Annotated in this window: 33 protein-coding genes and 1 rRNA gene; 10 read left to right on the forward strand and 24 right to left on the reverse strand. The window is 46.4% G+C overall.

Features of this window, described 5'->3' with window-relative positions:
* Nucleotides 1–76: ribosomal RNA gene (gene rrf, locus I2494_RS20795) — 5S ribosomal RNA — on the forward strand; the annotation flags it as partial.
* 509 nt (nucleotides 77–585) lie between these two features.
* Here the strand turns inward: rrf and I2494_RS19220 are convergent.
* Nucleotides 586–1,305 carry an NUDIX hydrolase gene (locus tag I2494_RS19220; RefSeq protein ID WP_218468671.1) on the reverse strand — a complete coding sequence of 240 codons (720 nt, stop codon included), beginning with the start codon at nucleotides 1,303–1,305 and terminating at the stop codon, nucleotides 586–588.
* A gap of 200 nt (nucleotides 1,306–1,505) precedes the next feature.
* Here I2494_RS19220 and I2494_RS19225 point away from each other — a divergent pair, with 200 nt between their 5' ends.
* The 3 genes from I2494_RS19225 to I2494_RS19235 all read left to right on the forward strand — a co-directional run bounded on the left by I2494_RS19225 (nucleotide 1,506) and on the right by I2494_RS19235 (nucleotide 5,401).
* Nucleotides 1,506–2,519 (forward strand): SPFH domain-containing protein, encoded by a 1,014-nt coding sequence (locus tag I2494_RS19225; protein WP_218468642.1) that lies wholly within the window; start codon nucleotides 1,506–1,508, stop codon nucleotides 2,517–2,519.
* A complete protein-coding gene (locus I2494_RS19230) occupies nucleotides 2,519–3,439 on the forward strand; it encodes an NAD(+)/NADH kinase (protein ID WP_218468672.1) in 921 nt (306 codons plus the stop codon). The genes I2494_RS19225 and I2494_RS19230 overlap by 1 nt, the downstream gene beginning before the upstream one ends.
* Before the next feature lie 321 nt (nucleotides 3,440–3,760).
* Nucleotides 3,761–5,401 carry a sigma 54-interacting transcriptional regulator gene (locus I2494_RS19235; protein ID WP_218468643.1) on the forward strand — a complete coding sequence of 547 codons (1,641 nt, stop codon included), beginning with the start codon at nucleotides 3,761–3,763 and terminating at the stop codon, nucleotides 5,399–5,401.
* Between the two features lie 66 nt (nucleotides 5,402–5,467).
* On the opposite strand, the gene fdhF is transcribed toward I2494_RS19235, so the two are convergent.
* From fdhF to I2494_RS19300, 13 genes are all read right to left on the reverse strand, one after another.
* Nucleotides 5,468–7,612: a formate dehydrogenase subunit alpha gene (gene fdhF / locus I2494_RS19240; protein ID WP_218468644.1), complete on the reverse strand. Its 2,145-nt coding sequence runs from the start codon at nucleotides 7,610–7,612 to the stop codon at nucleotides 5,468–5,470.
* A 39-nt stretch (nucleotides 7,613–7,651) separates the two neighbouring features.
* Nucleotides 7,652–8,191 carry a 4Fe-4S dicluster domain-containing protein gene (locus I2494_RS19245; protein WP_218468645.1) on the reverse strand — a complete coding sequence of 180 codons (540 nt, stop codon included), beginning with the start codon at nucleotides 8,189–8,191 and terminating at the stop codon, nucleotides 7,652–7,654.
* 403 nt (nucleotides 8,192–8,594) lie between these two features.
* Entirely contained in the window at nucleotides 8,595–9,068 is a 474-nt protein-coding gene (gene hycI, locus I2494_RS19250; protein WP_218468646.1) for a hydrogenase maturation peptidase HycI, read from the reverse strand.
* Nucleotides 9,068–9,478 carry a formate hydrogenlyase maturation HycH family protein gene (locus I2494_RS19255; RefSeq protein ID WP_218468647.1) on the reverse strand — a complete coding sequence of 137 codons (411 nt, stop codon included), beginning with the start codon at nucleotides 9,476–9,478 and terminating at the stop codon, nucleotides 9,068–9,070. Before I2494_RS19255 ends, hycI begins: the two co-directional genes overlap by 1 nt.
* Before the next feature lie 4 nt (nucleotides 9,479–9,482).
* Nucleotides 9,483–10,265 carry an NADH-quinone oxidoreductase subunit B family protein gene (locus I2494_RS19260; RefSeq protein WP_218468648.1) on the reverse strand — a complete coding sequence of 261 codons (783 nt, stop codon included), beginning with the start codon at nucleotides 10,263–10,265 and terminating at the stop codon, nucleotides 9,483–9,485.
* On the reverse strand, nucleotides 10,262–10,816 hold the full coding sequence (gene hyfH / locus I2494_RS19265) for a hydrogenase 4 subunit H (protein ID WP_218468649.1): 555 nt from the start codon (nucleotides 10,814–10,816) through the stop codon (nucleotides 10,262–10,264). The genes I2494_RS19260 and hyfH overlap by 4 nt, the downstream gene beginning before the upstream one ends.
* 16 nt (nucleotides 10,817–10,832) lie before the next feature.
* Nucleotides 10,833–12,545 carry a hydrogenase large subunit gene (locus tag I2494_RS19270; RefSeq protein ID WP_218468650.1) on the reverse strand — a complete coding sequence of 571 codons (1,713 nt, stop codon included), beginning with the start codon at nucleotides 12,543–12,545 and terminating at the stop codon, nucleotides 10,833–10,835.
* Between the two features lie 23 nt (nucleotides 12,546–12,568).
* Nucleotides 12,569–14,134 (reverse strand): hydrogenase 4 subunit F, encoded by a 1,566-nt coding sequence (locus I2494_RS19275; protein ID WP_218468651.1) that lies wholly within the window; start codon nucleotides 14,132–14,134, stop codon nucleotides 12,569–12,571.
* A 5-nt stretch (nucleotides 14,135–14,139) separates the two neighbouring features.
* Nucleotides 14,140–14,790 (reverse strand): hydrogenase 4 membrane subunit, encoded by a 651-nt coding sequence (hyfE, locus tag I2494_RS19280; RefSeq protein ID WP_218468652.1) that lies wholly within the window; start codon nucleotides 14,788–14,790, stop codon nucleotides 14,140–14,142.
* A gap of 11 nt (nucleotides 14,791–14,801) precedes the next feature.
* Nucleotides 14,802–16,241, reverse strand: coding sequence for a hydrogenase 4 subunit D (locus I2494_RS19285; protein ID WP_218468653.1), 1,440 nt, complete (start codon nucleotides 16,239–16,241; stop codon nucleotides 14,802–14,804).
* 18 nt (nucleotides 16,242–16,259) lie between these two features.
* Nucleotides 16,260–17,183, reverse strand: a complete 924-nt coding sequence (locus I2494_RS19290) for a respiratory chain complex I subunit 1 family protein (RefSeq protein ID WP_218468673.1) — start codon at nucleotides 17,181–17,183, stop codon at nucleotides 16,260–16,262.
* Nucleotides 17,184–17,238: 55 nt separating this feature from the next.
* Entirely contained in the window at nucleotides 17,239–19,257 is a 2,019-nt protein-coding gene (gene hyfB, locus I2494_RS19295) for a hydrogenase 4 subunit B (RefSeq protein ID WP_218468654.1), read from the reverse strand.
* Nucleotides 19,257–19,898, reverse strand: a complete 642-nt coding sequence (locus tag I2494_RS19300; RefSeq protein ID WP_218468655.1) for a 4Fe-4S dicluster domain-containing protein — start codon at nucleotides 19,896–19,898, stop codon at nucleotides 19,257–19,259. The genes hyfB and I2494_RS19300 overlap by 1 nt, the downstream gene beginning before the upstream one ends.
* 429 nt (nucleotides 19,899–20,327) lie before the next feature.
* Between I2494_RS19300 and I2494_RS19305 the strand changes: the two genes are divergently transcribed.
* Both I2494_RS19305 and I2494_RS19310 read left to right on the forward strand, forming a co-directional pair.
* Nucleotides 20,328–21,230 (forward strand): winged helix-turn-helix domain-containing protein, encoded by a 903-nt coding sequence (locus I2494_RS19305; protein ID WP_218468656.1) that lies wholly within the window; start codon nucleotides 20,328–20,330, stop codon nucleotides 21,228–21,230.
* Between the two features lie 686 nt (nucleotides 21,231–21,916).
* Nucleotides 21,917–24,703, forward strand: a complete 2,787-nt coding sequence (locus tag I2494_RS19310) for an autotransporter outer membrane beta-barrel domain-containing protein (protein ID WP_218468657.1) — start codon at nucleotides 21,917–21,919, stop codon at nucleotides 24,701–24,703.
* An 81-nt stretch (nucleotides 24,704–24,784) separates the two neighbouring features.
* On the opposite strand, the gene I2494_RS19315 is transcribed toward I2494_RS19310, so the two are convergent.
* From I2494_RS19315 to dpaL, 8 genes are all read right to left on the reverse strand, one after another.
* Complete coding sequence (locus I2494_RS19315; RefSeq protein ID WP_218468658.1) at nucleotides 24,785–25,024, reverse strand: acyl carrier protein; 240 nt, start codon at nucleotides 25,022–25,024, stop codon at nucleotides 24,785–24,787.
* A 1-nt stretch (nucleotide 25,025) separates the two neighbouring features.
* A complete protein-coding gene (locus I2494_RS19320) occupies nucleotides 25,026–26,738 on the reverse strand; it encodes an AMP-binding protein (RefSeq protein WP_218468659.1) in 1,713 nt (570 codons plus the stop codon).
* Nucleotides 26,739–26,749: 11 nt separating this feature from the next.
* A complete protein-coding gene (locus I2494_RS19325; protein WP_130593101.1) occupies nucleotides 26,750–27,310 on the reverse strand; it encodes a GNAT family N-acetyltransferase in 561 nt (186 codons plus the stop codon).
* 86 nt (nucleotides 27,311–27,396) lie between these two features.
* Entirely contained in the window at nucleotides 27,397–30,468 is a 3,072-nt protein-coding gene (locus I2494_RS19330; RefSeq protein ID WP_218468660.1) for an autotransporter outer membrane beta-barrel domain-containing protein, read from the reverse strand.
* 662 nt (nucleotides 30,469–31,130) lie between these two features.
* Nucleotides 31,131–32,417, reverse strand: a complete 1,287-nt coding sequence (locus tag I2494_RS19335; RefSeq protein ID WP_218468661.1) for an MFS transporter — start codon at nucleotides 32,415–32,417, stop codon at nucleotides 31,131–31,133.
* A gap of 77 nt (nucleotides 32,418–32,494) precedes the next feature.
* Complete coding sequence (locus I2494_RS19340) at nucleotides 32,495–34,087, reverse strand: N-acyl-D-amino-acid deacylase family protein (protein WP_228351028.1); 1,593 nt, start codon at nucleotides 34,085–34,087, stop codon at nucleotides 32,495–32,497.
* A gap of 98 nt (nucleotides 34,088–34,185) precedes the next feature.
* Nucleotides 34,186–35,370, reverse strand: a complete 1,185-nt coding sequence (locus tag I2494_RS19345) for a YgeY family selenium metabolism-linked hydrolase (RefSeq protein WP_218468663.1) — start codon at nucleotides 35,368–35,370, stop codon at nucleotides 34,186–34,188.
* 35 nt (nucleotides 35,371–35,405) lie between these two features.
* The gene (gene dpaL, locus I2494_RS19350; protein WP_218468664.1) at nucleotides 35,406–36,623 is read right to left on the reverse strand and encodes a diaminopropionate ammonia-lyase; all 1,218 of its coding nucleotides are present in this window, start codon (nucleotides 36,621–36,623) and stop codon (nucleotides 35,406–35,408) included.
* Between the two features lie 377 nt (nucleotides 36,624–37,000).
* Between dpaL and I2494_RS19355 the strand changes: the two genes are divergently transcribed.
* From I2494_RS19355 to I2494_RS19365, 3 genes are all read left to right on the forward strand, one after another.
* Nucleotides 37,001–38,749, forward strand: a complete 1,749-nt coding sequence (locus I2494_RS19355) for a sigma-54 interaction domain-containing protein (RefSeq protein ID WP_218468665.1) — start codon at nucleotides 37,001–37,003, stop codon at nucleotides 38,747–38,749.
* 55 nt (nucleotides 38,750–38,804) lie between these two features.
* Nucleotides 38,805–39,206, forward strand: a complete 402-nt coding sequence (locus I2494_RS19360; RefSeq protein ID WP_218468666.1) for a hypothetical protein — start codon at nucleotides 38,805–38,807, stop codon at nucleotides 39,204–39,206.
* An 87-nt stretch (nucleotides 39,207–39,293) separates the two neighbouring features.
* The gene (locus I2494_RS19365; RefSeq protein ID WP_218468667.1) at nucleotides 39,294–39,836 is read left to right on the forward strand and encodes an HD domain-containing protein; all 543 of its coding nucleotides are present in this window, start codon (nucleotides 39,294–39,296) and stop codon (nucleotides 39,834–39,836) included.
* 54 nt (nucleotides 39,837–39,890) lie between these two features.
* Here I2494_RS19365 and I2494_RS19370 read toward each other — a convergent pair whose 3' ends face one another.
* Together I2494_RS19370 and I2494_RS19375 are read right to left on the reverse strand one after the other, a co-directional pair.
* The gene (locus I2494_RS19370; protein WP_218468668.1) at nucleotides 39,891–40,886 is read right to left on the reverse strand and encodes an MBL fold metallo-hydrolase; all 996 of its coding nucleotides are present in this window, start codon (nucleotides 40,884–40,886) and stop codon (nucleotides 39,891–39,893) included.
* 76 nt (nucleotides 40,887–40,962) lie between these two features.
* Nucleotides 40,963–41,544, reverse strand: a complete 582-nt coding sequence (locus I2494_RS19375; RefSeq protein ID WP_218468669.1) for a hypothetical protein — start codon at nucleotides 41,542–41,544, stop codon at nucleotides 40,963–40,965.
* A gap of 167 nt (nucleotides 41,545–41,711) precedes the next feature.
* Here I2494_RS19375 and yccX point away from each other — a divergent pair, with 167 nt between their 5' ends.
* Entirely contained in the window at nucleotides 41,712–41,984 is a 273-nt protein-coding gene (gene yccX / locus I2494_RS19380) for an acylphosphatase (protein WP_218468670.1), read from the forward strand.
* Nucleotides 41,985–42,867 lie beyond the last annotated feature (883 nt).

Raw genomic sequence — 42,867 nt, forward strand, 5'->3', positions numbered from 1 at the left:
CGAACTCAGAAGTGAAACGCCGTAGCGCCGATGGTAGTGTGGGGCTTCCCCATGCGAGAGTAGGGAACTGCCAGGCTTTAATTAAGAGAAACCCTCAGCGAAAGCTGGGGGTTTTTTGCTTTGTACGGATGGTGAAACAGTTAGAGACCGGCTCTACCGGCCGGGCACTTTAATGATATCAGCACATATCGGTTACGGCCGGAATATCCACTCCAGCCAATTTGTCAGGTTTGAATCAGGAAAAACCATCTCTGCTGAAAGATTGAGGGGGTTTTGCTTTATGCAGACTGCGAAATAGTCAGAGATTAGCTCTCCGGCCGTGCACTTTAATGATATCAGCACATACCGGTTACGGCCGGAATATCCACTCCAGCCAATTTGTCAGGTTTGAATCAGGAAAAACCACCTCCGCTGAAAGAGTGCGGTTTTTTGCTTTATGCAGATAGTGAAACAGTCAGAGATTAGCGCTACCGGCCGGGCACGTTAGTGATATCAGCACATACCGGTTACGGCCGGAATATCCGCTCAAACCTATTTGTCAGGTTTACCAGCGGCTGAAACCATAAGTTCAGATAATCATACCAATCACTCACCTAAGTTACGCGAAAAGTTCTGAATATCGACATTATCCTTTTTACGATAGATCTTGGCCTGCCGCGATCCCGTCGCTGCAAACTTACCAGTTTCTTCAAAAATACCTGAAGCATCAAAGCGTCTTACCAGACTTTTACGCTGAATCGGCTTGTCGAGAATAGTTTCAATAACCGTTTGTAGCTCTGATAATGTGAATTCATCTGGCAGGCAGTAAACCGGTAACATTGAGTAGAGCGTTTTCTGTTCCAGACGGTGGATGGCTTTTTTAATAATATGCCGGTGATCAAAGGCGATCTCTTTTATTGACGGGATCTGTTTTACTGACCACCACTTTGCATCCAATACATCATTAATCTGAGTTTGACAGTTTTGATAAGCAATAAGCGCAAAATAGGCTGTTGTCAGACTCCATCCTCTTGGATCGCGTTCTGCTCCGGAGAATGTCTCAAGTTGCTCCAGATAAGCGGGAGTCACCCCGGTTTTCTCCACGATTTTGCGCATTGCAGTTTGATAGATGCTGTCATCACGCAACATATCAATAAATCCACCGGGTAATCCCCAATACCCTTGCTGAGGGTGATTAGCGCGTTTTACTAACAGTACGCACAGTGCTCCATCTTTTAAGGTAAACAGCACGCTATCAACCGTGACAATGGGTGAAGGAAATTGGGATGCGTCGTAATGTCTGAGAAATTCTTGTTCTGATTGCATGGTTTCTGTCATTTAAATGTCTTTAAGACAAAATTATCAGACTCTATGTGTTTCAACAAGCAGTAACTCGAATGTAAGAATAATTACTTATATTACATAGTGATATATATTAATTGTTATTTTAGGAACATAATTGCTTGACTGTTAATGTCTCTGAGACAATTATATTAATGTCACTAAGACATTAATTGGAGGCATTTATGTTTGGATTAAATTTTATTAAAGCTGACTCATCAACTCACCTGATTCAATTTCAAAAAGGTCAGGTTGTCAGACAGGGGGTAGGGATGAGCTTTTACTATTCATCTTTTACTTCAACACTGGCGGCAGTACCGGTTTCCAGTAAAGAGCTGCCATTCGTTTTCCTATTACAAACCTCAGATTTTCAGCAGGTTACCATTCAGGGACAGGTGACGTATTGTATTACCACACCTGAACAGGCAGCTAAAATGCTGAATTTCACCATTAAGAGCAGCGGACGTTACATTTCTGACGATCCTCAAAAGTTGGATGACAGGGTACAGCGCAGCGTACAGGTAGCGGTTCGCGACAGATTACAACGGCAGCCTTTGAGAGAGGCACTGGTATTTGCTCCGGAACTGATTCAATACCTGAAAACTCAGTTAGCTTCATCTGAAGTGTTAGAGGCTTTGGGGGTTAGTGTTCTGGATGTGGCGATTACGGCAATTTCTCCTTCTCCGGAAACGGCCAAAGCACTGGAGGCGGAGGTACGTGAGCAGCTATTGAAAGAGTCCGACGATGCAATTTATATCCGTCGTTTGTCCAGCATTGAACAAGAGAAGGCGGTAAAAGAGAAAGAGCTGGCTACCGAGGTGGCAATTCAACGTAAGAAACAAGAAATTGAGGAAGCGAAGATTGAAGCTCAGAGGATGGTATTACAGAAAAAATATGTGCTGAATGAGGAAAAGATTAAGGCTGAAATTGCTGAAGAGCAACAGCGTCAATCACTGGTTCAACTGACTTCAGAAAATGAGCGAGCACTGGCCGACGTTGCTGCCTACGGCATTGAAAAGCGCATGAAAGTGTACGAATCCGTTGGTCCGGAAATTCTCAAGGCTCTGGCAATGAGTAATATGCGCCCTGAGCAGCTAATAGCTCAGGCATTTGAGAATCTGACTCAGGGTGAAAATAAAGTTGGTAATCTGAATATTAGTCCGGAACTGCTTAATTCATTGATTCGTCAGGAGGCATGATGATTACTGACCGTAAACTCATATTAGTAACCCGGCCTACTCGCTTACAGGAACTTATCCAGCGCTATGGCACCAAAGGGCAGGCCGAGTTTTACCTTAAACATTTGGGAGAGTCATTTGACTACTATCAAGAGGAGCATCGCCTGTTTATGCAGGCGCATGACTCAGTGGTCGAAAAGCTCAGAGCAACAGGCCGGTTGCAAGTGTTGGACCGGCATTTTTTGCCCACTTATCAGTTTTCTGATGACGATATTGTGGTGGTGTTGGGGCAGGATGGGCTGGTTGCTAATACTCTGAAGTATTTGTCTGGCCAGCCAGTGATTGCGATTAATCCCATGCCAACGACTTATGATGGCATATTGCTACCTTTTAAAGTCAGCGACTTAACCGGAGTGTTGAAATCCCTTTTATTAAACCGTTCAACAATTAAATCAATCAAAATGGCGCAAGCCACGACGAATCGTGGCCAATCACTATTGGCGGTTAACGACCTGTTTATTGGCCCTGCCAGCCATAGTTCAGCTCGCTATGAAATTATCTCTGGTAACCAGCGCGAGCGGCAAAGCAGCAGTGGGGTGATTATCAGTACTGGCCTGGGTTCTACCGGATGGTTTAAAAGTATTTTGGCTGGCGCTGCAGCTATTGCCGGAGTAGAGATTTCATCTAAATTGAATCAGGGATTTGCCTGGGATAGCGACTTTCTCTATTTTTCTGTCAGAGAACCTTTCCCCAGTAAAACAACCGGAACAAATTTAGTTTTTGGTAAAGTGGATAGTGTTCATCCATTAAGTCTTCAGTCAAATATGGCAGATAATGGCGTTATTTTTTCAGATGGAATTGAGAATGACCGTATTGATTTTACTGCGGGCACATTGGTTAATGTTGGTATTAGCAAAAGCGTTGGTCAACTGGTGGTATAATAAAATATCGGCAATAAATTATATTATAAATTATAACCATATCAGATAATTAAATACATAATGTGCATGCATATCGCATAAACTATCAGAGCTGATTACCGCTATTACAGCCTAAATTTGATCCACGTTCATTTTTAGTAATCTAGTTGGCAAAAGTCATACAAACAATAAGGTTAATGGCGTAAACTATTAGCTATTACAGTAAGTTCAGAACGCGTCCCTGATACTCAATGCAGAAGATAGCGAATTCACTGATATCGCACCTGCACCAATATAGTCTGCCTGAGTAATTCATTTTCTGGCTTTAATGGCGATAGGACTATGGCATTGTTACATATAGAGCAATCAACCGGTCTTGATGAGGAAGATGCACTCCGACAGGAGTTGGAGAACTTTCGCATTTTGGTTGATGTCACCAATACTGTGATTGCCAAAAGAGATCTCAATGAGCTCTCTTGTGAACTCTCTGACGAGATACATCACTTCTTTAATATCAGCTATATTAGCCTTGACCTGCCAGATAATACTAATCAACGTTTGAGCCGTTATACCACCTACTTTAAATCCAACCAAAAAGTACAACGCACTCAGGAAAATCTTTCGTTAAATAGCCCAACGTTATCACGGGTATTTAATGAACCACAGGCTCGTCTGATATATGGCTGTAAATTTAACCGGCACAATAACAATGACGAATATATTGGTTCAATGCTTAAAACTACACTGCCGGTTTTTTGTCTCTTACCGTTGATATTTAATGAAAAAGTTCTGGGTGTTCTGTGTTTAGGTAGTATTGATGACAGTGTCTTTTCCAGTAAAAATATCCATCTGCTCCAGCATATTGCCGCGAGAATCTCGATAGCTATTGATAATGCTCTGGCATATGAAGAGATCTCTCGCCTGAAAGACAATCTGCTGTATGAGAACCAGTATCTTACTGAAGAGATTAAAAATTTTGAGAATTTTGATGAAATAATTGGCCAAAGTGAGGCTATGTCATCGGTGCTTGAGCAGGTTGCTATGGTGGCCGAAAGCGATTGCACAGTTCTGATACTGGGGGAAACCGGTACCGGAAAAGAGCTGATAGCCAGAGCTATCCATAAAATGAGCCAGCGTAGCGCCCGCACTATGATTAAAGTTAACTGCGCGGCGATACCTTCTGGTTTGCTGGAGAGCGATCTGTTTGGTCATGAAAAAGGAGCATTTACCGGGGCAACGGCTCAACGTATTGGCCGTTTTGAACAGGCTAATCGGAGTTCGCTGTTTCTTGATGAGGTGGGGGATATCCCACTGGAGTTACAGTCCAAACTGTTGCGGGTTATTCAGGAACGGGAAATAGAACGTCTGGGAAGTAACAAGATTATTCCCGTTGATGTCAGACTGATTGCCGCCACTAACTGTAACTTGCATCAGATGGTCATTGATAAGCAGTACCGCAGCGATCTCTACTACCGCCTGAATGTATTTCCTATTGTGATTCCACCGCTGCGCGATCGTCCGGAAGATATTCCTCTGCTGGTTAAATTCTTTACCAAAAAGATCGCTCGTCGTATGAACCGGCATATCGAAAGCGTGCCAACAGAAACCATCAATTTGCTCAAAAAATTACCCTGGCCGGGGAATGTGCGGGAGCTGGAAAACGTCATTGAAAGGGCGGTGATCCTGACCAAAGGCACCATGCTGAATCTTCAACCGCATGAATTACAACACCATCTTTCACCTATGGATAGTCACCCTCAGCCGGTAAAAGTCATGGCTAAGCTGATGAAGACCAAGCCAGTAAAACTGGCTGATGATGATGAAACAGAACGTCAGGAAATTATCCGGGTACTAAAAGAAACCAACGGCATCGTCGCCGGCCCAAGAGGAGCCGCAGAAAAGCTGGGGCTAAAGCGAACCACCTTGTTGTCCCGCATGCAGCGTCTGGGAATTTCAGTAAAAGATATTCAGGATGATAATTGAATCGAGATGGTTAGAAATAAAGAAAAAGGGCTGAAAAATCAGCCCTTTTCTATATAACACTTCCTGCTAGACTTCAGCGGCCTGACGTAACCGACTTTTCAACGCGGTGTACTCTTTCTGCACATAGCTTTCAGCCCAATTTTGATCGGGAATCGCTTCAAGCTTAACCGCACAGTGCTTGAATTCTGGCGTTCTGGATATAGGATCCAGCTCATCCAGCGTCAGCTTGTTACAGGCACCGATCCACCACTGGTAGGTCATATAAACCGCACCTTTATTGGTACGATCGCTAACGGCAGCACGGCTAATGACTTTACCCCGACGGGAAGAGATCCAAACCAACTGCTGATCGCGAATACCCAATTCTGCAGCATCCTGCGTGTTGATTTGAACATAACCAGGCTCATCCGCCAGCGTTTGCAGTGCGGCACAGTTACCGGTCATTGAACGACAGGAGTAGTGACCCACTTCCCGTACCGTTGCCAATGCCAACGGATACTCTTCATCAGTGAGCTCCATCGGTGGCCGCCAGTCAGTAGCATACAGTTCACCTTTTCCATTAGGACGGTTAAATTTACTGCCGGCAAACAGATATTGGGTTCCCGGATGGTCTAATGTTGGGCATGGCCATTGTACATAGCCTAAGCCTTCCATCTTCTCGTAAGTGGCACCATAGTAAATTGGGCACAGTTCTCGCAGCTCGTCCCAAATCTCTTTAGTGTTGTTGTACTTCATCGGGTAACCAAGAGCGGTAGACATCCGGCAGATAATTTCCCAGTCGGTTTTTACATCACCTTTAGGTTCAACGGCTTTGTAGAAGCGCTGGAATCCCCGGTCTGCACTGGTATAAACCCCTTCATGCTCACCCCATGAGGTAGCCGGGAAGATAACGTCAGCCATGGCTGCCGTCTGGGTCATAAAGATATCCTGCACGATAACCAGCTCGAGGGCTTCAAAGCCCTGACGTACTACCGACAGATCCGGTTCAGTCTGCATTGGGTCTTCACCCATCACATAGAACGCTTTTACCTTACCGGAAATTGCGTTATGTGGTAGTTCGCTGAGAGGATAGCCTTTTTTCTCCGGAATCGACTCAACACCCCAGGCTTTAGCAAATTTCTCGCGGGCAACGGGATCGTTGACATACTGATAACCCGGCAGGGTATCAATCAGTGCCCCCATATCGCAGGCACCTTGAACGTTGTTTTGACCACGTACTGGTGCAACACCCACATTAGGGCGACCGATATTACCCGTGAGCAATGCCAGACTGGTTAAACAGCGGACGGTATCAACCCCTTGACCCCACTGGGTTACACCCATGCCCCACAGAATGGTTGCTGATGGGGCAGCAGCATACATGCGGATAGTTTCACGGATCTGCTTCGCGGATAATCCGGTAATGCTTTCAACATACTCAGGAGTATATTTCTCAACGTTCTTACAGTATTCCTCAAACCCTTCGGTATGATTTTCAACAAACTCTTTGTTGTACAGATTCTCGCTGATTAACACATTAGCAAAGGCATTCAGCAACGCGACGTTACTGCCATTTTTCAACGGTAGGTACATATCGGCGATGCGTGCCGTTTCAATATAACGTGGATCGCAAACAATTACTTTGGCACCCTTTGCCTTGGCCTTTAAAATACGGCGGGCAACGATAGGGTGAGAATCTGCGGCGTTATAACCGAAGATAAACAGACATTGAGTGTCTTCCATTTCAACGATGGAGTTACTCATCGCGCCATTACCCACTGAGCGGTGCAGACCTGCAACCGAAGGGCCATGTCAAACGCGTGCGCAGCAATCCACGTTGTTGGTGCCAATAGCAGCACGGGCAAACTTCTGCATGATGTAGTTCACTTCGTTGCCGGGGCCACGAGATGAACCAGAAGTCATAACAGCATCCGGGCCGTGCTCTTCAATGATCTTTTTCATGCGGGAACTGGCAAACTCGATTGCCTCGTCCCAGGATACGGCTTCAAGCTCACCGCCGCGCTGACGACGAATCATCGGCTTGGTCAGGCGGGGAGTCAGAATTTTGGTATCATTCAGGAAATCCCAACCATAGTAGCCTTTTAAACAAAGCTCACCCTGGTTGGTCACACCGTTGGCTCCTTCGGCTCCAACGACTTTCCCGCCATCAACCAACAGGTTGATTTTGCAGCCCGATGCACAATACGGGCAGACGGTAATAACTTTTTTCATGCTCGTTTAACTCCTCAAGCCAGTCGATATACCTGATGACTAAAAATGAATTTCTATGGCTTCATCCAGCGCAGCCCGTTCCTGTTTCTGCCGCATCATGGCATCAAGAGATTCGGATGTGACCAGACGTAATGCATTTGTTGGGCAAACTCTGACGCAGGTAGGGCTTTCAGCAATTCCTTCACAGAGGTCGCACTTCAGCGCTTCAGTTTTTTGCCGTTGACTGGTGACGACACCCGGCACAGTAACGCTTTTTGTCACGATACTCATGGCACCGTAAGGGCAGGCGATAGCGCAGGTTTTACAACCAATACATTTTTCCTGAATAACCTGAATACTGTCGTTACGTCTGACAATAGCACCGTTAGGGCATACTTCTGCACAGGGGGCGTCTTCACAATGACGACAAAGAATGGCGGTACTGACGGTTTGTCCTCTGACAACCTTGATACGAGGAGCAAAGCTTTTAACCGACATATTAGCCACATCGTTATCAGTGCTATGAACCACCGCGCAGGCAACTTCACAGGTGCGACATCCAATACAGTTTTTCGGATCGGCGATAACGAACCGGTTCATAAATGTATCTCCATTACTCGCTTCCGACGGCAACCCGCCAGTAGTAAATCGTGTTTAAACGTTGGTATTCCCTGCGTTAAGTATGCTCACCATTAACTAAGCAGGGTTTATGCCAGTTTTTATTATTTTATAATTTGTTGAATTTTAATAACTAATACAACAAAGCGAATTTGTGCCGAGTGCCATAAGGCCATTATATCGACAGATGTTTCGGCAAATATGTCGATAAACCGGGCGTGATAGCTATTTGCAGAGTGAATAATTCCCTGGCAAAAACAGCTTGCCCCAAGCAGTGATACACCAGATAAACAATGGCAATCTTGATGTGCCGCAATATTCAGTATGATTCAGCAAACTTGTCTATTTGATGGTTATCAATTTGTGAATATGCCTGAATGTATATTTAGAGCGATATGAACTGTTGCTCGTATTGCCCGGTGATCAAACTGCGATATATCTCTTTTACTGCTACCTTAACCTCATCCGTCATTGGGAAGGCGAATGAAACGATAGCGGGTTGAATACCAATAAAAATGACGCTTGGAATATCCTCTTTCAGTTGGTCAATCAGAAAGCTCAACGGTAAGTTATGAGTACTCATGATGAACATTTCCGCGATCATGTCCGCATCAATAATGCGGATCTCTCCGGCATCCAGCTCCATATCGGCTGCATCCACGATTACCAAGGTGTCGGGCTTGAGTTCCCGAATCTGATGGGCAGAGTTCTCTGGTGCAGATCCGCCATCTATCGCCAGCCAGCCGGAAATTGGCACTTCGTTCATCATGTCATAAAGCAGTGGCCCTGCACCGTCATCCCCCATCATGTTATTGCCGACGGTAAGCACCACATTATTACCGGGGATTTGCAGTGACATTAATTTCGTCTCCTGACCATAAGATAGATAGCGGGTTCACGTTCGATGTCGTGCAACGCCTTCATCAGCGTATCTGTCCACAGGCGTTGCTCTTCTGTTAGATGCTTAGTCACTACCGACCAGGCTTTTGCCAGAAGTTGGGTATGAGTACAATCAATGGTGATTTCACCGAATTTGATTAACCCTTCCATTTTACGCCGAGCCTCACCGCCCTCGGGTAATTGAGCTATCCAGTGGCGGTATTCCTCTGTTGGGCACTCCATCAGGGTTTTCAGACAATCAATCACACCAACGTGATGACCAATGGTCAGTGAATAATACATAACTTGCTGAGCCTGTTCGGGCATATCCTCATCGCTATCAAGGAATTTTTGATTGAGAGAGTAAAACACCACTTTATCTTCATTCATGACGCTATTTCCCATTGATTAACGGCGTACAGATGTTTTGCAAATTAGTGACGATCTCGGTTAAACGAGGGTCATCATGCTGTTTAAGATAATGGTGGATGCGCTCATCAACGTGCTGAGGGCTATCCTGAGTGAGTAACTGCATAAAGGTTTGGGCAATGTCACCACCCTGACGATAACCCGCCATACGACGGGCTTCTCGCTCCAGCTCGACTCTTAACTCCGGCGGTAGAGAAGGGAAGCGCAGTAGTGATTGCTCACCAGCGGTTTCAATGTGGTCAGGCAGTTTGAGTTTTTGATCCAACAGCCCCAGAGCCATGGCAAAACCATAGATAGTGGCGGCAGGAGTTGGAGGGCAGCCGGGAATATAGACATCAATGGGCACAATCTGATCGCTGCCTCCCCACACACAATAGAGATCGTGGAAGATACCGCCGCCGCATCCGCAGGCACCGTAAGAGATACAAATTTTCGGGTCGGGGGCTGACTCATAGGCTCGGATAGCTGGCGTTCTCATGGCTCTGGTAACCGCACCGGTAAATAACAGAATGTCAGCATGGCGTGGTGAAGAGACCACTTTAATGCCAAACCGCTCGGTGTCGAACACCGGGGTGATAGTGCCAAAGATCTCAATTTCGCAGCCGTTACAGCCACCGCAGTCCACGCGGTAAACATAAGCGGAGCGCTGAATATCTTTCAGTAACGCTTTTTTCAGTTTAGCTACTTGCTCATCAACGGTGATTGGCGTTGAGATACCGTTAACCGCGTCCGGAACATTGATATTCATTTCGCCGCCTCCTGATTGAGATGTTGCCCCAGAGTAACGCCCGGCGCGCTGATGGAATTATGTTTTCGTTTACAGTCCGGACAGGTTTCAAACTGCGGGCGCATGGTCTGCGCTTCTTCAGCAGAAAGCCCCGACTGAATCAACAGAGAGATGGCGTAATCGATAGATTTACGCGGAGCAAATGGTCGATGGCATACCTGACAATCCGTCAATTGGAAGACCGCTTCCTGAAATAGATCCTGTTTATTGAAAACTGCCAGTTCAAAATCTTCCGACAGGCGAATCGCCTTGGTAGGGCAGACTTCTTCACAGCGTCCGCAAAAGATGCAGCGGCCAAGGAATAGTAACCACTTACGTTCACCGGTAGTGGTATCTGTGCTCATGGTTAAAGCATTTGCCGGACAGGCCATGGTACAGGCTGCGCAGGCGATACATTGCTCTGCGTGATATTCCGGTTTGCCGCGAAAGTCAGGGCAAACTTCGTAGGGCTTGAACGGATATTTAACCGTGGTATCGCCGACGTTAAGTATGGTTTTTAATAACTTAAACATACTGGATTATCCTCCGTTATTTCAGCGGCGAGTTCTTGCGCTCAATGCCATACCGTTCAATTTCTTTATAGGCAACGGTTTGAGCTTTGCGCTTGCGCACATCAACCACGGTGACCCGATCGGTACAGGAGTAGCAGGGATCAAGACTGCCAATAATCAACGGCGCGTCAGAGACGGTATTTCCCCGCAGCATATAACGCAGCGGCGGCCAGTTAGCATAGGTTGCGGCACGGCAGCGCCAGCGGTAAAGCTTTTGGTTATCACCCTGCATGCTCCAGTGAATATCCTCACCGCGAGGTGCTTCGGTAATACCCAGAGCAAAGTTATGTGGCTGATAACTAAAGCCCTCTACTAACAGTGGGCCCGCAGGCAGGTTATCCAGTGCGTATTCAATGATGCCAATAGATTCAAAAAACTCCTGAATGCGGATCATGACCCGTGAATTAACGTCACAGCCTTCCATCACGTGCATATCAAAAGGAATGGAAGCGTAGGCAGTAAAAGGATGAACTTTACGCACGTCCCGATGATAGCCGCTGGCACGAACCACCGGGCCAACCGGGCTGTAATCACGGGCAACTTTACGATCCAGCACACCAACGCCGCTGGTGCGTTGGTGCATATTTGGTGTTTCCAACAAAATTTCTACCAGGCGCGTCACTTCGGTGCGCATCTCCTGTAGCATTTTAATCGTCTGGATACGCTGCTCTTTCAGAATATCCCGCCGGACACCGCCAATCAGATTAAGGCCGTAAGTTTTACGGGCACCGGTCAGCATTTCTGCCATCTTCATGGCTTTTTCACGTACGCGGAAAAATTGCATAAAGCCCGTGTCGAAGCCAACAAAGTGACAGGAGAGGCCAATATTCAGCAGATGGCTGTGTAGCCGTTCCACCTCCAGTAAGATGGTACGGATCATTTGGGCACGTTCTGGTACCCGAATCCCCAGCGCATTTTCTACCGAGTTGGCATAGGCGACGCTATGGGTAAAGCCGCAGATTCCGCATACCCGGTCAGCGAGAAATGTGACTTCATCGTAGCCCATTCGGGTTTCTGCCAGTTTTTCCATGCCGCGGTGAACGTAGAACAGGCGATAATCCGCATCCACAATATCTTCACCATCAACAAACAGGCGAAAATGGCCCGGCTCATCGGAGGTAATATGTAACGGGCCAATTGGTACTACCCGGCTTTCTCCAGCTTCGTTAACAAACTGGTAGGTTTCAGTTTTGGTGGTTGGATCCGGACGTTCCCGGTAGTCCATTGCATCTTTGCGTAGCGGATAGATATCGTCCGGCCAGTCATCGGGCAGAACTAAGCGACGTTCGTCAGGTAGCCCTACAGGACGAAGGCCGTACATATCGCGAACTTCCCGCTCTCCCCATACACAGGCAGGAACTCGGGGAGTTACTGAAGGAAACTCTAATGTGCGTTCGTCCACCAGTACTTTAACCGTGACAAAACTTTTTACTGTGGCTTCCATAGAAAGCACGTAGTACACCGCATAGTGTCCGTTAAGCGGGCGTTCATCATTACCAAACAGTACCGATATCCAACCGCCTTGCACGTAATACAGCCATTCCACTACTTCCGGCAGCATATTGATTTTTATCGTTACGGTAACCTGATTTTCCGTTTGCCAGCTTTCATCGATGATTGCTGAAGGAAATTTCTGTCTTAAACCTTCGACATAGCCATGACCGACTTTGGTTTCATTGGATATATTCACTTTTCTTCTCCTGTCGATCCTTGCTATTGACCGTGCGTGACGGCAGATTGAACGCTTTGCCACGGTAATGTCAGGTAATCACTTAACGGTGCACCACCATTATCCAACACGATGCTGGTGGCGTTGTGCAGCAACTGTAAAACCGGTTGAGGAATATGCAGACTCATGACCAGCATTAACACCATGAGTACCGCAATCGGTAAGGTGGTCAGGCTACCAAGCTCACCTTTTGCTACTGCCTCAGGGCTTGGGCCTAAAACGGTACCTGCCACCATTCTTACCAGTCCGGCGAGAACAATGGTTAACAACAGCAGGGTGATGATAATCACAGCGATTTTTCCACTCTGAATACCGGCAGTGACCAGCATAAATTCGCTGATAAATACGTTAAACGGCGGCATCCCGCCGAGAGCCAGCGCACCTCCGGCAAACAGAATTGCAGTGACCGGCGCCACTTTCATGATGCCTTTGATCGCGTCCATATCCCGGGTACCGTACTTCAACAGGACGTTACCGGAGCAGCAGAACAGCAGCGTTTTTGCCAGACTGTGGTTAATGGTATGCAGCAGCGCAGCGAGAATACCCAATGGGCCACCGATACCCATGGCGAGAGCGATCAGCCCCATGTTTTCCACGCTGGAATAGGCCAGCAGACGTTTCATATCGCGCTGGACGATAATAAACAGGGCGGCAACGGCGACAGACAGCAGGCCGAATACCAGCATCAGAGTTTGTGGGAAGGCAGGGCCAATGGCTTTGCTAACGATAATGTAATAACGAATAACAATCAGCATGGCGCAGTTAAGCAGTACGGCAGACAGCATGGCGCTGGTTGGGCTGGGCGCTTCACTGTGGGCATCCGGTAACCAGGCGTGCATAGGGAATAAGCCAGACTTAGTACCAAAACCAATCAACACGAAGGCAAATGCCAGATGCATCAGGGTTGGATCCAGTAACTCGGCATTATCGTGCAGTACCGTCCAGAAAATGGCGCTACCCGGATCGGTTAATACGCTGGCCGCATTGGCATAAACCAGCACGGTTCCGTACAGGCCAAAAGCTACGCCGACGGTACAAATGATGATGTATTTCCAGGCTGCTTCTAATGAAGATCGCTGACCGTATAACCCCACTAAGAATGCGGAGCTCAGGGTAGTTGCTTCAATGGCTACCCACATCATAATGATATTATTCGCGGTTACTGCCACCAGCATGGTGAATAGAAACAGATGGAAGAAGCCATAATAGTTACACAGTGTTGGTACCGTGACTTCACCATGATCCACTTCGTGCCCCATATAACCCATGGAGTACAATCCGGTAAGCAGGCCGATAATACCGATAATGGCGATAAACAGGGCACCTAAACTGTCGATATAGATCCACTGATGGATGGCCAACAGTGTGCCACTGGTTATCACGCCGCTGACTACCATCAGGGATAACAGACAAGTCAGGATAATTCCCGCCAGATGGAGCAGGGTGGTTGCCTGGCGGGATGCCCCCCCTAATCCACGAGATGCAAAGCAGAGCAGCGAGATAATCAGCGGAACCAGTAATAATGCATAAATCCATTCAATATTAGTCATCTCGGTTACCCCTTCAACGCAGTAAGTTGACGTACGTCCAGGGTTTTCAGCGTGCGGTATATCTTACGCGCCATCACGGACATAATGATTACGGCAAAAATCGCATCGGTAGCTACGCCAATTTCCACCAGTTCCGGCGCTTTATACGCCATCAGAGCCAGCGTCAGGTGAGCGCCGTTCTCCATCAGGCAGTAGCCAAAAATCTGTTTGAGGATATTGCGCTGGCTAACAATGCATAGCAGACCAAGAAAGAAGTGGCTGAGGGAGACGCTCAGCGCCGGTTTCAGATCCTCAACCATTGGTAGTTTCACTGAATCCACCACCAGATAACTCAATACAATGATGATGGCGGCAATCAGTATCAGTAGCCCCATGCCAATTACCGGGGTATCGGCGTTAGCGTCCTGAAGTTTCCCCAGCGCCTTATACATGATGTAGGGAACCAGCAGAACTTTGGTGACAAAGGCGGTTCCCGACCAGAGGAACAGCTCTTCGGCGTTCATGGTATAAGCCAGGGCGATAAAAATAAGTACCAGTATCAGCGACTGCAGAGCATAGAACAGAGCAGAGTTTTTCGGCTGCCTGGCGCCGATGACAAGCAGTGAGCTGATGATTAGCAGCCCCGCCAGATTGTTTACAATAAGCGTTCCGGTCATTATCAACTCCGTTATCCAAGCCACCAGACGGCGATAAAGCTCGAGCACAGGGACATTACAATCAGAATGATTAGCACCCCTTGCATCGCAACAGGTACCGGTGAAGCGGTAGCCACAGCTTCAGAAGGTTCACCGGGTACGGTTTTACCAAACCAGTAGAGGAACCAACCAAAGCTGGCCACTGACTCAATCAGCGCCAAAATCATTACCGGCATCATCCACCAGTGGTCTGCGGACATGGCAAAACCGGCGGCAAACAGCGGGAATTTACTGAAGAATCCGTTAAATGGTGGAATACCGGTGATGGCCAATGCGGCAATACAAAAGCCGATACCCACCAGCGGCATGCAGCGCATAATTCCGCGCAGTTTTGGCAACATACGGGTTCCACAGCTATAGCTCAGGGTTCCTGCTACCAGAAAGAACAGGCTTTTGGCAAAGGCATGGTTAAAGATGTAAGCAATACCGCCATCGAAGGCCATTCTGGAGCCAAAAACCGATAGCGATAGCGCCAGAAAAATATAGGAAAGCTGAGTAATGGTGGAATAGGCCAGCAGGCGTTTAAGGTCGGTTTGCGGTAAGTACATGATGAAGCCGTAAATCAACGTAATCATTGCCATGGTTACGCCTACGATGCCGATAATTTCCGGGATTTCACCGGCAGACATCAACGCTCGGGCAAAAATATACACCCCAACCTTCACCATGGAGGCGGCATGTAAGTAAGCACTCACCGGAGTTGGTGCTTCCATGGCGTCCGGCAGCCATACGTGCAGCGGTAACTGTGCTGATTTACCCCAGGCGGCAAACAGAATGCCAAACAGTACGATGGTTTTAGCATCGCTATTCAGGTCTGCCAGCGCCGTAAGGGAGAAGGTTCCGGTTTCAGCAAATAACCAGGCGGCAGCCAGATAGAGACCAATGGCAGCAACATGGGTGATCAGCAGTGCTTTTAACGCGGAGCGTAGCGACTTCGGTTTTTGATAATAACCGATGAGTGCCCATGAACATCCACCGGTAATTTCAAAAAACAGCAGTTGTCCGGCCAGCGTTGAGGAGAGGACTAAACCCGCCATAGCGCCAATAAATACCAGTAACAATGCATAATAGCGCGACTGGCCTTCGTGAGGATGTTCCCGGTTCTCTTTCGTCAGATAAGCGCCGGAGTAAATACTAACTAATAATCCAAGCACCACCACGGCAAACACAATCAGCGTACTGATGCGGTCAATGGTCAGGCCAAACAGTACTGAACGGCCAAAACTCACCAGTTCGTAAGTGACATCTGTTCTGCCATGGCTAAACCAGATAATGGCCAACAACAGCGTAGCGATTGAGGCAATAGCCGCAAACAGCGTACAGAGCCATTTGGCGGTACGCTGTGGTGCCAGCCCGGTGATGATGGCACCAATAAAAGGGACCAAAATGGCCGCGAGAGCGATATTTTCCATAATCGGTTTCTTAGCTCCTTACAGACCAGTGAGATAAAACACAAATGCCAGTGCGGCAACGCCAAACCCGACCCACGTAGTACGTGAGGTCAGCAGGAAACGGCCTCGGGCCAGACTGTTTTCAAACAGTGAAGCAATCACAAATACCACCAGCAGTTTGAGAAGAAACAGCACAATAGCGAGGGATAGTGAGCCAATCGTCAGGACTTCACTGTTACCAAAAGGCAGCAGTACCCCAACAAACAGCGAAGCGATCACTACCTGTTTTAGCGCCAGTCCAAGTTTTACCAGCGCCAGTGACGGGCCGGAATATTCTGTCAGAGGGCCTTCCTGTAATTCCTGCTCGGCTTCTGCCACGTCAAAAGGAATTTTTCCCATCTCGATAAATACTGCGAAAGCGCAGGCACCCATGGCCAGCAGGGTTGCGGTTGGTGATTGCAACGGGTCGGTGGCCAGTGAAGTGCTGATGCTGCCTAAATTGGTGGAGCCAGCAATCAGCGCGATCACGATAAGGGATAGCACCAGAATAGGTTCTACCAGCACTCCTAATGTGACTTCCCGGCTGGCACCGATACCGGCAAAAATACTGCCGGAGTCCAGTCCTGCCAGAGCGAAGAAGAAGCGGTACAGGGCAAACAGATAGATAACGGTAATCAAATCGCCCCCGACACCAAACGGAGAACCCAGGGTGACAATGGGTAGCGCCATAGCGACCACCAGCATCGAGCTGAGCAGAACATAAGGCATAATGCGCGAAATAATACCGGAAGCCTCCGGGGCAATATTTTGACGGCGCAGTAGTTTGAAGATATCCCGATACTCTTGCAGTACGCCAGGACCACGACGGGATTGCATTCTGGCCTTAATCACCCGGGAAATTCCAGACATTAATGGCGACAGGGCCAGTAAGGCCACTGCCTGAATCAGGGCAAACAGAAACATACCGAAGGAGGTCATGATTTCTGAGTCAGAGAGTGTGATTGGCATGTTTCGCTCCTTACATCACCGTAACCAGCATCAGAACCGTCAGCGCAATGACCACATACAGGCAATAAAGCCGGAAGTCACCGTGCTGCAACCATTGAATGCGTTTACCGAACCACAGCACTGCCCTGGCAATCGGGAGTACCACCTTTTCTTCCCACCAGGGCTCAGCCCGAGTGGCTCCACGAATAGTGGATTGCATAGCCCGTGACATAGCGGGAGAAGGATCCAGCGTTTTACGCAGGCGATACAGTGGTGCAAACATAGTACGCAATGGTTGAGTGAAACCACCGGCTGACACCGCCATCTGGCCGTCATAGCCATATCCACAGGCCCAGGGATTACCGCCGTGACGATGGCGCAGGCGTTGGCTTTTGAAGATGGAATAAATCAGCAGCGGCAGCGTCAGGAATCCAATCAACAACAAAGCAATCAATGGAGTGGAGAGAACAGTTTGTGGGGAAGAGCCAGGGAAGACCAGCGAACCGCTGGCAACCGGCATGGCTGCTTGTCCGGTTAACTGAGCTGAAATATTGGCGATGACCGGAGAGACCAGTGGAGCACCAACGCCCAACGCGATACAGAGCAGCGCCAGCAGCACCATTGCCAGAATCATCGGTAGCGGAACTTCAGTGGCGTTAGCCGCTTTTTCACTGCGAGCCGCACCGGCAAAGCTGATACCGTAAACCTTCACAAAACACAGCGCAGCCAGTGCGCCGGTAATCGCCAGCATCACGATGGCCACAGGGCCAGCGATGCGCAGAATAAATGAACCTTCATGGCTCATGGTGAACAGTGCCTGATAGGTAAACCATTCGCTGACAAAACCGTTTAGTGGTGGCAGCGCTGAAATTGCCATGGTGCCAATCAGGAAGGTGATTGCGGTGTAAGGCATTAGCTTAGCCAGGCCCCCCATCAGCTCCATATCTTTGGTATGAACCCGATACATCACGGAACCCGCACCTAAAAATAGTAATCCTTTAAACACCGCATGGTTAAGCAAGTGGTACAGGCCACCAAGAATCCCTACAACAGCCAAAACAGGGTGTTGAGTGGCAATTCCAATCATGCCGACGCCCACACCCATCAAGATAATGCCGATGTTCTCTACCGTATGGTAAGCCAGCAGTTTTTTAATATCGTGTTCAGCCAGCGCATACATAACCCCAAGAACGGCAGAAACGGCACCAAAGGCTAATACCACCAATCCCCACCAGGCGCTGGTGGCGCCGAGAATATCAATCCCGACTTTGATAATGCCGAAGATACCAATCTTAACCATAACACCAGACATCAGAGCGGAAGCGTGAGAAGGGGCTGCCGGGTGAGCACGGGGTAGCCAGCCGTGTAGTGGAATCATCCCGGCTTTGGCACCAAAACCAAAGAATGCCAGCAGGAACACGGCGGATGCCTCTGGCGCAGACAGATTTGCCTGACGGAAGCTGTCGAAGTCCATGCTGCCGCTCTCTTTATACAGAATAAAGAAAGCAATCATGATCAGTACCGAACCGGCGTGGGCAATCAAAAAGTAAAGTAGCCCGGCACTGACGGCTTCATCGTCCTGTTCAGTAATGACCAGAAAGTAAGATGCCAGAGACATCATCTCGAAGAACACTAAAAAGTAGAAGGCGTTATCCATCACGACCAGTGCCACCATTGAAGCAATAAACAGGTTCATAAATAAACCCATGTATCTCGCCCCTTTACCTATGTACTCCTCTGCATAAGAGAGCGAGTACAACGAGGTGACGACCACCAGTAAAGAGATAACCATCACCATAAAGGCAGCTAATCCATCCAGTCGTACAATAAAATGGGCAAATGGGAAAGGGCCATCAACGGTAAAGGTGATCATGTCAGCGCCCATCAAAATTGGCGCGGAAGCTAATAAACCAAAAATACCACCAACCATACTGGCAATACCGGATAGCCTGATAACCTGTCGTTCACTACGGCTAACCAGCGGTGGCAAAATGGCTCCGACCAAATAGATGACAATGGAGATAAGCAGTAATTGAAGAGGATTACCCATTATTCTTTCCCCGCTCGCTGTTGGTCTGAAGGGGTGTACCCGAAGGCGTTGTCGGTATGAAAGACTTCCATAGCTTCAAGGCGTTTAGCGGCGTTGGCTTGCTCAATGGCATTTTCATCGACTAAAAACAGGGTCTTGATAGGACAGACACGGACGCATTCAGGGCCCTGGGGCAGGAAGGCACATAAATCACATTTCACTGCCACCTGACGTAAACCCGGAGCCCAACTCAACATAGGGTGGAGCCCCTGATTGTAAGGGGCTGTTCGTGCTTCACGTGCATGAGCATCGGCTTGTGAAAAGCGGTCGTAGCTGACAGGAGCCGATAATGGTTTACTTCCATCAGGCGTGATAGCCCCGAACGGGCAGGCGATAGCGCAAAGTTTGCATCCAATACATAAGCTTTCATTAAGCATAATGGCGTTGTTTTGGTGAGTAATCGCTTTAACCGGGCAAACCCGGGCACAGGGCGCATCTTCACAATGCCGACACAGAATAGGTGCTGTGCTGCTGGCATCCCGCATTACGATTAATCGGGGATGTGACTGTAAGCCTGCTGCTTTATGTACTTCACTACAGGCGGCCATACAGGTATTACATCCAATGCAATCTTTTGGCTCCGCAATAACAAAGCGGTTCATAGCCATCCCTCCGGTATTGAGATTGTCATCCGACAGATGAAATAGTCATACTTTTAACGAATGAGATACCTTTAGCATATTCCGTGCCATAAAGGGTTTTTATTTAACAGTTTGATATTTAATGTTTTTATTTTTTACGTGACGATGGGGAAGTGTCGTTCGACATAAATGACGTGACAGGATTTGAAAATAGAAAGGAGCGTTAATATTAATAACGCAATTAAATTGTAGTCATTAAAAATAATTCATTACGTTTTTAATTTTAATAAATTAGAGTCTGGAAACGCATTTGTTTTTATTAAAGTGTGTTTTGTGAGAAGATATAAGTGTTCTATATTTAATTTATACTATGAATTAGTAACTATTTTTTTTGATTATTAGCAATGCATTTGTTTCGTAATGGGAAATGGATAAAGGGATCTAACCATTGTGCATGGTATAAAATATCGATTTAACGACCTTGTTGTCTTCGATCCGGACGAATCTACGCTAAGTCTGGGGACTGCTGGTGCTGATAACGTTATTGCTATTTCCAGTGTAACCTGCCGTCTGTTGCAGTTATTCGTTGAGAATCATGGTGAAGTGATCAGCCGGGATGTGATTTTTAAGCGCATCTGGGATGATTACGGCATGATTTCAGGAAATAACAATCTAAATCAAAATATTAGTAAGCTCAGGAAAATAGTCAAAACCTTAGGTATTGATGATGAGTTTATCTCAACGGTACCGAAGACGGGGTTTGTATTAAATAAAGAGATTAAGCTGGATGTGTTGCGTGAGGCTGAAGAAAAAGCACAATTAGCCACCAGTCCACTGTTGGATGAAACTTTACCTGTTAGTGATGTCGATAAAATCAAGGATCCTGTCGGGCCAAGTGCCCCTGTACCTGCAACTGAGCCAGTATTAAACTCACCTAAAAATATAAAACCCTCCAATTCTTTGTTAAATAAGAAAAAGATATATCTGTTGTCTTTCATCTCATTCATCACGTTAACCGCGGTCATGGTTTATTTGCTTAATTATCGTATGGCACCCGTGGCGCATGAAGGCTATCTGGGGATGGTGAATGGGTGCAAAGTGTTTCTGGTGGCAAATCAGGGGGAAAGTATTATCAATAATAAGCCAGTGAGTGAGGAAATGCTTAAGTATGCGGCAAGTAAGCAACAAGTTTGCCGTGGTGATGAGTATTTATTGATTAGGGATGATGTTTTAGTTCAAACCTATATTCCCGGAGTTAAGCGTTTGTTTTTGTTGAAGTGTGGGATTTTACGCGAGCATCGGATTGAGATGTGTTCCGGATTAAGCGGTGAGAGTAATTTAATTTCTAATTAAATCATGTTAATAGGTAATATCTGTATGTGTGGAGTGTATCCATACTGCAAAATTAATTTGCAATGTATATTATTTCAATAATTATTTTTTTCTGTTAAGAAACGCAATTAAATTGTGATTTCATATGTTTATTTTTTTATTTTTAATTATTCATTAACAACCTTTTTATTTTTTAGTAAATCGCATTGAAGCTTGATTATTTTATTGGGTTTTAATCCTGATGTTAAATGTCTTTATTAGTGTAATTTGATTATTTTTAGGATAAAAAACTAAATGTATGGGATTTTCTCATGTAATGTATTGAAAGCGTTGTTTTTGCAGTAATATAACAATTAATAGCTGCACTGTTTTTCATGGCATTTTAAAACGGAATTTTAAATTAAATTTGATGCATTTCGAGTTTGATTTCGGAAGGAATATGAAAACCTTGAAAGATTCATCTCAAATTCCTTCCAAAAGTGTTGTTTCAATAGCGTCCATAGAAATTGACTCGAAGATTATGGCTTGCGCGACACACATTCAAATATTCCCTTTTAAGAGACTGCAACAGGGTAGTTTCCATTTAACGACATAAATGATGATTGAATAACTGAATTATCGGGAATCGCGGGAAAGATTGATATGAGTAGTAACGCTGGCATTCAGGACACGGTTATCTCTAAGTTTCTTAAGGAAAAGGTGGTGAGATGAAAAATTTTATCCAGGCAGGAAAAAAAGAGTTAAGGCTGTCAAAAACAGCACTGTGCATAAGTTCTGCTTTGTTTTTGGCGGGTTTTTCTGGTGCGTCTTCCGCCGCTAATTGTAGCCCTAATGGCGGTACCTTAATATGTACCGTTGTCGGTGGGTCATCAGGTACCGTAGCATCGATTATGGGAGGAGATTATGCCCTTCTTAATCAATATGATGATGTGGAAATCAATGCGACTGGTTCTGCAGTTGCCGCTGGTGGTGTAGGCCCGCGTGGATTCGGCATTTATGTTGACAGTAGCGGAACACTGACAGCAGATAATATTTTGATAACCACCAACGGTAGTACCTCTGACGGTATCCGGGTCAACAAAGGAAATTACGATTTTACCATATTAGGGAAATTGACCATAAAGGCTCAGGGTGGCTCTGGTGATGGTATTAACGTTGCCAACTCGAATAATGCCGGGGGATATGTCCATATCGCTGGTGAGAATGCCTACATTGAAAGTAAAGGTGGAATAGGCGTTCGGGCAAATATAACTGCGAATAGCAGAGGAAATAAAATCGTTATTGCTGATGGCGCAACGATTAAAACACTGGGTACTGGTTCAAACGTCAGCGCTGGTCAGGGGTATGCTGTATATGCAGGTAACCGAGATAGAGACACGGCGAACCTACCACTGGTAGGTACTGCCAGTGTGATTATTGGTGACAATAGCGAGATTAGTACTGCCGGTAGAAATGCTCATGCTGTTTATGCGAATAAAACTGGGGTTATTGAGTTAGGTAGTACCAAGATAACCACCACAAATACTGGTGCGCATGGTATAGCGACTGAAAACGGGTCTACAATAAAATGCCCTGATAATTGGTGTATAGCACTTGGTACAAACTATACCGACCAAAGAGCTTATGATGGTGGTCAGGTTTATTTAACCGGCAATACAGAGATTGAGGTAAGTGGTGCTGGTAGTTATGCAATGTATGCATCAGGTACTGATTCTTTTATCGGTTCAACCTACTCGGATAGAAGCAGTGCTCCAGGTATCTATACTGTAACCGGTGATTTGTTTGCTCAGAAAACGGGTGAAATCGATTTAACCATGATCGACGGCAGTAACTTCACCGGCGCAACCTATTCTAACGAATATGACACCAGCGGTGTAGCAAATACCACCACCAACGGTACGGTAAATCTAAATATCTCCGGAGCCAGCAGTGTCTGGAATATGACCGCAGATTCTGTGGTGTCTAATCTAACATTGGATGGTGCAACGCTGAAATATGTTGAACCTGCAGATTTGACTGACCCAACTGCATTTGTGACTAAAAACCTGATTGTTGCCGGAAACTACACCAGTAACAACGGTACGCTGGTGCTGAATACCGTATTAGAAGATGAAACCTCTCCTACGGATAAACTGATTGTTAAAGGTGATACTGCGGGTCATACCAATGTTCAGATCGTTAACATTGGCGGTAATGGCGCGCTGACTCCGGATGGTATTGAAATTGTCACCGTTGACGGTAACTCTGTGGGGACATTTGGCAATAGCCAACGTATTGTTGCAGGGGCATTTGACTACTTCGTTCGCTCCGGTAGCACCATTGCAGGAGCAGAAGCTAAGAACTGGTATCTGATTTCTGATTACACGCCGCCGCCTGACCCGGATCCAGAACCAGAGCCGGAACCAGAACCAGAACCAGAACCAGAACCTGAACCTGAACCTGAACCAGGCCCGGATCCTGATCCAGGCCCTGGCCCAACACCAACCCCGGACCCGGATCCTGAAGAGGAAAAACCAATCACTCCGGTTTATCGTCCGGAAGCGGGTAGCTACCTGGCAAACATGGCCGCAGCAAACACCATGTTTATCACTCGGTTACACGATCGTTTAGGTGAGACACAATACACTGATGCTTTGACCGGTGAGAAAAAAGTCACCAGTATGTGGATGCGTCACGTTGGTGGGCATAATCGTTTCCATGATGGCAGCGGTCAGTTAAAAACTACCAGTAATCGTTATGTCATGCAGATTGGTGGCGACCTGGCTCAGTGGAGCAATGATGGGTTAGATCGCTGGCATGTAGGGTTAATGGCGGGTTATGCCAATAACAGCAGCCAGACTCGCTCTAAAGTGACCGGATACTCTTCTAAAGGTGAAGTTGATGGTTACAGCGTAGGCCTGTATGGAACCTGGTATGCTAATGAAGCAGACAAAACCGGTGCTTATGTTGATACCTGGATGTTGTATAACTGGTTTGATAATGAAGTAAATGGCCATCAACTGAAAAAAGAGACCTATAAATCTCGCGGTATTACTGCATCGGTTGAAGGTGGTTATACCTTCAAACTGGGTGAAAGTGAGCGTGCCAGTTACTGGTTACAACCAAAAGCTCAGGTGATTTGGATGGGCGTGACTGCTAATGACCGTACTGAAAGCAACGGTACCCGAGTTAAGTTTGATACCGATGATAACTTACTGACTCGTTTAGGTGCTCGTGTATATGCTAATGGGCATAGCCAGCTGGATGATGGTAAAAACCGTGAGTTTGAACCATTTATTGAAGCTAACTGGATCCATAACACCAGCAACTATGCCGTTGTGATGAACGAAACCAAGAATAAGCAGAAAGGCACCAGAGATATCGGCGAAGTGAAAGTTGGTATCGAAGGTAAGCTGAATAATAATCTAACCAGTTGGGTTAACGTCGCTCAGCAGTTCGGCAGTAACTCTTACACCGATACACAAGGTATGGTTGGTATTAAATACAGCTTCTGATTATTAGCTGTTTGATTGATAAGTAATAACGGCCAGCTTTTGCTGGCCGTTATTTTTGCTTAATGATGAGCGACAGTTTAATTAGCTGGTGTGATTTCTTTCCAGAATATCCGCCAGATCTTTCACTGAGCCTAACTCCAGCCACTCTGCAACCGGCACTTCTTTTTTCAAAAAACGCTCTACCTGCATCATAATGCCGGCAAAATCTACGCTGTCCAGCGTGGGTTTTAGTTGCTCAATCAGGCTGTCATCCGGAATCTGTTCCACTGGAATCGACAGGCAGCCCGATAGTATTTCTTTACTCTTATGTAGATAGTTCATCTCAGATATGCCCCTCTGAATCGTAGATAATAACCATATTGCCAGACAGATACGCCTCTTTGGCCTGTGCTCTGGCCAGTTTTCCTGAAGAGGTTAACGGTAACTTCTGGGTAGTAAACAATACGCTGGCCTGAACACCCGCAATTTTACGCGTCAGGTTTTGGATCTCTGTAGCCAGTTGGTGAAGCTGAGTATGGTCTGCCGCCAGTTCTTCACCGGCACTGAACAGAATTGCCATGCTCTCTTCTTGCTGTTGGTTAATACTAATGGCAGCCATATTATTGACGCCAATCTGCGGCATGGCCTGTAGCAACGACCACTCTATATCTTGCGCCCAAATATTGCGTCCGCGAATAATGATGACATCTTTCTCACGACCACTGATAAACAGCTGGTCTTGCCACAAATAGCCTAGGTCGCCGGTATAAATATAGCCTTCATTGTCTGACTCAATAGGAGCCTGATCGTCAATATAACCGGTAATAATGCTGGGGCCTTTTACCCAAATCTGACCGATTTCTCGCTCTAAAAGTTTGGTTTGAGTCGCGCCGTCAATGATCTTAACCTCAAACCCCGGCAGTGCTTTACCGCAGGAGACAATAGGTTTTTGAATCAGCTCGCTGGTTAATGTGTCGATGACCGGTGGTTGATCCACATCGGATGTGGTCACGGCCAGCGTCGTTTCAGTCAGTCCATAGCTTGGCAGAAACGATTGATAATTAAAGCCACTGCTGGCGAAGCAGCCAGAAAACATCTTTAGCATATCCGGGCTAATTAAATCGCCACCGATACCAGCGACCCGCAGTGAAGAGAGGTCGAGAGATGGCTTATTCTCACTTTCCGCATATTTTTTCATGGCAAACTGATAGCCAAATACCGGTGCAAAAGTAATCGCCGTTTTATACTTCGACATCAGCTCCAGCCAAATCAGCGGATTCTGAACAAAGTTCTCTGCGCTCAGGCAATCGACGGTACGTTGTCCATACACTGAGGCCAAAAGAAAGCCAATCATTCCCATATTGTGATGGAAGGGCAACCAGTTAAATGAGCGATCTTCCGGGCGCAGTTTCATGCCATAGCGTAAAACCGCATAGATATTGGTATGTAAATCATGCTGGCTTATTTGCACCCCTTTCGGGTGGGTTGTCGAACCGGAAGAGAACTGAATATAGGCGGGCTCGTCCGCAGTAAATGGCGAAAGTTCCGACAGCTCCGGCTGGTGAAGCTGTTGAGCCTGATGAATGAGATCGCTATATACCAGGGTAGGAATTGCAACTGATTTGCCAATAACATCAGCAATAGGCTGTGAGCTGATAATGGCTTTAGCCTGAGAAGAGGCAATAATTCTGTCTAACTTCTCAAGATAGGCCGGCATCCCGCCGAGGTTGACGGTAAAGGCGATTGGGCAGGGAATTAATCCTAAATACTGGCAGGCGAAAAACAACAGTAAAAAGTCAGGGGTTGTTTCAGCCATGAAAATCAGGCGGTCATGGCGCGAGAAACCCTGTTGTTTAAGCTGTAGCGCTACCCTCATGGATTGGGCCTGCATTTGTTTGTAGTCCAATACGCCCGTTAGCTCACCGGAAACATTGAAAAAGTTGAATCCGGCTTCGCCGCCAGCGGCATAGGCCAGCGCTTCCGTTGTAGTAGTAAAATCGCCGTGTCGGATTGGGATACTGTTAAGTGTTGGTGTAACAACTAATTCTGATGGCATAAGCGTGGCTACTATTTGTGTCGTAATGAAGAGAAGATCAGGATATCAACCCGCTCACCGTCAGGAGCAAGGCACTCCTCTTTAAGTACGGCTTCCAGATTAAAGCGTGGGTTTTTAACAAAGCAAAATAACATACGCTTATTTTTGGCCAGAATACGTGCCGCCATTTTATGCAGATCGCGATAAAGGTAGAAGTGATCCAACAAAGCATCTATGGTTGCCCAAAGAACGGGTTTACCCGGATACCCGGGAGCGCCAACGCCCGCAGTAATATGGCCTACTTTATGGTTAAGATTGACGTCGATGGTATAAAAGCCCACCAATAGGTCATTCTTCTTATCAAAGATACCGATAAAGTAATTACGATGATTATCAAACTGTTTGGTGTAGTCGGCCAATTGCTGGTGGGTGAAGTTTAGTGGAGGGAGGTTAAGTCCTTCCATCATATCCTGACTGTTCATCCATTTCAGGAAGTCAGGGGTGACATCATTTGGCGTTAAGCTACGTAACAAATATCCATTGGTTTCAATATAAATCGGGATCCCTGCCAGATTGGGGGTGTTGGAAGCCATTTTTTCTCCCGTCTTGATTGCTGTTAATTAGGTAGAATTCCCCGGTTGCATCAGGGGGCAACCGGGGAGGTTTCAGAACAACACTATCAGAAACGCCAGTTTATATATACTTTTGCTCCATGATCGTTTGTGTTATTACCAACCTGGCCATTATACATAGCACCGATGTTGGTATCAGGCGTAACGCTTATTTCTGCACCTGCTTCAAATATAGCTGCATCCCGACTGATCGACGAGCCAACTACGTTAAAGCTATTTGCATCGCTAAAGTTCAGTGTTGAGGTTGAGGTCACATTGTTATAGGCATGACGCCAGCCAAGGTTACTCCAGATTTTAGTGGTCTGGCCGTTTTCCAATGTGAATTGCTTGGTCAGGCGGCTGCCGACGGTAGTAAAGAATATATCCATATTATCGCTGGCACTGGTTAATTTCGCTTTACCGCCACGCTCAGTGAACCCGTCAGTATCAATGTGGACATAAGCCGCACCTAGGTATGGTTCAACGGTCAGGGTCTCGCTAATATCAAACAGGTAGCGACCTTCGGTGAACACCTGAGTGGTTGAGGCATTGTAGTCTGCTTCCAGATGGTCACGCAGCTTCTGGAGCTTCACATACCGATCGGTAGTGTAATCATGCCAGGTGTAACCTACGCCGGTATGCAGGTTAAAGTTACCCCACTGACCTTTGGTATAAGCCCCTACATGATAATCATAGCGATCGGCAGTAGAGGCGCGGTCGGATACTTTAATATCTGCTTTACCGTAACCACCCACCAAGCCCATCTTCCAGTTGTCACTCAGAGATTTATCGACTCCTAAAATAACACCCGCGATATTACGTTTCATTTGAGCTGAGTTACCTGAAGCATCGAAGGTACCCCATGAGGTATAAATATGCCCCCAGGCACCGGTGCCAACTGCCGTATCTAACAGACGATTATTAATGGCTTCACGCAGGAAACGGCTATCTTCCAGCAGGGCACTCTTGGCTGAGGCATGGATTTCACCTGAAAGCTGGTTTAGCGCGTCTTTGGCTGATTCAACATCAGGTTGAGAAACAATCTCCTCTTTGATGTCATTATCTTCATTTTCCTGCTCATCAACATTTCCACCAACGTTACATTCGTTAGAGGTCATACCATCAGTACAAATATCCTGCTCGTTGCGGGTGACAACCAGATAAGCGTTATCCGCATCGTATTCATAACCCAGATCGACATAAGGCCGTGATTCCAGCGAACCAAATGCGCCGGAGACACCACCGGTAGCGCTAAGAATACGCCAACGGCTGTCAGGTACATACAGAACCGGTTCACCACCGGCCATAGCAATAACGCCAGCACCATTTAGCGTTGCACTGCCGTTAACCTGGATCACATCAGCAATGTAGGTATTAACCACATCGCCTTCCGCATTAGTGCCAGAGGACTCAATATCGGTGGAGAGGTTGGCTATATAAGTGGAACCTGATTCCATCACCAGATCGCCATCAATAGTAAGCACTTCTGGCGTAGTGGAACCAAACTGCCCGGGAGAAATGATACCGCCGTTACCCACATTGGTATGACCGACATTACCAATACCCGCTAATGTACCACCACTGGAGACAAACATGCTGCCACCCAGTACGTTATTGGCTACCAGCGTACCGCCAGTCACATAGGTTTTACCGGTGAAAATACGACGGTCGCTGTCAAAGGTTGTGACGCCATTAACTTGCTTAATTGACCCCTGACCTTCAGCACTGCTGACCAATTCAGTTTCAAAAATATAAAGACCAGAGTTATCCGTATGGTTAAATACTACCGAGCCATCACCCTCACCAAAAATAACCTGGTTAACTTCCAGTGAGCCAACTGCCTGAGCTACTTCACCTTCCGCTGCACCAAAGTTTAGGTTGCCAGTGCCGCCGGCCTGTTGACCTAAATAGAGATCGCCTAATACGTCATTACTAAAGGTTAAATCATAGTAAGAGAGCCCTTCGTCTTCGTCGTAGGTACTCACATAGGTAATGGCTCCCAGCGAAACTTTACCGCCGTTGGCGATAGTGAGGTCACCGGTACCACTTTCTCCCACGGATAAATGACCTACTTCTCCCGGGGTACCTTGAAATGATGAATGTCCTGAAACGTGCCAGACGCTGTTTTCACCTGAAACCAACACGGCGCCTTTACCGCTATCCACACCAATAAATGCGGAGGTATTTTCAGCGTCCCCGCCTGGGGCAATGGTTATCAGACGGGCACCATCTTCAACCCGAATAATGCCCGTACTGCCATCGCCTCTGCCAACATCCAGTCCGTGGGCAAAAACGGCACGACTTGGGGTGGTTTTACCATTATTAGTGGTAGAACCGGCAATATTCAGGGTTCCAGATCCCTGATTCAGGCCAATCACCGCGGTTGGTAGTGGGTTATCGCTATAACCCATGCCGGTTGAAATCGTCGCTTTACCGCCGGACAGAATATTCATGGTGCCCTGACTGCCACTACCGCTTCCTAATGAGAAAGCGATGGCATGTCCGGCAGAGTTAAAGGTATCGGCTTCAACACCACTACCAATAATGTTCAGCTCACCGGTACCACCCTCGGTTCCGATATGAAGTGTTTGGGTATAAACGATGGAATTACCCATGTTTTGGTCAGAGGTATTTTTACCTGTGCCGGTTAACGACATGGTTCCGTTACTGTTTAACCCGGAACCAATATTGATAGTATCCATCTGATCAAAACGAGTGGATTCTGTTATAGCGGCATGCTGATATTCAAACAGACCGGTACCACCATTACCGCCGATAACCATATCTTTGAGGTAATGTGAGTAACGATATCCGGCGCTATCAATGACTTTTAAATGGGCGTTATTATTTGCACCATCGCCGATAAACAGTGTTCCATAGTTGTATAAGGTTCCGGAACCATCGGATACGAATTCAACTGTCTGACCGCTGGAATCAGGAATATGCCAGTTGTCATCAGTACCTGTTTGCAGACCGGTGGATGACCAGTTTCCATTGTCAAAGAATTGATTGTTTCCACTGGCATTCGTCCAGTAGATATCTTCGGCTTGAGCTGAGAAAATTGAAAAGGATGATAATATGCTGATTAATATTATATTTTTTTTAAATTTGTTGAGGGTTACTATTTCGGTTTTTTCCATAACCGCGACTCCATTGCTACGGTGAATATATAAGCTAGTTCCTTCGCTGTGGAAATTATATCACTGGTGAATTTAAAGGTGTTGGTTTTGGATTGTAAATCAATTAAATTAAAATTATTTAATTGATTTTTATTTTTATTTTCAAATAATTAATTGATTTAATTAAGTGTGTTATTTGTTTTGATTAATAGGGTTGTAAGGGTGATTTATTGAGTTATTGTCAATGTTATTAATTATCAACATAGGATAATGAAAGTAACTCATATGTAGATTATTCGTTTACTCTTATTGATAATAACCCTATTAATGTCATGGGTATCGTCGATACATTATCTGTTTCTTATAGTGAATGTATAAGAGAGGGGATAAATATCGGAGGTTGCCATTCATCGCGTTAAAACAATCAAATTTAGTACTGAAATGTTGATGAAGGATAAAAGAATGGAGAATCGAAAACCGATCGAGGATTACGACTGTTTAGTTGTTCATTTTATATACGAATAATATGGTTCTTTATCTCTGGGTTTAAGTAGCCGCTCATTATCAACAGCTTATTCCTATAAATACGAATGTCATTATTTAAATAATTATTAAGATCAATTCATTAATGATAAAGCGGTTTTAGCCCCCGGCTAAAACCGCTTCTATTTTGGGCTGTATGATTAAGCCTGATTTTCTACTGTCTTGTTAGAGTGAGCGTTATTAACGGTTAAGGTTACTAATGCTGAGGCAATCAACGCAATAATCATAAAGATGAAGGCACTGTTATAGCTACCGCCGCTGGTGTGGATCAGCCATCCCATGATAGGGGCAGAAACGACACCGGCCATCTGACCGCCGAAGTTAACAATACCTGAAGCCCGCCCCATGATTTTGTTCGGGATAGTATCCATCAGGATGCCCCAAAACATTGCCATGGCGAAGAACATAAATAGTGCGGAGATACACTGATAAACCACCGCCATATCAGCACTGGCAACGGTAAATGTCATATACAGGAAGCCGGCAGCAATAATGGCTGTCAGCACATATAACATTTTACGCTGAGGTTTAAATTTATCAGAGAAGTAACCGCCCAGCAGAGTACCACCTGCACCGAACAGGAATGGAATGGCTGCCATCACCCCGGTTTTAGCCAGAGAGAATTCACGTACGGTGATCAGATAGCTGGGTAACCAGGTAGAGAAGCCCCAGAAGGTAATATCAAACAGGAACCAGATCGCAGCCATTTGCCACAATACCGGCATCTTTAACACTTCTTTAAACGGAACCGGAGCACTGGTAATGTCAGCCGCGGTACCGTCAGCCTCCAGCTCAGCCAGATCGTCTTTAGTGATATTTGGGTGATCCTTTGGATTATCACGGGTAAAGAAGTAGATACCGGCAGCAATAAACAGACCGGGAATACCCAGTACAATAAACACCATATGCCAGCCAAACGCCCCAATAATACTGGCAGCGACGACGACCGCCAAAGCTGGCCCTAAGGTATTAACCGTTGACTGAATTGCCGTTGCACGTCCACGCTCTTTTGATGGGAAATAAGTTGAGATCATTTTCCATGATGCAGCCGGGAAGCAACCTTCACCAATCCCGAACAGAAAGCGTACTGCTAACATCAGCGGCAGGGTGAAGACCATTCCGGTAATACTGGTGAAGACTGACCACCAGGCAATACCAATAGCCATGATTTTTCTGGCACCAAACTTATCTGCCAGAAAACCGCCAGGGATTTGGAAAGAAGCGTAGCCAATAAAGAATGCACTGATAATCAGACCTTGTTGTGTAGTATCCAGACCCAAGTCACGACCAATAAAGGGTAGGGAAACACTCATCACCATCCGGTCAAGGAAAGAGAGCAGCCAGGCCAGCCAAATTAACGAAAGTATGGTATATCGCGCTTTCCAGGTTTTAGGCTTACCCGTCGGTAAAGTAGATTGTAAACTCATAGTGATATCCTTTGGGTAGAGCTGCCCATCGCCGCAGGTATATCTGCACGATGGACAGGCATCTGATCATTGTTTTATTAATATTTTTTTCTGATGACACTACCGCTACAGGCATAACTTTCTATGCCGTTAATTAAGGCCAGTCGTCCGTTAACCATCACTACATCAATGCCTTCCGGGTACTGGTTTGGTTCGATAAAAGTACCTTTATCGATGACTGTTTCTGGATTAAGCATCACAATATCTGCGGCATAGCCCTCCTTAAGCAGACCACGATCTTTCAGGCCCATAACTTCCGCCGGTTTACCGGTCATCTTGCGAATAGCCGCTTCCCAGCTAAGGCACTTCTCTTCACGTACGTATTTACCCAGAACGCGAGGGAAAGCACCGAACACGCGAGGGTGTGGTTTACCGGCACCCATCAGGCCATCGGTACAGACGTTTTGTTCTGGTCGGCAGAGGAATTTAATGACGTGTTCTTCGGTACCATAGAAGTCGACCATGCCTACGGCATTCTCTTCTTCATACAACAGATCGAAGGTGGCGTTGTATGGATCTTTACCGCGTAATTCACCCAGTTGGATCAGGTTGAGGCCTACCGCGTCCTGATTTTTGGCGGTTTTAGCGCTGGTGACGAAAATCTGGTCCAGACCGGCGAAGTCGATAAAGTTATCCCAGCCCGGAATTCCCTGTTTGATATCAGCGATCATTTTTTCACGCAGTTCAGGTGATTCCAGACGCTCCAGCAGTTTATCGGTTCCGCCAGAATGAACCCATGGTGGCAGAATAACGCCAAGCATGGTGCTGCCTGCTACATAAGGATATTGGTCGAATGAAATACGAATACCTTCGGCCTGAGCCTGTTCCAGCATACCCAGCATTTCATCGATCAGATCCCAGTTCTTCTTGCCGCATACCTTCATATGGGAAATGTGCAGCCAGACCCCAGATGCCTTGGCGATATCAATCAGTTCCTGAGTGGAAGTGATGACGTCATCGGCTTCACTACGCTGGTGGACTACGAAGATACCATCATATTTTGCTGTCACTTTACACAGCTCAATCATTTCGGCGGTATCACCAAAGGCGCAAGGCATATAGATCAATCCGGTAGATAGACCAAAAGCACCTGCTTTTAGTTCGCGCTCCAGAACTTCGCACATCTTTGCTACATCTTCACGGGTGGACGGTTTACCATCCAGCCCCATGGCTTCCATACGGATATTGCCGTGAGGAACCAGATAGGCCAGGTTTGTGGCGGGTTGATGAGCTTCCAGCAGGTTCAGATAGCCTTCGGTATCTTTATATTTCCAGTCGATCTTGTCGGTATCACCATCCAGTCCGGCGATATTTTTTCTCCAGGCGGCGATATATTGCTCAGGCAGCGGTGCTAATGCCACGCCATCCTGACCCAATAACTCAGTGGTGATCCCCTGACGAATCTTGGCTGACAGAGCCGGATTAATAATGGCGGACAGGTCAGAGTGAGTGTGGGTATCAATAAATCCCGGACAGACGATTTTTCCGGTGGCATCAATCACCTGATCGTTGATGCCGATATTCGCCTTACCGATTGACACAATTCGTCCTTCGTTTACCACTACATCGGCAATGAATCCGTCATTACCGGTACCGTCTATCACTTTTCCGTTCTTGAATATGGTTTTCATCTCAATTCTCCGGAATGATGTGTTGTAGGGAGAGGCATCATTCTTATTTTTTGTTTTTGATGTTCTATTTTTCGTTGTTATAGGGTTATCAGCCGTTATTACTTGCCATACAGGCTTTGGATAATGCCGTAATAGCCTGATGCCGAGCCGGTTAACTGGCTGATTTCAATAAACTCATCAATGGTGTGAGCCAGATTTTCACGAGATGGACCAAAACCAACGGTACGGATACCTGCTTCACCGGCGTAGTGGCTGCCGTTGGTGCAGAATGAATACTGAGTGATAGAAGGTTCGATACCCATTGAACGCACGCCGGACAGAACTGACTGAACAAAAGGATCGGATTCTTCAAATACCCAGCCAGGGAAGAAGCGCTCACCTTCGATGGTAGAACCGGTGTAGCAAGACTCTTTACCAAAGGCATAAGAGACTTTGCCTTTGAACTGAGGATCGCTGGCCTGCAGCTCTTGCAGTGCAGATTCCAGTGGGGCAATTACGCTCTCTTTCGTTTCACCCACCAGTAAACGGCGGTCATAGGTGGCACGACAGTAATCAGGAACCACAGATGCACCCGGGTAAGGTGAGGATTTAATGTCGGTTAACTCCAGAATCCCCAGTCCTAACACCGGATGGGTTGGTGGTGTTACGGTGCGGATTTTGTCAATCAGCTGAGACATTTTATATACGGCGTTAATACCTGCCTGTGGGTTAGCGGAGTGTGCTGGTTTACCAAAGGTTTCTACTACGATTTCAGCCCGGCCGCGTTGACCAATTTTCAGGTTCAGTTCAGATGCTTCGCCAATGATCACGTAGTCTGGCTTATAACGTTCAGTAACCAAGCGAGCGGCCACACCTTCAAAGCACTCTTCGTGCACGATACAGGCAACATAGATTCGACCCGCAAAATCACGCTGATGATCCTGACCGTAGAAGCCAACGGCAGAGATCATGGCGGCAACCGCACCTTTCATATCGGTAGTGCCACGGCCATAAATTTTGCCATCTTCAATTTCGCCGCCATATGGGTCACGGCTCCATTTTTCTTCATCAACCGGAACGGTATCAATATGACCATCCAGAACTAATGTTTTGCCCGGTTTATTACCGATGATTCCGCCAATAATGTTGCCGTATTTATCCACATGAATATCGTCAAACTGGTAGCTCTTCATTATTTTTTCGATAGCTTTAACGACATTCCCTTCCTGACCTGAATAGCTTTTTTCATGAATAAGGGTCTGACAGTTTTTCACCACTTCATCAAAACGACTCGCTGATAACATTGTTTTTTCTCCGTTATTACTCTGAAAATGGGGGATTAATATTTTTTAAAGCTGGGAATTTCTCCGTCCCAGACGATGTCGAGGTAGCGCTGCGGGTCAGTGTCGCCCTCAGTGCTGATAACTAAAATTCGGGAGTCCTGATTTAGTCCCAGTTGCTGACGAATTTCCGCCATGGCCGGAGACTGCATCAAAATAGATAGCAAGCCGGTGGTAACCGCGCCGGATTCACCGGAAACAATGCGCGGATCGCCTGCCAATGGGTTACCTAAAATGCGCATTCCGTGAGTGGCAACAAAATCAGGGCAAGAGGCAAAACCATTGGCGTAATCCCGTAGCAGATCCCAACCAATGCTATTGGCCTCACCACAGGCCAGTCCGGCCATCACGGTTTGCAGGTCACCACCAACAGCGATAGCATCGCCTTTTTTGGACAGGGCTGAGCGATACAGGCAGTCAGCGATGAGAGCTTCAGCCACAATTACTTTTGGTCGATTTTCACCGTAAGCGGCGGTTAACATGCCTTGTGCCATACCGGCAAAAGAGCCAACGCCTGCCTGTACGAAAACGTGAGTAGGGGGAACCTGATGTAATTGATCGAGGGATTCCAGCATCAATGAGCCGTAACCCTGCATAATCCACAGAGGAATTTTTTCATAGCCTTCCCAGGCAGTATCCTGAACGACGATCCAGCCGTGTTTTTCCGCCTGTTCTGCCGTCATGCGTACCGCATCGTCATAGTTCATATCGACGATTTCTGCGGTAGCGCCTTCATTGCGAATTGCAGCCAGACGCTCTGGTGAAGAGCCTTTTGGCATATACACCACGGATTTCTGTTTTAACTGACGGGCCATCCAGGCGACGCCTCGACCATGGTTTCCATCGGTAGTGGTAGCGAAGGTTACCTCTTTCAGTATTTTTCTCACTTCATCACTGGTCATGACATCAAAAGGCAGTTCGCTGATATCTTTATTCAGTTTTTCTGCAATATGGCGAGCCATGGCATAAGCGCCACCCAGTACTTTAAATGCTTTTAACCCAAAGCGTTGTGATTCATCTTTAAGACAGATGCTTTTCACCCCTAATTTTTCCGACAAGGCGGGTAAGTTGTATAGGGGGGTTGGGGCGTATCCGGGGATAGAACGATGAAAGTTCAGTGCCTTTATCAGCTCTTCATAGCTAAACGGTTTCAGAGGCGCTGTCGGTCGTTCTGTGAATTCCGTATGGTTTATAAAAAACTGTAATTTATCCTGCATGGAAAAACCTCATGGTCTGTTTTTAATTTTCTACAACGCATTGATTGCAGAAATAGTGTTATCGATGAATAGGTAAGAGCAAGAGGCGTGCCAAATTGATTTTTTGTTGAAGATACACAATAAGAAACGGCTATTTGTCTTTGATTCTTAATGAATTAATAGCAATTAAATTTATGGCTAAATATGGGGTTGGGAAATAGTGGCTTATCATTAAGATGATAATTTATCGATTATGATAAATTGTGTGATCTGTATGGATAAATAATTATTTTTATTTAAATACAATAAGATAATTTAAATGGTTTTCTGTTTTTTGATTGGGTACGAAAAATTTATCAAATTTTGATAAATTGATGTTTCTATAAGGATATCTGCCAATGATCTCTGTGTTGAGTAATATTCAGGATGATATTTGTAGTTATGCTGACGCTATTTCCGGTATTACCGGAACGGACGTTGAAATTATTGATGACTCTTTAGTGCGTATTGCCGGTACAGGGAAATATCGGCATATGCTCAATCAGAACGTCGCGAAAAATGGCTATATCTATCGTCATGTTTTGCAGGTACAGGAAACCGTACTGATCAAAAATCCTGGTGAAAACGCCCTGTGTCAACACTGTGAGAAACATCTTTACTGCTCGGAAATGCTGGATCTGAATGCGCCGATTTTTCTTAACGATAAAGTGATTGGTGTGATTGGTATCATTTGTTCAACTCAGGAACAGCGCCAGACGTTACTGAATCAGATCGATAAGTTTATTACTTTTATCGAACAGGTTGCGGTAATGATCTCCAGTAAGGTTTTTGAATGTCTGGAGCGTTTGCGAGCACAGGAAACACTGGGAGCATTCCGCAGTCTGATCGACGCGATGGACCGTGGGGTGGTCGCTATTGATGGTAAAAATCGCATCTGGCACGCTAACCTTTCCGCCGCCCGACTGTTTAACCGGGAAGTCATTGGCCTGTCGCTGACTATCGAAACCACCGGCGATATTATCTATGGTGACGAAGAGGCATGGTTAACGCTGGAGGATCAGAAACGCCACGTACTCTGTAAGCAGATTTCTCTCTCCTCACTGGAAAACGATAGCCTGACGATGGTGATATTTCACGATGCCCGGGACTATATGAGTAAAATCACCAGTTCAACTTATGAATCAGATAGTCGGACCCGGTTAATTGGTCATTCTCAGCCAATGGAGCACTTAAGAAATACTATCGGAAAAATTGCTAACAGTTATGCCAGCGTGTTGATTACTGGTGAAAGTGGTTCTGGTAAAGAGGTGGTGGCGTTTTCTATTCATCAAAATAGCCCACGCAAAACCGCCCCTTTTGTCACGATTAACTGCGCGGCAATACCTGAACAATTATTGGAAAGTGAGCTGTTTGGTTACGTTCGTGGCGCCTTTAGCGGCGCGGATCCAAAAGGACGGGTTGGCAAGTTTGAGCTGGCTAATGGCGGCAGCCTGTTTTTGGATGAGATTGGCGATATGCCACTGCATTTACAGGCCAAGTTGTTGAGGGTGTTGCAGGAGAAGGCGATTACTCGCGTAGGTTCTAATAATGTTATCAATATTGACGTACGGATTATTGCCGCTACTAATAAAAATATTTATGACATGGTAGAAAACGGGCAGTTTCGTGAAGATCTGTTTTATCGTCTGAATGTTGTGCCGCTGGTGCTGCCTTCATTACGGGAACGCAGAGAAGATATTGCTGAGCTGGCTCAATACTTTGCTGATGAATTCTCAGAAAATTATGCCCGCCAGCGCCAGAAGATTCCGGCTGACATTATTAATCTGCTCTACTCCTATCGTTGGCCAGGCAATATCCGTGAACTGCGTAATGTTATTGAGTATATCTATGTGATGCAGGGGGATGCGACAGGGATTAATGCCAGTCACTTACCTCCTCATTTGCTAAATGTCATGAAAGAAGAAAAGAGCAGCATGAAAGGGATTCAGCGATTGGATAAGCAGGGCAAACAGGTTGAGCGTGAAGTGATAGAAAATGCTTTACGACAATATGGTGCCAGCGTAGAAGGTAAAAAGCAGGCCGCGGCAGTATTAGGGGTAGGAATCGCCACTTTGTATCGTAAAATTAAACAATATGATTTAGCCTGATTGGCTGATCGCCGATTCTGTTAACATCGTGCGACGCGAAGGAACCGCATAATTAATGAATCATTTACGCATAATATTTCCGCTGGTGCTCTCTTCCAGCTTATGGTTACTGCTTTGTCATTCTTTAACGCTGATTCTGGAGAGCTGGGCGACCTCGACTTATGGAATCTCATCATTGGGATGCTCCGAAGCACTACGGCTGCAGTTAAAACAGTTTAATGACCAACTGTTAGTGCCGGCGATATTGATTGGTTTACTGATTAGCCTGTTCTATTTCTTTCTGTTGTATAAATGTTCCGGTCTGTTACGGCAACCTCGAATATTTAGAATCCTCTGCTGGTTGGTTGGCGCGATAGTATTAGGTGGGGTGCTCTATTTCCTCTCTCAAATTGCAGGATTGATGTCGCTGTATTACTGGCTTCCTGTTGGTGAGTTCACAACGGATATTTGTGGCTGAGTAAATACAATGGCTGATTTATCTGACACCTTGTTATCAATGTCATAAAGTTAATATCAGGAACCAAATCATTTATGGAGCAAATAGATGAGCGATCTGGAGCTAAGAGCGAGGGTATTCGCCACACAGGCACATACCGATGTTAACCAACGACGTAAATATACTAATGCACCTTATATTGTCCATCCGGCGGCAGTTGTTGAGCTGGTTCGTTCTGTTCCCCATACTCAGGAGATGATTGCAGCAGCCTGGTTGCATGATACGGTGGAAGATACCGGAGTAAACCTGATTGATATTGAGCGATATTTTGGCCATACGGTGGCGAATTATGTCGGGATGCTGACCAAAGTTAGCCGAAGCATTGATGGCGATCGTAAAGCCAGATTTCATCTTGACCTGCTGCATACTGCCAGAGCCTGCCCGGAAGCAAAAACCATTAAACTGGCAGATATTATTGATAACAGTCGTAATATTGCACTGTTTGATCCGGAGTTTGCTGTGGACTATCTGGGGGAGAAACGCAGTCAGTTAGCGGTTCTGGTTCAGGGAGATCGTGGCTTATTTCATCGTGCAGAAGAGATGGTGATGAGGGGAATGGATGACGCCAGAAGGCGTTTGAATAACCTGTGAAGTTAATTAATTATCAACAAGGCCGTCCATGCGGCCTTGTTGACATCGGTAAAATTATTTTTCCGACGTTACAATAATCGGGCTGTACTCAATCGGTACCCATTTATAACCTTTACCTTCAACGCCAACATGTCCAAGTCCAGGGAACGGCAGGTGTGCTCCTGCAATCCACAGGTCGCTTTTAGCGATGTTAGCAAACATTTTTTTACGGGTTTCTATGGCTTGTTTACTGTTAACGTCAAATTCAAGCGCCACTTCAGGATGAGCAAACTGAATAGAGTGGCTGTGAACAATATCACCCCATACCAACAGATTCTGATCCTTTGAGCTGAACAGATAAGAAGAGTGACCCGGCGTATGGCCCGGAGTTGCAACCACTTCTACCCCAGGAATTAACGTATCTCCAGGGTTATAGACTTTAAACTTATCCGCCGTTTGATACGGTGCAACAGCATCCTGAGCCATTTTGAATAAAGGTTTTGCTTCATCCGGTGCTTTAGCCATAACCGCCGGGCTTAACCAGTAATCAGCATCACCTTTAGAGGCATAAACAGTGGCGTTAGGAAAAGCCATCTTACCGTCATCGGCGATACCACAAGTATGATCAGCATGCAGGTGAGTTAACAGTATGGTGTCAATTTGCTCGGGTGAGTAACCCGCAGCTTTAATATTACTGTTAATCGCTCCCAGCGTTGGGCCAAAACATTTAGCGGTACCTGAATCCACTAACACCAGATTTTTTCCGGTATTAATAAGATAAGCATTAACGGCGGTTTGTACACCGTTGTTGCTGTCGATAAACATTTTGTCCATCAGGGTTTTGGCGTCTTTAGCACTTATCCCTTTGAGAAGTTTATTATCGATTTTGACATAACCGTCATACAAAGCAGTAATTTCAAAATCGCCTAATTGCATTCGGTAATAGCCGGGAACCTGTACTTTTTGTTGAGCCGGCGTTGATATATTGGCCACAGCGGGTTGAACCGCTGCAATCAGGCCGCTTCCCGCTATCGTCAGAGCAAGCAGAATCCGGCGAACGTTTGTCTTCATACCTGGTTGTTCCTCTGTGTCTGATTATGGTGATCATATCCCTATTAACTATAGAGGCATTATCACTAAATAAAAGCTATCCGGCTATTTTTACAACACGGCACTGTTGGCACAATGGATAGCTGTCGAGATATGGCTTAATTAACTGATGCATAACGTCAAACTGGTTGCCATAGATGTAGAGCGCGGTTTCAGTATTGCCCTGATAGTAGCTGTGTATGCTGCCTTCATCTCCCAGCAGTTTTTCAATTTCTGCCCAGGCCTCGTTGATATCACAATTTTGGTAGACCTCATCCGGCAGGTCGGTGCCGTTAAGATAGAGGCCTAGTCCTTCATGTTCGCCAAAAGGGATAACCTGATCGCCGATGCGTAGTCTGGAACCTTTTGGTGAGAGGGTATTTTTCAAAAAACGCAAGATATGCTGGATAGCCTGTTCGCTGCTATCGATTGCTTCGATTTCAATGTCGCACTCCCGGATTTCACCATTATTCTCTAATAGTGAACCTCCACCGCAAATTTCACCGATATGTTGTTTTTCGAGTACGATGCTTAAAGCATCTTCCAGATCGGCACGGTGCATTGGCTGCAATTTGGCATTAAGTGTGATGGTAATGAATTCTTTTTGGGGTGTTTTCTTGCCGAAGAGATTTTTAAACATGTCAGGTTCCTTCTGAACGTTGTTATTTTTGTCCTGTTATCGCGACAAATGGTTAATTGAGCGCGGGTATATGATAATGAATATATCCGGTAAATGATGTAATCGATTTCTTATTTTGCTAATGATTTATAGAAAGTGGTTTGCTTTCAGTAAGTAAAGGAGGCGGGATGAAAGTCTGTTATATGGCCTATGTTTCAGGGATTGTGCAAGGGGTTGGATTTCGTTATTACACTCAGCAACAGGCAATGGCTCTGGGGGTAACGGGCTATGTCTGTAATATGGATGATGGTCGGGTTGAGGTGTGCGCCTGCGGCGAGCAGCAACCGGTGGAGACGTTACTGGCATGGCTTAAGATAGGGCCGAAGTCGGCAAGGGTGGAAAGCGTGTTGGTGGAGCCGAGGGCGGTGAAGGATATTGAGGGGTTCAGGATTAAATATTGAGGTGGGGTTGGTCTGGTCTGGTTTTGTTTGGTGTAAGTTTCGCCGCTTGAAGTGTTGTGTTTATCTCGGCAGTGGTGCCTGCATCGAGCAAAGGGGCGTTGGGGCGAGCGCCCCTCTGCACTCCTCGTGACTGTGCAGTTTTGCTGTTTGAATGTTTGGTCAGGTGTAAGTTTCGCCGCTTTAAGTATTGTGTTTATCTCGACAGTGGTGCCTGCGTCGAGCAAAGGGGCGTTGAGGCGAACGCCCCTCTGCACTCCCCGCGCCTGCGCAGCCGACTGTTGACCGCCGCTTCGCGACGGCAACCTCAGTCAGTCCAGAGGCTTAACGCACCGGCATAGAGCCGCTCCCGGCGTCGCTATGCCTCTCGCCGCATCCATGCGGCTCGTGCTGCCTCTGGCCTTCCTTCGGCAACATTCGGATGCTTTAACCTGAAGGGCAAAGGGCAAAGGGCAAAGGGCAAAGGGCAAAGGGCAAAGGGCAAAGGGCAAAGATCAGAAGGGTCTTACCCAATACTTCTCAGAAAAGTAAACCAAAGCACAAGTCGCAACCTCGAATCACGCATGCCCATACAGGCAGTGACTAATGTACAAACGCAGAACCAGTCTGCGAATGCAGCGGCGATTAAAAAGGGCGGGGGTTGTCAGGGGTGTTCGCCCCTCAACACCCCTGACTCGACGCGTGCAGCGGGGCAGAGTTGGGCTCAGCATTTGAGGCGGCGAAATGTACACAGAACTAAAAATAAATCCATCTCAGAAAAACAAACCAAAGCACAAGTCGCAACCTCGAATCACGCATGCCCATACAGGCAGTGACTAATGTACAAACGCAGAACCAGTCTGCGAATGCAGCGGCGATTAAAAAGGGCGGGGGTTGTCAGGGGTGT

The organism is Limnobaculum allomyrinae (genome assembly GCF_016649425.1).
In the GTDB taxonomy this organism is placed as follows: domain Bacteria; phylum Pseudomonadota; class Gammaproteobacteria; order Enterobacterales; family Enterobacteriaceae; genus Limnobaculum; species Limnobaculum allomyrinae.

Excerpts from the sequence above, each read along its gene's own strand:
- I2494_RS19220 (WP_218468671.1), bottom strand. The coding sequence starts at position 1,305 with ATGCAATCAGAACAAGAATTTCTCAGACATTACGACGCATCCCAATTT.
- I2494_RS19225 (WP_218468642.1), top strand. The coding sequence starts at position 1,506 with ATGTTTGGATTAAATTTTATTAAAGCTGACTCATCAACTCACCTGATT.
- I2494_RS19230 (WP_218468672.1), top strand. The coding sequence starts at position 2,519 with ATGATTACTGACCGTAAACTCATATTAGTAACCCGGCCTACTCGCTTA.
- I2494_RS19235 (WP_218468643.1), top strand. The coding sequence starts at position 3,761 with ATGGCATTGTTACATATAGAGCAATCAACCGGTCTTGATGAGGAAGAT.
- I2494_RS19245 (WP_218468645.1), bottom strand. The coding sequence starts at position 8,191 with ATGAACCGGTTCGTTATCGCCGATCCGAAAAACTGTATTGGATGTCGC.
- hycI (WP_218468646.1), bottom strand. The coding sequence starts at position 9,068 with ATGTCACTGCAAATCCCCGGTAATAATGTGGTGCTTACCGTCGGCAAT.
- I2494_RS19255 (WP_218468647.1), bottom strand. The coding sequence starts at position 9,478 with ATGAATGAAGATAAAGTGGTGTTTTACTCTCTCAATCAAAAATTCCTT.
- I2494_RS19260 (WP_218468648.1), bottom strand. The coding sequence starts at position 10,265 with ATGAATATCAATGTTCCGGACGCGGTTAACGGTATCTCAACGCCAATC.
- hyfH (WP_218468649.1), bottom strand. The coding sequence starts at position 10,816 with ATGTTTAAGTTATTAAAAACCATACTTAACGTCGGCGATACCACGGTT.
- I2494_RS19275 (WP_218468651.1), bottom strand. The coding sequence starts at position 14,134 with ATGACTAATATTGAATGGATTTATGCATTATTACTGGTTCCGCTGATT.
- hyfE (WP_218468652.1), bottom strand. The coding sequence starts at position 14,790 with ATGACCGGAACGCTTATTGTAAACAATCTGGCGGGGCTGCTAATCATC.
- I2494_RS19285 (WP_218468653.1), bottom strand. The coding sequence starts at position 16,241 with ATGGAAAATATCGCTCTCGCGGCCATTTTGGTCCCTTTTATTGGTGCC.
- I2494_RS19290 (WP_218468673.1), bottom strand. The coding sequence starts at position 17,183 with ATGTTTCTGTTTGCCCTGATTCAGGCAGTGGCCTTACTGGCCCTGTCG.
- hyfB (WP_218468654.1), bottom strand. The coding sequence starts at position 19,257 with ATGGGTAATCCTCTTCAATTACTGCTTATCTCCATTGTCATCTATTTG.
- I2494_RS19300 (WP_218468655.1), bottom strand. The coding sequence starts at position 19,898 with ATGAACCGCTTTGTTATTGCGGAGCCAAAAGATTGCATTGGATGTAAT.
- I2494_RS19310 (WP_218468657.1), top strand. The coding sequence starts at position 21,917 with ATGAAAAATTTTATCCAGGCAGGAAAAAAAGAGTTAAGGCTGTCAAAA.
- I2494_RS19315 (WP_218468658.1), bottom strand. The coding sequence starts at position 25,024 with ATGAACTATCTACATAAGAGTAAAGAAATACTATCGGGCTGCCTGTCG.
- I2494_RS19320 (WP_218468659.1), bottom strand. The coding sequence starts at position 26,738 with ATGCCATCAGAATTAGTTGTTACACCAACACTTAACAGTATCCCAATC.
- I2494_RS19325 (WP_130593101.1), bottom strand. The coding sequence starts at position 27,310 with ATGGCTTCCAACACCCCCAATCTGGCAGGGATCCCGATTTATATTGAA.
- I2494_RS19330 (WP_218468660.1), bottom strand. The coding sequence starts at position 30,468 with ATGGAAAAAACCGAAATAGTAACCCTCAACAAATTTAAAAAAAATATA.
- I2494_RS19335 (WP_218468661.1), bottom strand. The coding sequence starts at position 32,417 with ATGAGTTTACAATCTACTTTACCGACGGGTAAGCCTAAAACCTGGAAA.
- I2494_RS19340 (WP_228351028.1), bottom strand. The coding sequence starts at position 34,087 with ATGAAAACCATATTCAAGAACGGAAAAGTGATAGACGGTACCGGTAAT.
- I2494_RS19345 (WP_218468663.1), bottom strand. The coding sequence starts at position 35,370 with ATGTTATCAGCGAGTCGTTTTGATGAAGTGGTGAAAAACTGTCAGACC.
- dpaL (WP_218468664.1), bottom strand. The coding sequence starts at position 36,623 with ATGCAGGATAAATTACAGTTTTTTATAAACCATACGGAATTCACAGAA.
- I2494_RS19355 (WP_218468665.1), top strand. The coding sequence starts at position 37,001 with ATGATCTCTGTGTTGAGTAATATTCAGGATGATATTTGTAGTTATGCT.
- I2494_RS19360 (WP_218468666.1), top strand. The coding sequence starts at position 38,805 with ATGAATCATTTACGCATAATATTTCCGCTGGTGCTCTCTTCCAGCTTA.
- I2494_RS19365 (WP_218468667.1), top strand. The coding sequence starts at position 39,294 with ATGAGCGATCTGGAGCTAAGAGCGAGGGTATTCGCCACACAGGCACAT.
- I2494_RS19370 (WP_218468668.1), bottom strand. The coding sequence starts at position 40,886 with ATGAAGACAAACGTTCGCCGGATTCTGCTTGCTCTGACGATAGCGGGA.
- I2494_RS19375 (WP_218468669.1), bottom strand. The coding sequence starts at position 41,544 with ATGTTTAAAAATCTCTTCGGCAAGAAAACACCCCAAAAAGAATTCATT.
- yccX (WP_218468670.1), top strand. The coding sequence starts at position 41,712 with ATGAAAGTCTGTTATATGGCCTATGTTTCAGGGATTGTGCAAGGGGTT.